The organism is Gordonia alkanivorans NBRC 16433 (assembly GCF_000225505.1).
GTDB classification, from domain to species: domain Bacteria; phylum Actinomycetota; class Actinomycetes; order Mycobacteriales; family Mycobacteriaceae; genus Gordonia; species Gordonia alkanivorans.
Genome location: NZ_BACI01000095.1, coordinates 1 through 57671, shown reverse-complemented (window position 1 = coordinate 57671; position 57671 = coordinate 1). Strand labels below are relative to the sequence as shown.

The 57671-nt window shown below is 67.4% G+C and carries 52 protein-coding genes and 4 tRNA genes (1 of these 56 running past the window's edge); 30 read left to right on the top strand and 26 right to left on the bottom strand.

Features of this window, described 5'->3' with window-relative positions:
• From GOALK_RS16925 to orn, 4 genes are all read right to left on the bottom strand, one after another.
• Positions 1 to 505 carry the start of an RNA polymerase sigma factor gene (locus GOALK_RS16925; protein WP_006360062.1) on the bottom strand. The gene continues 788 nt to the left of window position 1, outside the view, so 505 of the gene's 1293 nt are visible here — the first part of the coding sequence; its start codon is at positions 503 to 505; its stop codon lies beyond the left edge, outside the window.
• A 3-nt stretch (positions 506 to 508) separates the two neighbouring features.
• Positions 509 to 853, bottom strand: a complete 345-nt coding sequence (locus GOALK_RS16920) for a YciI family protein (RefSeq protein WP_006360061.1) — start codon at positions 851 to 853, stop codon at positions 509 to 511.
• Between the two features lie 142 nt (positions 854 to 995).
• Positions 996 to 1068, bottom strand: a tRNA-His gene (locus GOALK_RS16915).
• A gap of 102 nt (positions 1069 to 1170) precedes the next feature.
• A complete protein-coding gene (gene orn / locus GOALK_RS16910; RefSeq protein WP_006360060.1) occupies positions 1171 to 1770 on the bottom strand; it encodes an oligoribonuclease in 600 nt (199 codons plus the stop codon).
• A 70-nt stretch (positions 1771 to 1840) separates the two neighbouring features.
• Here orn and GOALK_RS16905 point away from each other — a divergent pair, with 70 nt between their 5' ends.
• Positions 1841 to 3421 carry a helicase HerA-like domain-containing protein gene (locus GOALK_RS16905; protein WP_006360059.1) on the top strand — a complete coding sequence of 527 codons (1581 nt, stop codon included), beginning with the start codon at positions 1841 to 1843 and terminating at the stop codon, positions 3419 to 3421.
• A gap of 19 nt (positions 3422 to 3440) precedes the next feature.
• Here the strand turns inward: GOALK_RS16905 and cmrA are convergent, their stop codons facing one another.
• The 3 genes from cmrA to GOALK_RS16890 all read right to left on the bottom strand — a co-directional run bounded on the left by cmrA (position 3441) and on the right by GOALK_RS16890 (position 7023).
• Entirely contained in the window at positions 3441 to 4247 is an 807-nt protein-coding gene (gene cmrA, locus GOALK_RS16900) for a mycolate reductase (protein ID WP_006360058.1), read from the bottom strand.
• 72 nt (positions 4248 to 4319) lie between these two features.
• Positions 4320 to 6383, bottom strand: a complete 2064-nt coding sequence (locus GOALK_RS16895) for an NADPH-dependent 2,4-dienoyl-CoA reductase (RefSeq protein WP_006360057.1) — start codon at positions 6381 to 6383, stop codon at positions 4320 to 4322.
• 76 nt (positions 6384 to 6459) lie between these two features.
• Positions 6460 to 7023, bottom strand: a complete 564-nt coding sequence (locus GOALK_RS16890) for a PadR family transcriptional regulator (protein WP_006360056.1) — start codon at positions 7021 to 7023, stop codon at positions 6460 to 6462.
• A gap of 126 nt (positions 7024 to 7149) precedes the next feature.
• Here GOALK_RS16890 and GOALK_RS16885 point away from each other — a divergent pair, with 126 nt between their 5' ends.
• Entirely contained in the window at positions 7150 to 8448 is a 1299-nt protein-coding gene (locus GOALK_RS16885) for a uracil-xanthine permease family protein (RefSeq protein WP_035754064.1), read from the top strand.
• A gap of 12 nt (positions 8449 to 8460) precedes the next feature.
• On the opposite strand, the gene GOALK_RS16880 is transcribed toward GOALK_RS16885, so the two are convergent.
• On the bottom strand, positions 8461 to 10116 hold the full coding sequence (locus GOALK_RS16880) for an alpha/beta hydrolase (RefSeq protein WP_006360054.1): 1656 nt from the start codon (positions 10114 to 10116) through the stop codon (positions 8461 to 8463).
• Positions 10116 to 10490: a hypothetical protein gene (locus tag GOALK_RS16875; protein WP_006360053.1), complete on the bottom strand. Its 375-nt coding sequence runs from the start codon at positions 10488 to 10490 to the stop codon at positions 10116 to 10118. The genes GOALK_RS16880 and GOALK_RS16875 overlap by 1 nt, the downstream gene beginning before the upstream one ends.
• A gap of 152 nt (positions 10491 to 10642) precedes the next feature.
• Between GOALK_RS16875 and GOALK_RS16870 the strand changes: the two genes are divergently transcribed.
• On the top strand, positions 10643 to 11152 hold the full coding sequence (locus tag GOALK_RS16870; RefSeq protein WP_006360052.1) for a GNAT family N-acetyltransferase: 510 nt from the start codon (positions 10643 to 10645) through the stop codon (positions 11150 to 11152).
• Positions 11153 to 11167: 15 nt separating this feature from the next.
• On the opposite strand, the gene GOALK_RS16865 is transcribed toward GOALK_RS16870, so the two are convergent.
• A tRNA-Arg gene (locus tag GOALK_RS16865) sits at positions 11168 to 11241 on the bottom strand.
• Between the two features lie 148 nt (positions 11242 to 11389).
• Between GOALK_RS16865 and GOALK_RS16860 the strand changes: the two genes are divergently transcribed.
• Complete coding sequence (locus GOALK_RS16860) at positions 11390 to 13414, top strand: bifunctional copper resistance protein CopD/cytochrome c oxidase assembly protein (protein ID WP_006360051.1); 2025 nt, start codon at positions 11390 to 11392, stop codon at positions 13412 to 13414.
• Between the two features lie 13 nt (positions 13415 to 13427).
• Here the strand turns inward: GOALK_RS16860 and GOALK_RS16855 are convergent, their stop codons facing one another.
• Complete coding sequence (locus GOALK_RS16855; protein ID WP_006360050.1) at positions 13428 to 14006, bottom strand: chorismate mutase; 579 nt, start codon at positions 14004 to 14006, stop codon at positions 13428 to 13430.
• A 158-nt stretch (positions 14007 to 14164) separates the two neighbouring features.
• On the opposite strand from GOALK_RS16855, the gene GOALK_RS16850 reads away from it, so the two are divergent.
• A complete protein-coding gene (locus tag GOALK_RS16850) occupies positions 14165 to 14599 on the top strand; it encodes a single-stranded DNA-binding protein (protein WP_005198896.1) in 435 nt (144 codons plus the stop codon).
• Between the two features lie 3 nt (positions 14600 to 14602).
• Here the strand turns inward: GOALK_RS16850 and GOALK_RS16845 are convergent, their stop codons facing one another.
• Genes GOALK_RS16845 through GOALK_RS16825 form a run of 5 tightly spaced genes read right to left on the bottom strand, consistent with a single transcriptional unit; the run spans position 14603 to position 19663 of the window.
• Positions 14603 to 15016 carry an ATP-binding protein gene (locus GOALK_RS16845; RefSeq protein WP_035754143.1) on the bottom strand — a complete coding sequence of 138 codons (414 nt, stop codon included), beginning with the start codon at positions 15014 to 15016 and terminating at the stop codon, positions 14603 to 14605.
• A 19-nt stretch (positions 15017 to 15035) separates the two neighbouring features.
• On the bottom strand, positions 15036 to 15374 hold the full coding sequence (locus GOALK_RS16840) for an STAS domain-containing protein (RefSeq protein WP_006360048.1): 339 nt from the start codon (positions 15372 to 15374) through the stop codon (positions 15036 to 15038).
• Entirely contained in the window at positions 15374 to 17389 is a 2016-nt protein-coding gene (locus GOALK_RS16835; protein ID WP_006360047.1) for a glycosyltransferase family 2 protein, read from the bottom strand. The genes GOALK_RS16840 and GOALK_RS16835 overlap by 1 nt, the downstream gene beginning before the upstream one ends.
• On the bottom strand, positions 17386 to 18657 hold the full coding sequence (locus tag GOALK_RS16830; protein WP_006360046.1) for a PP2C family protein-serine/threonine phosphatase: 1272 nt from the start codon (positions 18655 to 18657) through the stop codon (positions 17386 to 17388). The genes GOALK_RS16835 and GOALK_RS16830 overlap by 4 nt, the downstream gene beginning before the upstream one ends.
• A gap of 13 nt (positions 18658 to 18670) precedes the next feature.
• Entirely contained in the window at positions 18671 to 19663 is a 993-nt protein-coding gene (locus GOALK_RS16825) for a glycoside hydrolase family 26 protein (RefSeq protein WP_035754066.1), read from the bottom strand.
• 292 nt (positions 19664 to 19955) lie between these two features.
• Here GOALK_RS16825 and ettA point away from each other — a divergent pair, with 292 nt between their 5' ends.
• The 5 genes from ettA to GOALK_RS16800 all read left to right on the top strand — a co-directional run bounded on the left by ettA (position 19956) and on the right by GOALK_RS16800 (position 30051).
• Complete coding sequence (ettA, locus tag GOALK_RS16820; protein WP_006360044.1) at positions 19956 to 21629, top strand: energy-dependent translational throttle protein EttA; 1674 nt, start codon at positions 19956 to 19958, stop codon at positions 21627 to 21629.
• Between the two features lie 39 nt (positions 21630 to 21668).
• A complete protein-coding gene (locus tag GOALK_RS16815) occupies positions 21669 to 26411 on the top strand; it encodes an NAD-glutamate dehydrogenase (protein ID WP_035754067.1) in 4743 nt (1580 codons plus the stop codon).
• 81 nt (positions 26412 to 26492) lie between these two features.
• A complete protein-coding gene (locus GOALK_RS16810) occupies positions 26493 to 28775 on the top strand; it encodes a molybdopterin-dependent oxidoreductase (protein ID WP_040004311.1) in 2283 nt (760 codons plus the stop codon).
• A 119-nt stretch (positions 28776 to 28894) separates the two neighbouring features.
• Positions 28895 to 29365 carry an acyl-CoA thioesterase gene (locus GOALK_RS16805; protein ID WP_005198906.1) on the top strand — a complete coding sequence of 157 codons (471 nt, stop codon included), beginning with the start codon at positions 28895 to 28897 and terminating at the stop codon, positions 29363 to 29365.
• The gene (locus GOALK_RS16800) at positions 29365 to 30051 is read left to right on the top strand and encodes a DUF8010 domain-containing protein (protein ID WP_006360041.1); all 687 of its coding nucleotides are present in this window, start codon (positions 29365 to 29367) and stop codon (positions 30049 to 30051) included. The genes GOALK_RS16805 and GOALK_RS16800 overlap by 1 nt, the downstream gene beginning before the upstream one ends.
• 7 nt (positions 30052 to 30058) lie before the next feature.
• Here GOALK_RS16800 and GOALK_RS16795 read toward each other — a convergent pair whose 3' ends face one another.
• Entirely contained in the window at positions 30059 to 31939 is a 1881-nt protein-coding gene (locus tag GOALK_RS16795) for a glycoside hydrolase family 13 protein (RefSeq protein ID WP_006360040.1), read from the bottom strand.
• Positions 31940 to 32039: 100 nt separating this feature from the next.
• A complete protein-coding gene (locus GOALK_RS16790; RefSeq protein ID WP_006360039.1) occupies positions 32040 to 32468 on the bottom strand; it encodes a globin in 429 nt (142 codons plus the stop codon).
• A 150-nt stretch (positions 32469 to 32618) separates the two neighbouring features.
• Here GOALK_RS16790 and GOALK_RS16785 point away from each other — a divergent pair, with 150 nt between their 5' ends.
• The 3 genes from GOALK_RS16785 (at position 32619) to GOALK_RS16775 (ending at position 34112) form a co-directional block, all read left to right on the top strand.
• Positions 32619 to 33218 carry an HNH endonuclease gene (locus GOALK_RS16785; RefSeq protein WP_040004310.1) on the top strand — a complete coding sequence of 200 codons (600 nt, stop codon included), beginning with the start codon at positions 32619 to 32621 and terminating at the stop codon, positions 33216 to 33218.
• A gap of 164 nt (positions 33219 to 33382) precedes the next feature.
• Complete coding sequence (gene ctaJ / locus GOALK_RS16780; RefSeq protein WP_005198911.1) at positions 33383 to 33631, top strand: aa3-type cytochrome oxidase subunit CtaJ; 249 nt, start codon at positions 33383 to 33385, stop codon at positions 33629 to 33631.
• Positions 33618 to 34112 (top strand): DUF5130 domain-containing protein, encoded by a 495-nt coding sequence (locus tag GOALK_RS16775; protein WP_006360037.1) that lies wholly within the window; start codon positions 33618 to 33620, stop codon positions 34110 to 34112. The genes ctaJ and GOALK_RS16775 overlap by 14 nt, the downstream gene beginning before the upstream one ends.
• A 77-nt stretch (positions 34113 to 34189) precedes the next feature.
• Here GOALK_RS16775 and GOALK_RS16770 read toward each other — a convergent pair whose 3' ends face one another.
• A complete protein-coding gene (locus tag GOALK_RS16770; protein WP_006360036.1) occupies positions 34190 to 35584 on the bottom strand; it encodes a C4-dicarboxylate transporter DctA in 1395 nt (464 codons plus the stop codon).
• Between the two features lie 179 nt (positions 35585 to 35763).
• Between GOALK_RS16770 and GOALK_RS16765 the strand changes: the two genes are divergently transcribed.
• From GOALK_RS16765 to GOALK_RS16745, 5 genes are all read left to right on the top strand, one after another.
• Positions 35764 to 37314, top strand: coding sequence for a sensor histidine kinase (locus GOALK_RS16765; protein ID WP_006360035.1), 1551 nt, complete (start codon positions 35764 to 35766; stop codon positions 37312 to 37314).
• On the top strand, positions 37311 to 37997 hold the full coding sequence (locus GOALK_RS16760; protein WP_006360034.1) for a response regulator: 687 nt from the start codon (positions 37311 to 37313) through the stop codon (positions 37995 to 37997). The genes GOALK_RS16765 and GOALK_RS16760 overlap by 4 nt, the downstream gene beginning before the upstream one ends.
• 143 nt (positions 37998 to 38140) lie before the next feature.
• Entirely contained in the window at positions 38141 to 38575 is a 435-nt protein-coding gene (locus tag GOALK_RS16755; RefSeq protein WP_006360033.1) for a hypothetical protein, read from the top strand.
• Positions 38576 to 38854: 279 nt separating this feature from the next.
• Entirely contained in the window at positions 38855 to 38998 is a 144-nt protein-coding gene (locus GOALK_RS23965; protein ID WP_006360031.1) for a hypothetical protein, read from the top strand.
• Positions 38995 to 39489 (top strand): DUF5994 family protein, encoded by a 495-nt coding sequence (locus GOALK_RS16745; RefSeq protein WP_006360030.1) that lies wholly within the window; start codon positions 38995 to 38997, stop codon positions 39487 to 39489. Before GOALK_RS23965 ends, GOALK_RS16745 begins: the two co-directional genes overlap by 4 nt.
• Before the next feature lie 50 nt (positions 39490 to 39539).
• Here the strand turns inward: GOALK_RS16745 and pepN are convergent, their stop codons facing one another.
• Entirely contained in the window at positions 39540 to 42149 is a 2610-nt protein-coding gene (gene pepN, locus GOALK_RS16740) for an aminopeptidase N (protein WP_006360029.1), read from the bottom strand.
• A gap of 29 nt (positions 42150 to 42178) precedes the next feature.
• The gene (locus tag GOALK_RS16735) at positions 42179 to 43414 is read right to left on the bottom strand and encodes a TetR/AcrR family transcriptional regulator (RefSeq protein WP_006360028.1); all 1236 of its coding nucleotides are present in this window, start codon (positions 43412 to 43414) and stop codon (positions 42179 to 42181) included.
• Between the two features lie 193 nt (positions 43415 to 43607).
• On the opposite strand from GOALK_RS16735, the gene GOALK_RS16730 reads away from it, so the two are divergent.
• Entirely contained in the window at positions 43608 to 44231 is a 624-nt protein-coding gene (locus GOALK_RS16730) for a DsbA family oxidoreductase (RefSeq protein WP_006360027.1), read from the top strand.
• A 48-nt stretch (positions 44232 to 44279) separates the two neighbouring features.
• On the opposite strand, the gene GOALK_RS16725 is transcribed toward GOALK_RS16730, so the two are convergent.
• On the bottom strand, positions 44280 to 45305 hold the full coding sequence (locus GOALK_RS16725) for a M48 family metallopeptidase (RefSeq protein ID WP_006360026.1): 1026 nt from the start codon (positions 45303 to 45305) through the stop codon (positions 44280 to 44282).
• 22 nt (positions 45306 to 45327) lie between these two features.
• On the opposite strand from GOALK_RS16725, the gene GOALK_RS16720 reads away from it, so the two are divergent.
• From GOALK_RS16720 to GOALK_RS16705, 4 genes are all read left to right on the top strand, one after another.
• Entirely contained in the window at positions 45328 to 45807 is a 480-nt protein-coding gene (locus GOALK_RS16720) for a ribose-5-phosphate isomerase (RefSeq protein WP_006360025.1), read from the top strand.
• Between the two features lie 3 nt (positions 45808 to 45810).
• A complete protein-coding gene (locus GOALK_RS16715; protein ID WP_006360024.1) occupies positions 45811 to 46614 on the top strand; it encodes an Fpg/Nei family DNA glycosylase in 804 nt (267 codons plus the stop codon).
• 94 nt (positions 46615 to 46708) lie between these two features.
• Positions 46709 to 47146 carry a cupin domain-containing protein gene (locus tag GOALK_RS16710; protein ID WP_035754078.1) on the top strand — a complete coding sequence of 146 codons (438 nt, stop codon included), beginning with the start codon at positions 46709 to 46711 and terminating at the stop codon, positions 47144 to 47146.
• Positions 47147 to 47230: 84 nt separating this feature from the next.
• On the top strand, positions 47231 to 48184 hold the full coding sequence (locus tag GOALK_RS16705; RefSeq protein ID WP_006360022.1) for a PE-PPE domain-containing protein: 954 nt from the start codon (positions 47231 to 47233) through the stop codon (positions 48182 to 48184).
• Between the two features lie 73 nt (positions 48185 to 48257).
• Here GOALK_RS16705 and GOALK_RS16700 read toward each other — a convergent pair whose 3' ends face one another.
• Both GOALK_RS16700 and GOALK_RS24670 read right to left on the bottom strand, forming a co-directional pair.
• A complete protein-coding gene (locus tag GOALK_RS16700) occupies positions 48258 to 48992 on the bottom strand; it encodes a L,D-transpeptidase (RefSeq protein ID WP_281430766.1) in 735 nt (244 codons plus the stop codon).
• A 254-nt stretch (positions 48993 to 49246) separates the two neighbouring features.
• Positions 49247 to 49432, bottom strand: a complete 186-nt coding sequence (locus GOALK_RS24670; protein WP_006360020.1) for a hypothetical protein — start codon at positions 49430 to 49432, stop codon at positions 49247 to 49249.
• A 211-nt stretch (positions 49433 to 49643) separates the two neighbouring features.
• On the opposite strand from GOALK_RS24670, the gene GOALK_RS16695 reads away from it, so the two are divergent.
• Complete coding sequence (locus tag GOALK_RS16695; RefSeq protein WP_230461801.1) at positions 49644 to 49913, top strand: hypothetical protein; 270 nt, start codon at positions 49644 to 49646, stop codon at positions 49911 to 49913.
• Between the two features lie 115 nt (positions 49914 to 50028).
• On the opposite strand, the gene GOALK_RS16690 is transcribed toward GOALK_RS16695, so the two are convergent.
• Positions 50029 to 50102: transfer RNA gene (locus tag GOALK_RS16690), tRNA-Gly, on the bottom strand.
• Positions 50103 to 50266: 164 nt separating this feature from the next.
• Here GOALK_RS16690 and GOALK_RS16685 point away from each other — a divergent pair.
• The 5 genes from GOALK_RS16685 (at position 50267) to clpX (ending at position 54887) form a co-directional block, all read left to right on the top strand.
• A tRNA-Pro gene (locus GOALK_RS16685) sits at positions 50267 to 50340 on the top strand.
• Positions 50341 to 50427: 87 nt separating this feature from the next.
• A complete protein-coding gene (tig, locus tag GOALK_RS16680) occupies positions 50428 to 51792 on the top strand; it encodes a trigger factor (protein ID WP_006360018.1) in 1365 nt (454 codons plus the stop codon).
• A 258-nt stretch (positions 51793 to 52050) separates the two neighbouring features.
• Complete coding sequence (locus tag GOALK_RS16675) at positions 52051 to 52650, top strand: ATP-dependent Clp protease proteolytic subunit (RefSeq protein WP_006360017.1); 600 nt, start codon at positions 52051 to 52053, stop codon at positions 52648 to 52650.
• A 59-nt stretch (positions 52651 to 52709) separates the two neighbouring features.
• Positions 52710 to 53408, top strand: a complete 699-nt coding sequence (locus GOALK_RS16670; RefSeq protein ID WP_005198934.1) for an ATP-dependent Clp protease proteolytic subunit — start codon at positions 52710 to 52712, stop codon at positions 53406 to 53408.
• Positions 53409 to 53606: 198 nt separating this feature from the next.
• A complete protein-coding gene (clpX, locus tag GOALK_RS16665) occupies positions 53607 to 54887 on the top strand; it encodes an ATP-dependent Clp protease ATP-binding subunit ClpX (RefSeq protein ID WP_006360016.1) in 1281 nt (426 codons plus the stop codon).
• Positions 54888 to 54968: 81 nt separating this feature from the next.
• On the opposite strand, the gene GOALK_RS16660 is transcribed toward clpX, so the two are convergent.
• Positions 54969 to 57275: an FdhF/YdeP family oxidoreductase gene (locus tag GOALK_RS16660; protein WP_006360015.1), complete on the bottom strand. Its 2307-nt coding sequence runs from the start codon at positions 57273 to 57275 to the stop codon at positions 54969 to 54971.
• Between the two features lie 49 nt (positions 57276 to 57324).
• Between GOALK_RS16660 and mobA the strand changes: the two genes are divergently transcribed.
• Positions 57325 to 57671, top strand: a 347-nt coding sequence (gene mobA / locus GOALK_RS16655) for a molybdenum cofactor guanylyltransferase (protein WP_040004312.1), incomplete at its 3' end; no start/stop codon positions are given.

Below are 57671 nucleotides of genomic sequence, written 5' to 3'. Positions count from 1 at the left end.
CGGTCGGAACCGGGATCAGGAGTGCGTGCGCGACCTCGGGTGTGGTCAGCCCGGCGACGAACCGCAACATGAGCGCGATCCGGTCCTCGATCCGCAGAACCGGGTGGGTACACGCGAAGTACATGCCGAGGCGTTCGTCGGGCAATGCCGGATGCGTGATGTCGGCGGGGTCGCCGAAGTCCGCCGGAACGGGCGCGCGGTCCGAATCGGTCTGCAGCTGCCCGAGTTTCCCGGCGAGGACGTTCTCCCGCCGCAGTTCGTCGAGCACCCGACGTTTCGCGGTCGTCGTGAGCCACGCCTCTGGTGACTCGGGGACACCTGTCTGCGGCCAGGTGACCAGGGCCTGCGCCAGAGCGTCCTGCAGGGCGTCCTCGGCGCGATCGAGATCACCGAATCGTCTGGTGAGGGTGGCGATGACACGAGTGCGGATGCCGCGATCGATCGTGGCAACCGCTCGACGGGCCACGAGAGGCGCGCCCGCCGAGCGGTCCGGTGTTCCGGTCACGGCTCAGTACGGCGCGAGCGGCCGGATCTCCACGTGCCCACCCGGTGCCGAACCGGGACTACGGCGAGCCCACTCGATCGCCTCGTCGATGTCGGCGACGTCGATGACGTAGACGCCGCCGACGAACTCGCGAACCTCGGCGAACGGACCCGACGACGCCACGACGCGCTCGCCCGTGCCATTCGTGTGCACGACGGCGCGTTCGTCCTCGAGAGCGAAAGAGCTGACCACGACGCCGGCTTCGGTGATCTCCTGGTCGAACGCGAAGAACTCCTCGGGCGTCGCTCCGCCTTCTTCGCCGCATGCCGGGTCGTCGACGTGTCCCATGAGCAGCAGTGCGTATTTCATCGTTCCTCCAGTCATCTGCCGCCGGACCGGAGTGGTCCGACACCATGGTGACGTACGGGCGGACGCGATATCGACAGCCGCCGGAACTTCTCGTCGGAAACGAAAAATGGGAGGCCCGAAACTCGGACCTCCCACTCATCGGGGTGGATGACGGGACTCGAACCCGCGACAGCCAGGATCACAACCTGGTGCTCTACCAACTGAACTACATCCACCATCGGCATCCGACACCCGGGCTTTCGCGCCTGGTCTCAGAGCCAAGAACACTCTAGCGGGTAGATGCCGCAGAACTCCAATCGATTATCTGACCTGCGTTTTCAGGCGGGCCCGAGATCCTTGACGATGTTCGCGAGCGCATCGACGTCGGGGCCGGGAGCCGGCACGAAGGCGGCTGCACGGTAATAACGGAGCTCGCGGATCGATTCACGGATGTCGGCGAGGGCACGATGGGCGAGGCCCTTGTCGGGCTGGCCGAAGTACACCTTCGGGAACCAGCGGCGGCACAGTTCCTTGATCGAACTGACGTCGACCATCCGATAGTGCAGGTAGGCGTCGAGTTCGGGCATGTCCCGGGCGATGAAGCCGCGGTCGGTGGCGATCGAGTTGCCGGCCAGCGGGACGGCACCGGGCGACGTCACGTGCTTGCGGATGTAGTCGAGCACCATCTTCTCGGCCTCGGCGAGGGTGACGGTGGACGCGCGCACCTCTTCGGTGAGACCGGAATCGGCATGCATCTTGGTCACGACGTCGGGCATCGACGCGAGAGCCGCGTCGTCGGCGTGGATGACGACGTCGACGCCGTCACCCAGGATGTTGAGGTCACCGTCGGTGACCAGGGCCGCGATCTCGATCAACTTGTCCGACTCGAGTCGGAGGCCGGTCATCTCGCAATCGATCCACACCAGTTTGTCCTGCACCCGACAACCTTAGCCAACCGTCACGACGAGCCCGCGTCAGACGGAGAACAGGGGCACCTCGCGGGCTATTGTGTCCCTCGTGACCGAAGCCCTCAGCCCTGCTCAGACCATCGCCGCCGGCTACGCCTTCACCTCCACCTCGCTCGAACTGGGGACGGTGTCGGTGGACGGTCAGGTCGACGCGACCGCCTCGGTGCGCATCCCGCTCGCGATGATGAATCGGCACGGCCTCGTCGCCGGTGCCACGGGCACCGGCAAGACCAAGACCCTGCAATTGCTGGCCGAACAGCTCTCCGCCAATGGTGTGCCGGTGGTGATGGCCGACATCAAGGGAGACCTGTCGGGGCTGAGCCGCGAGGGCGTCAGCAACGACAAGATCGTCGAACGCGCACAGCAGACCGGCGATTCCTGGCAGCCCGCCTCTCATCCTGTCGAGTTCGTCTCGCTCGGTGACACCGGCATCGGCGTGCCCATCCGCGCGACCATCACGTCCTTCGGCCCGATCCTTCTCTCCAAGGTGTTGGGCCTCAACGACACCCAGGAATCGACCCTCGGATTGATCTTCCACTGGGCGGACAAGAAGGGTCTGCCGCTGCTCGACCTGAAGGACCTACGGTCGGTGATCGCCTTCCTCACCGGCGACGAGGGCAAGGAAGAGCTCAAGAACATCGGCGGGGTCTCGCGCCAGACCGCGGGCGTGATCCTGCGTTCCCTGACCAATCTCGAGGCCGACGGCGGCGACACGTTCTTCGGTGAGCCCGAGGTCGAGCCCGCCGACCTCATCCGCCTCGCCGCCGACGGTCGCGGCATCATCACGCTCTTCGAGCTCGGCGCCCAGGCCGCCCGGCCTGCTCTGTTCTCCACTTTCCTGATGTGGATTCTGGCCGACCTCTTCGAGTTCCTGCCCGAGGTCGGCGATGTCGACAAGCCGAAGCTGGTCTTCATCTTCGACGAGTCGCATCTGCTGTTCGACGACGCGTCGAAGGCGTTCATCGACCAGGTCGTGCAGACGGTCAAGCTGATCCGCTCGAAGGGTGTGGGCGTCTTCTTCTGCTCGCAGCTGCCCACCGACATCCCCAACGAGGTGCTGTCGCAGCTCGGCGCCCGCATCCAGCATGCGTTGCGTGCCTTCACACCTGACGATCAGAAGGCGCTGAAGAAGACGGTCAAGACGTACCCGGTGTCGGAGATCTACAAGCTCGAGCAGGTCCTCACCTCGCTGGGCACCGGTGAGGCCGTGGTGACGGTGCTGTCGGAGAAGGGTGCGCCGACCCCGGTCGCCTGGACGGTCGTGCGTCCGCCGCGTTCGTCGATGGATGCCATCGGGGCGGAGGCGATCACCGCCGCCGCCAAGGCGAGTCCGCTGTATGCGAAGTACGGGCAGTCGATCGACCGCGAGTCGGCCTACGAGATGCTCGCCGCCAACACGCTGTCGCCCGGCGAATCCGCCGACACGCCCGCACCGGCTCCGGTTCCCGTCCCGGCTCCGAAACATACTCCGGCACCGAAGCCCGTCCCCGAGGAGCCGGGCATCATCACCGAGGTGCTGACCAGCAAGCCGGTGCAGAGCTTCCTGCGGTCGGCGGCCAGCGCCGCGGGACGCGAGTTCAGTCGCGCGATCTTCGGTACGGGGCGGCGTCGGAAGCGTTGAGAAGTGTTCGGCGCCGGGCCTACTCGGCGCTGAACTTTCGGTAGAACCCGCCGACGATCGGCGCGACGACGGCGCGCGGGGTGTACCCGCCGGCCACCGACATGGCTTTGGACAGGGTTCCGGGGACGACACGCATCTTGTTGTGCGCCAGGGCATCCAGACTCATCTCGGCGACCTTCGCGGATGAATGCCAGAGAAAGTCGGGGACGACCTTGTCCACGATCGACGCCTCGTCGGGCGACGGTGTGTGGGTGCGGACCGGGCCGGGAGCCAGAAGTGTGACGTGGACGCCCTGTGCCGAGACCTCGCCCCGCAGCGATTCGCTGAACGTGTTGACGAAGGCCTTCGACGCGGCATAGGTGGCGTTGTTCGGGATCGGCATGTTGCCGGCTGCCGACCCCACCATGAGGATGCCGCCGGAACCGCGCTTCACCATCTGGGGGAGGACAGCGAGGGTCAGGTCGTGAACGGCGTTGACGTTCAGCAGGACCTGGGACTTCTCGTAGTCGGCGTCGAGTTCGGCGACGGGGCCGAAGGTGGCGATGCCGGCGTTGTTACAGAGGATCGAGATCTCGCGTCCGGCGAACTCGGCGGCAAGGACCTCGACCTTGGTCGGGTCGGACAGGTCGACCGCGCGGACCTCGACCGCGACCCGATGGGCGGCCCGCAGTTCGCCGGCGAGCTCTTCGAGGAGCTCACCGCGACGGGCGACGAGGACTACCGAGTGGCCACGGGCGGCCAGCGCCCGGGCGAGCTCGCGACCGATACCGGAGGAGGCCCCGGTGACGACGGCGCGGGCGTTTTCTGAAGGCGGCGGTACCGGCATGGGAGCAATCGTAGCGGCCGCTGCGCCCCGGCCCGAGAAGAGCCGGAGCGCAGCGACAGATGGGTCGAGAGGTCAGTCGATACCGGCGGCGACCTCGGTGCCCTGCCGGATAGCGCGCTTGGCGTCGAGTTCGCCCGCGTAGTCGGCGCCGCCGATCACGTGGGTGGTGACACCGGCGAGGGTCAGCGGATCGATGAGATCGCGCACCGATTCCTGGCCCGCGCAGATGACCACGTTGTCGACCTCGAGGACCCGGGTCTCCGTCACGTTGCCCTCGTCGTCGCGGAAGCTGAGGTGCAGACCCTGATCGTCGATCTTGTCGTAGGTCGCGCCACTGATCTGCTCGACGCCCTTCATCTTCATCGTGGCGCGGTGCACCCAGCCGGTCGTCTTGCCGAGCGACTTGCCCTGCTTACCGGACTTGCGCTGCACCATGTAGACCTGACGCACCGGCGGCAGGGGGCGGGGCTTGGTGACGAAACCGGGCTTCTCCGGATCGTCGGTGACGCCCCATTCCTGTTCCCATTCCTTGAGATTCAGCGTCGGCGACTCGTCGGTGGTGAGGAACTCGCTGATGTCGAAGCCGATACCTCCGGCACCGATGACGGCGACCCGCTTGCCGATCTCGCGATGACCGAGGACGGCGTCGGCGTACGACATCGCCATCGGGTGGTCGACGCCGGGGAAGCTCGGGATGCGCGGCACGACACCGGTGGCGACGATGACGTCGTCGAACTTCTCTGCGATGAGCGTGTCGGCGTCGACCCGGGTGTTGAGTCGGACGTCGACGCCGAGGACCTCGAGCTTGCGGGTGAAGTAGCGGATCGTCTCGTTGAACTCCTCCTTGCCCGGGATGCGGGCGGCGATGGAGAACTGGCCGCCGATGGACTTGCCACCTTCGAACAGCGTCACCTTGTGGCCGCGTTCGGCACTCGAGACGGCAGCCGACAGGCCGGCCGGACCGGCACCGACGACGGCGACCCGCTTGGCCTTGCGCGTCGGGCTGAGGATCAGCGTGGTCTCGCGTCCCGCACGCGGGTTCACCAGGCACGACACCTTCTTACCGACGAAGGCGTGGTCGAGGCAGGCCTGGTTGCAGCCGATGCAGGTGTTGATCTCGTCGGCGCGACCCGCGCGGGCCTTGTTGGCCAGGTGGGGATCGGCGAGGAACGGACGGGCCATCTGGATGGCGTCGACGCGGCCGTTGGTGAGGATCTCCTCGGCGAACTCCGCGGTGTTGATGCGGTTGGCGGCGATCAGCGGGATCGACACCTCGTCGCGGAGACGCTCGGTGAACTTCACGAAGGCGCCGCGGGGGACCGAGGTCACGATCGTGGGGACCTGGGCCTCGTGCCAGCCGATGTCGGTGTTGATCGCATCGACGCCGTGCTCCTCGGCCTTGCGTGCCATCAGGGCGATCTCGTCCCAGGTCTGGCCCTTGCGGATCAGGTCGGCGACGGACTGACGCAGGATGATCGGAAAGTCGCGGGGAACCTGACGGCGGATCTCCTTGATGACCTCGACGAGGAAACGCTGCCGGTTCTCGGTGTTGCCGCCCCACTTGTCGGTGCGGTCATTGGTGTGCGGGCACAGGAACTGGTTGATCAGATACCCCTCGCCGCCCATGATCTCGATGGCGTCGTACCCGGCCTTGCGTGCCAGCTTCGCCGACTGGCCGAAGGTCTTGATGACGTGCCAGATGATCGGCTCGGTCATCCGCAGGTGCTTGAACGGATGGATCGGCGACGGATCCTTGCCCGGAGCGACCTTGAACGGGGTGTACCCGTAACGGGCGGCGTGGATGAGCTGCATGGCGATCTTGCCGCCCTCGTCGTGCACGGCCTTGGTGACGCGCTGATGTCGCTTCCAGTCGAGGGCGTTGGTCATCTTGCCGCCGGCGAAGGCGAGCAGGCCGGTGCGGCTGGTGCCGAAACCGCCCGTGATGATCAGTCCCGCACCGCCTTTCGCGCGCTCGGCGAAGTACGCGGCGAGCTTGTCGGTGTCCCAGAGGCGATCCTCGAGACCTGTGTGCATCGACCCCATCACCAGACGGTTCTCGATGGTCATGCCGCCGATCTGCAGCGGCGTGAACAGGTGCGGGTAATGCGGGTTGGGTTGTGCCGTGTGGGCTGACATGGCGCGACCTTTCATCTCGGTGTCGTGGTGACGCTGTGTGCGTGCAATGCTCTGTCTGGGTGGTGGTTCCGTGCCGTCACGGGTGTCGCTGGTTCATCCCGGCGAGTTCGCGTTCGAGTGCGGGAATGACCTCGTCGCACCACTCGATGTAGCCCTCCTCCTGCCGGATGCCGCCGCGCAGCACGAGGTACTGGTGGAGCTTGCGGCCGGTCAGGGTGTCGGGCTCGGGGTAGTAGTCCGCCTGGAATCCCTTGAACAACGTCAGTTGTGCGACGTGCTCGTCGCGGTGGGCCTTGAGCTCGCCGATGATGGCGGCGAGGTCGCCGAACTCGGCGGCGCGGAGTTTGACGCCGATGTCGCTGCGGAGTGCCTGCCGTGGTGTGGGGCTCATCGCCCACTGCGCCAGCGCATCTCGGCCCGAGTCGGAGATGGTGTAGACCTTCTTGTCCGGGCGGCCGTCCTGGCTGATCGACTCGACACTCACCAGGCCGTCGTCGAGGAGCTTCTTGAGCGTCCGATAGATCTGCTGGTGGGTGGCCGACCAGAAGTAACCGATCGACCGGTCGAATTGCTGACCGATCTCGTAACCCGTGCCGGGTCGCTCCGCCAGCGACACCAGAATCGCATGTTCGAGCGCCATGTGAGCACGCTAACACCGCAACAGGGCACTATGCAACAAGGTGCTTATGAGTCTTGTTGCATATGCGCCGAGTGAGCACCGGGGTAAGGGGAGCGGGCAAGCCGTGAGTGCCGCAAACTGTTGCGCATGACTGAACCGGGGACGAGATCCCAGAACCTGCTGTCGTGGAAGCTCACGACGAACACCGTGGTGGCACCGGAGGAACGGCTGACCTGGCCGCGGACTGTGAGCATCGGTTTGCAGCATGTGGTCGCGATGTTCGGCGCGACCTTCCTGGTGCCGGTCCTCACCGGGTTCCCGCCGTCGACGACCCTGCTGTTCTCGGGTATCGGCACCATCCTGTTCCTGCTGATCACCCGTAACCGTCTCCCCAGCTATCTGGGCTCGAGTTTCGCGATCATCGCGCCGGTGACGGCGGCGGTCGCCTCCGACGGGGCATCGTCGGCGCTCGGTGGCCTGGTCGCGGTCGGTGCGCTGCTCGTCATCATCGGTCTGATCAGTCATTTCGCCGGCGTGAAGTGGATCGAGACGCTGATGCCGCCGGTGGTGACCGGTGCGATCGTGGCACTGATCGGCCTGAACCTGGCCCCGGCCGCGAAGAACAACTTCGTCGCGGACCCCGTCCTCGCGACCATCGTTCTGGTCCTGCTCGTCGCCTCGGCGGTGCTGTTCCGCGGGCTGCTCGGTCGTCTGGCGATCTTCCTCAGCGTCGCGTTCGGCTATGTGCTGGCGCTCGTCCTCGACTGGATCGACTCCGACAACGACTACATCGACACCTCCGGTATCGCCGACGCCGCGTGGGTCGGCCTGCCCGACTTCCAGACCCCGACCTTCGATCTCGGTGTCCTGCCGCTGTTCCTTCCCGTCGTCCTGGTCCTCGTCGTCGAGAACATCGGTCACGTGAAGTCGGTCGCGATGATGACCGGCAGGGACTACGACGACACGATGGGCCGCGCGCTCGCTGCGGACGGTCTGGCGACGATGCTCGCCGGCAGCGGTGGCGGTTCGGCGACGACCACGTACGCCGAGAACATCGGCGTGATGTCGGCGACCAAGGTCTACTCGACCGCGGCCTACTGGGTGGCCGGTGCGGCCGCGATCCTGCTCGGCCTGTCGCCGAAGATCGGTGCGGTGATCGCCGCCATACCGCCGGGCGTCCTCGGCGGGGTCACGACAGCCCTCTACGGCCTCGTCGGCATCATCGGCGTGCAGATCTGGGTCAGCAACAAGGTCGACTTCTCCAAGCCGATCAACCAGTTCACCGCCGCGATCCCGCTCATCATCGGCATCGCCGACTACACCTGGCAGATCGGCGATCTCGTGTTCGCCGGTATCTCGCTGGGCTCGGTTGCCGCCCTGGTCATCTACCACTCGATGCGGATCATCGGTGGCTGGCGCGGGACGGTGGTTCCCGACAAGTCCTGAACAGGTCGGTCGTCACCACGGGAGTTTCAGCGGGATGTCGGGGATGGGGCCTGGTAGGTCCACATCTCCGTCGGCGCGGTCGTTGAGCAGATACAGCCCCCACAGGGGTGCCGGTGCGCCGAGCGGTGGTGGCGGGAGTTCGGGGACATCGGGTTTGCGCGCGACGTACAGGTCGGGTTGCTGACCGGTGATGACCTTCACCATGTTCCGGAAGGCCGTCGAGTGCGGGTCGTCCCAGTAGCCGCCGTGGGTCTTGATCCCGCTGTCGTAGGTGCGTCCGTCGATCTGGACCGTACCGGTGTCGAGACGCGTCACCCCGGGTGCGGAGTCGGGGTCGGAGCCATGCGGGTTCCCGGGTAGGGACTGCGCGTAGTGGATCGGGTCGCCGGGAAATGTCAGCGAGTACCGTTCGACGCCGCCGGGGTGCGTTAGATCGTGCACCCCGGTGCCGGCCGACGACGCGTAGATGACGCGGTCCGGAGTCAGGCCCAGCTGCTCGGCGGTGCCGACCACCACCCCGCCATAGGAGTGGCCGATGTAGGTGGTGCTCGCGCCGGGTGCGTGGCGGGCGATCTCGGCGTCGAGTTCGGTTCCGAACAGCTCGAGCCGCGCGGCCATGGCGCCGGCGAAGGCCGGACTCGTGGCCGCGCGGAGATCCGGAGGCAGATCGCCGTCGAGGTAGAGGAACACCGGGCCGTTGGTCTGGTCGGCGAGTTCGGCTGCGGCGCGGCGGTTGTCGCCGCCGGCGGTGTCGATGGTGGTGCCGGTTCCCGGTACATAGGTGGCGGCATTCCTGGTGCCTGGACGCAGCGTGCCGATCATCTCGACGACGCGTCCCTGCCGTGTGTTCACGAAGGTCACGAACTGCCGCTCGCGCCCGTCGCCGGGCGTCAGCATCTCCCGCAGCGTCCGGGCACGACGACCCTCGCTCCGGCCGGCCTGGATCTCGTCGACCAGGGCGTTGCGGATGTTGATCTCGTTGGCTTGGATGCGAAGGTCGAAGGGAACGCCTGGAAGGTTGCCCAGCACATGCGGATTCGCCTGGATGAGGCGTCGTATGTCGTCGGGTGCCATCTGTTCGAGGATGTCGCGGACCTGGCCGGGAGTGAGTGACTCGAGCACTCGGACGGCAGCGTCGGCGTCCAAGGGGCGATTCCCGGGAAGCGTCACATCGGGTTGTCCGTCGACCATTGACGCGAGGTCGGTCGCGAGCCCGTCGAGTCGCGAGCCGTAGCGTTCGTCGAGACCGTCGACGGCGGCCAGACCGGACTCGATCGAGCCGCTGAACTCGGCGGCCGCCGTGACCCGGCCGGGATCGGGGTGGGTGACCGTGCCGTCGTCGGCGACGCGAAAACCTGCGCCGGTTGCGGCGTCGACGAGACGCAACACGTGCTCGCGCGCATATGCGAGGTCGGTCCCGGCGTCGGATGCTTCGTCGGCGACCATCTGCAGCGCGTTGCGGACCTCGCCGGCGTGGTCGTGCTCCTGCCGGATACGGTCGTGTGCGGCGGCACGGGTGCGTCCACGCCACGAGTCGGATGACTCGAATGCCGTCCGGGCGCGGTCGATTCCGGTGTCGAGAGATTCGGCCGCGGTCGATGCGGCCGATCCCGCGTCGGCGAAGGACTGCGGATTCCAGGCGCGCAGCGCCGAGATCGTAGGGCGCATCAGCGGTCCCGCAGTGCTTCGAACGTCGCGGCAGCTCGGGCGTCCGCCGAGGTCGTCGTCGCTTCGAAGGTGGCCAGGATCTCGCTCATCGCGATGAGGCGGTCGCCGATCGACTCGACGGCGCGACCGGCAGGTCCGGCGGTGTCGCGGAGTGCACGGGCCACCCGACTCGATGAGCCCCGGGCGTCGCCGAGGGTCGCGGTATCGATCGCGTGGATGGCGATGCCATTGGCGCGCCACGACCTGACGACCGCCTCGATCTCGTCCGGCGAAACCCCGAAAACATCCTTCTCCGAGTCGTTTCCGCGATCAGATCGGGGAAACCACTGGGGGACGAGCGGAACGGGTGAGGGGATGGGGAACGGGAATGGCATGATCCTCCGTGACTCTTCGAGGACTGCGACCACCCGGAGAGGTGGCGCGATTCTTGGACGCGCCGCGCGCCTCGCCGGTTCCGAAAACCGCTTCTCCGCGACCACGCGCGGGGGCTACGTTGGGGGCACTCGACAGGACAGGGGAGCCGCCGATGCCGCAACAGGCTTGGCATACGAGGGCGGAACGGCCCGACGACGTCGCGTGTGTCCACGAGATCAATGCGGACGCCTTTCCCACGTCGGAGGAAGCCGAGCTGGTCGACGCGCTCCGCGCCGACCCGGCCTGGCTCGACGGGCTCTCCATCGTTTCCGTCGATGCCGACGATCGCCCGGTTGGTTTCGCGCTGCTGACACGCTGTCACGTCGACGATGCCCCCGCGTTGTGCCTCGCACCGTGTGCCGTGGCCACCGCATACCAGCGGACCGGAGCGGGTTCGGCCGCGATCATCGCCGCCCTCGACGCGGCGCGCGACATGGGGGAGAGCACCGTCGTCGTGCTGGGCCACCCCGACTACTACCCGCGCTTCGGTTTCCGACGAGCCGTCGACCATGGCATCCGGCTCAGCATCGAGGTGCCCGAAGAGGCGTTGATGGTGCTCAGCCTCGACGGCACCGACGTCCCGTCCGGGACGGTGCGCTACGCGGCGCCGTTCGGCATCTGATGCCGTAAGTGACGGTGCCCCCGGCAGGACTCGAACCTGCGACCTAGGGATTAGAAGGCCCTTGCTCTATCCACCTGAGCTACGGAGGCGTGCTCGGCGCGCTCGTGGCACAAGGACACGGGGCGCCGGGCACATGGAGTTTACGACATGCCCTCGAGCTCGCCGCGGATGTGCCCCAGACCACGGCGGTACCAGGTCGGAGGGTGTGGCGTCGGCCCCCGGACCTACAGTTGAGGAATGACCCGCACGTCGACGTCCGCCTCGCCGGATCAGAATCGCGACGCGATGAACGAACCGCGCGGCGTCGTCACCGCGGTCCTCTGGGCGTCGGGATGGCTCGCCGCGATCGTCGCCATCGCCGTCACCGCCATCTCCGCGTCCACTGCGCTCAAGCTGACCGGCGTCCCCGACCCCGGGCCGCTCACCACCTACGGTCTGCCGACCCTGACCGCGATCGGTGAGTTCGCGGCCGCGATCGCGCTGGGCTGCGCGGTGTTCGCCGCCTTCTTCGTGCCGCCGCAGTCCGACAACGTGCTCGACGTCGGCGGCTATCGCGCCATCCGGATCGCGGCGTCGTCGGCGCTGGTGTGGTCGGTGTGCGCGCTTCTGCTGATGCCGCTGTCGGCGTCGGAGGTCAGCGGATCGCCGCTGTCGGAGGCGATCAAACCGGCCAACCTGATCAACGCATACGGTCAGGTCGCCGAGGTGCGCACCTGGTTCTGGACGGCGGTGTTCGCGCTGGTCGCGGCGATCATCGCGCGGACGATCCTCAAGTGGGGGCCGACCGTCGCGGTCATCGCGTTTACGATCTTCAGCCTGATGCCGTCGGCACTGGCCGGGCACTCGTCGTCGGGCGGTAACCACGACATCGCCACCAACAGCCTCATCCTGCACCTGATCGGCGCGACCCTGTGGCTCGGCGGGCTCGCCGCGGTGGTCGTCTACGCGCTCGCGTCCGGGCGGTGGCGGGGACTGGCGGTCCGACGCTTCTCGCGCGTCGCGTTCTGGTGCATCATCGTCGTCGGCCTCAGCGGCGTGATCAACGCCGCCGTGCGCGTGCCCCTCGATCAGCTCTTCTCCGACACCTACGGGCGCCTCGTTGTGGCGAAGGTGGCGGCACTCGTCGTCCTCGGTGCGCTCGGTGCGTGGCACCGGCGAGTGACCATCGCCCAGCTCGAGTCGGAGGAGCGGCCGTCGCTGTTCGTGCGCTTCGGGCTTGTCGAGCTGGCCGTGTTCGCGGCCACCTTCGGTCTGGCGGTCGGCCTGAGCCGGACCCCGCCGCCGGCCCTCGACACCGCGAACGTCTCACCGGTCGAGAACGCCATCGGCTACGACATCGACGGTCCGCCGACCTTCGTCCGGTTCTTCACCGACTGGCGATTCGACCTGATCTTCGGTCTTGCCGCCATCGTCCTGGCCGCCGTGTACATCCGCGGCGTCGTGCGACTGAAGCGACGCGGCGACGACTGGCCGATCGGCCGCACCTTCGCGTGGCTTCTCGGATGTCTGCTGCTGCTCCTGGCGACCTCGTCGGGTCTCGGCCGGTATGCACCGGCGATGTTCAGCGTCCACATGATCGCCCACATGCTGATGTCGATGATGATCCCGGTCCTTCTGGTCCTGGGTGGTCCGGTGACGCTGGCGCTGCGCGCCCTCCCGCCGTCGGGCCGCGGCAACCCTCCCGGACCCCGCGAGTGGATTCAGGCGGGTGTGCACTCGGGGCCGTCGCGCTTCCTGACGCACCCGCTGATCGCGGCCATCATGTTCGTCGGCAGCTTCTACATCCTCTATCTCGGCGGGCTGTACGAGTCGGTGGTCGAGTACCACGCGGCTCACCTGCTGATGAACCTGCACTTCCTGCTCAGCGGATACCTGTTCTACTGGCTCGTCATCGGCATCGACCCCGCACCACGACAGGTCAAACCGGTCGCCAAACTCGGCATCGTCCTCGGGTCGCTGCCGTTCCACGCCTTCTTCGGCGTGGCACTGATGATGACCACGGCCGTCATCGCCGAGAACTACTACCGCGGACTCAATCTGCCGTGGACCTACAACCTGTTCGACGACCAGCGCGCCGGCGGCGGAATCGCCTGGGCGGCAGGCGAGATCCCGCTCGTCGTCATCATGCTGGCCCTGCTGGTCCAATGGCAGCGCAGCGACACCCGGCAGGCGAAGCGCTACGACCGCAACGCGGTCCGCGACCACGACGCCGAACTCGAGAACTACAACGACATGCTCAAGGAGCTCAACAAACGCGGCTGAGTTGCAACGGAACTCAGCTCGATCCGGTCGACACCGTGCAGACGGACGCCCCGGCCTGGACCAGCGCGGCGACGTGAAGCGGGTCGAATCCCGCGTCGGCGGCGGTCTGCGCGGTCGACACGGTCAGCTCCGGCGGGCAGCGCAGGGTCGTCACGATGTCGCGTGAGGCCGCGAGTTCGTCGACGATCGCCACATTGAGTTCGTTGATCGCCGCCCGGACCGGACCGAGATCCGGTGTCGCGGGTGGGGCCGTCTGCCCGGGTAGGCGCCACTGGGCGAACAGCCTGCGTTGTACCGTCTTGCTCGCCTCGATCTGATCGCGGAACACACCGCGAACGTAGCCGGGGTCGAGGTCCCGGTCGAGAGCGAGCTGCGACACGGTGTCGAGGACGACCTGTTCACGCGCGGGATCGTCGATGGCGGCGCCGGATGCCCACTTGGACGCGGCCACCGCGTCGGCCAGTGCGAGGCGACCGGCGATCGCGTCGGTCAGACCCGACATCGCCGGGGCCGGTGCCGCCGCGGACAGGGGTGGCGCGACCAGCATCGTGGCCGCCGCGATCAGACCGGTCAGGAACACTCGCATCCGCATTCCGCGATCCTATGGGCGGAACGCCAGGGGTACCCGCGATCTGTGGGTAATCCGTGGAGAGTTCTCCACAGCCCGATCATGTCCCCGTCTCCGGCGTATGTCGGGGGAGATGCTGATGCGGCCACACTTCCCGTGGCCGACACCAGTAGGAGACGACCATGTTTGAGACGTACACGACCGTCATCGGAACCGTTGTGTCCGAGCCCCGCCGACGCCAGACCACCACCGGCGAGGACGTGATCTCGTTCCGCGTGGCCTGCACCTCGCGCCGCATCGACAAGCGCAGCGGCGAGTGGGTGGACGGACCGACGCTGTATCTGACGGTGAGCTGCTGGCGCCGACTCCTCGCCGGCGTCGGCCTCGCCATCGCGAAGGGCCGGCCCGTCATGGCGCACGGTCAGATCAAGACCAACGAGTATCCGACGGCCGACGGCTCGCGCCGCTCCGATCTCGAGATGACCGCCGTCGCAGTGGGACTCGACCTGAGTCGCTGCATCGTCACCTACCGTGGCACGCCGTCGTCGGAGCGAGACATCGCGGCCGCCTTGCCGGTCGCCGCCGCGGAGAAGGCGGAAACCCAGACGGCTGCGTGAGTTTCACGCCGTCCGGTTGCGGACCAGTCGCCAGTGGTTGCGCCCGTCGGCGCGCCGGTAGGAGAGCTCGTCGAGGATCTGGATGGCGATGGCCAGTCCGCGACCGCGCTCGGCGAAGTCGTCGGGCAGGCTCACCGCGTCGAGGTCGACGCGGGCCGGATGACCGTCGTCGCTGTAACGGCCCTCGATCCGGTCCGCCGCGACCTCGAGTTCGAGCCGCATGGCCACCCGGCTGCCGTCACGGGCGTGTTCGACGATGTTCGAGCCGATCTCGGCCAGCGCGAGCTCGAACTGCATTGCGTCCATGTCGTCGACCGGGCAGTCGCGCAACAGATCTGCGAGCAGCTCGTGAATGTGCTCGAGGGTGGCGTCCGACGTGACCTCCTCGAGAACACGCGTCCCGGTGTTCTCGGTCATGAGGGTGGCCTCTCGGATCTCACTCGGCACCGTACGCGGCGTCCGCGGACTCGTGCACCCGCAACACGCGATTGAGGTTGGTCAGTTCCAGGACGGTGACGACCTGCTCGGTGGGGGCCGCGATCCGGAGATCGCCACCCGCCTGGCGTGCGACCTTCAGTCCGGAGACGAGCGCACCCAGCCCGGACGAGTCGATGAAATCGGTGCCGGATAGGTCGACGACGATCCGGGTCGTCCCGGCCCCGACGAGTTCGTGCAACTGATCGCGCAGCCTGGGTGCGGCGATCATGTTGAGCCGTCCGTCCGGCGTGATCGCCACGGCATCACCGGCGACGGGGCGAGTCGAGTATGTCGTCATCATGGCCTTTCTGGACGGGCGGGGTTGTCGCCGGTGGGCGAGTCTTCTGCCGTGTCGTCGTGACCGCGGTAGCGGACCGCCATGATGACGACGCTCAGGATCACCAGATCGAACAGTACCCAGAACAGGTTGACGCCCACGCCCAGAACAGAGATCGCGCCCCGCCACAACTGCACGATGCCGATGACCGATGCCACGACGAGGAGGACCATCGCGGCGAGCTGCGGGCGGACGAGATGCCACGGCAGCGCGTCCTGGGACTGTTTCGTCTTCGGCGTGACCGCGAATCCGAGTGGCCGGTTCAGGTAGACGTTGCGGAACGCGGTGGTGCAGGCCCGGATCCAGACCGGGAACAATGCGAGACTGTACTGTTGGCCCCGCCAGGTCGGGGTTCCTCTCGCCACGACGAGGAACAACACCTGGTTGATCACCAGGAACGGGATGAGGCGGAGGAAGAAGTCCCAGCTGTAGGCCTGCACCGGGAGAACCCCCAGCACGAGATACACCACCGGGGCGGCGATGTAGGCGATCGCCGCGAAACCGGCCAGGTAGCTCCACATCGTCGCCCAGTACATGAGTCGCTGGGCTACGGTCAGCCCCTTCTGGACCAGCGGGTTCTCCCGCAGCATCACCTGGATGGTGCCCTGAGCCCACCGAAGGCGTTGGGTGAGCATCGTTTTCAGGTCCTCGGGAGCGAGCCCGTAGGCGAGGTTCTCGTGGTGGTATGCCGAATTCCACCCCAGGGCGTGCAGCCGCATGCAGGTGGCCATGTCCTCGGTGACCGAGATCGTCGCGAGCGGCAACATCGGTTGCGCCTCATCGGATCTGCCGACATCGACCGCCGCGACCAGGGCACGGATCGACTCGATGGCGCCGAGTGGGGACCATTCGCGATCGGCCAGAACCGCCAGAGCATCGAAGTCGAGTGCCCCGGCACCGGTTTCCTGCTCGCTGAACTCGGTGAGGGCCTCGATGGCCTCGAGGTCGGCACGCATCGCCTCGACATCGGCGTCGACGAGTCCGCGGGCGGCCTCGTCGACCCACGCCTGGAATCGGTAGGTGATATCGGCCAGCGGTGCCCGATCCTTCAGCTGCTTCCGTGCCTCGGTGACCGCGGCGTCCACCCGGTCGAGCGCGGCGAGTGCCGGAGGGTTGTCGCGGACACGTCGTCGGGTCTTTCGGAGCACGGTCCGCGCGGTCCGCAGGGCGCGGTCGACGCCGTCCTCAACGGCGGTGACGTACTGGGTGATCCCGAGCTGCATCAGTGCTTCACGACGCAGGACCGCGTTCGAGCCGCAGAAGAATGCGGCGTTCCAGCCGTCCTTCCCCTGCTGGATCGGCCCGTAGAAGAGCGGTGCCTGCGATCCCAGCGGGTCCGAGGGTGGCACGTTGACGAAGTACTGCGGGGTCTGGACCACGGCCATCTTCTCGTCGTGGAAGTAACCGAGCGTGCGGTCGAGGATCTGCGGTTCGGGGACCTGATCGGCGTCGAGGATGAGGATGAACTCGCCCTCGGTCTGCATGAGCGCGTTGTTCAGGTTGCCGGCCTTGGCATGTCGTGGCTTGTCCAGCCAGTTCGACGACCGGGTCAGGTAACCCAGGCCGGCCTTGCGCGCGCACTCGGCGAGTTCGGCGCGGTCACCGTCGTCGAGGATCCAGGTGGTGTGCGGGTAGGTGATGGCCTTCGCGGCGAGCGCGGTCTTCATCACGAGGTCGATCGGTTCGTTGTAGGTGGTGATGAAGACATCGACCGTGGCGCCTGCGGGCGGCGGCGGGGGTTCGGGGCGGTGCTGCAGTTTCCACATGGTGAGCCCGAACAGCAGCGAGTCGATGAGGCTGTAGGTCTCGGCGACGACCAGCGGGACGGCGATCCACCACGCCTCCCAGTTCACCGATGCCAGCCAGCGCCACACGATGTAGTTGAGGCCGAGCACTGCTGCCACGACGATGAGCAGCCGTAACCACGGCGACGGGGCGGTGCGGGCGAGGGTGGCCTTCTCGATGCTCTCGCTCATCCGGCATCGTCCCGCCGGATCGCGACGAGTGTGACGTCGTCTACGGGTGGGAGACTGGCCACCAGTTCCTCGACCTTCGTCCGCACTGCGGCGGGAGTGCTTGTGCCGCAGAGCATTCGGAGGAGGTCGAGTGCGTCCCCACCGGCGACGAGGTCGAGGAGGCCGTCCGAGGCGATCACGAGCATGTCGCCGGGGCCGAGATCGATTGCGGCCGAACGCCAGGTGTCCTCCGGCAGGATTCCGATGGGGAGTCCGCCGCCGTGTAGGACGGTGCAGTGGCCGTCAGCGCGGCGCACGGTGGCCAGCCCGTGGCCACCGTCGACGTAGTCGACGTGACCGTCCCGGGTGCGCAGCCGGGCGTGGAACAGGGTCGCGAAGGTTTCCGTGCCGGCGAAGTCCTCGGCGAGCTGACCGGCCACCGTACCCACGACCTCGCCGAGATCATGGTCTGCGCTCTCACCACCGGTGGCGTCGAAAGCCCGTGAGGCAGCACGCATCGCCGACCGCACGGTGGCGGTGAGGATCGCCGCCCCCAGACCTTTGCCCATGACGTCGGCGACGGTGAACACCAGTCCGTCGTGGCAGGGGTAGTGGTCGTAGAAGTCGCCGCCCACGGCGAACGCGGGGAGGCACATCGTCTCGATGGAGTAGCCGGGCACGATACCGAGCGGTGGGGGGAGCAACTGGCGTTGCACCTTCGCGGCGCGTTCGAGATCGTCGGAGTTCTCGATCTCGCGTTGCGCCCAGGCCGCCAGCTCGCGGAACGCGGCCAACTGGTCGGCGGTCAGCTGCCGCGGCCGGGTGTCGTAGACGCAGAAGGTGCCCACCGGGTGACCGCCCGGACCGTACAACGGATACCCGGCGTAGAAACGGATTCCGCCCTCCCCGCTGATCTGAGGTATCTCGGCGAAGAACGGGATCGTCGACACGTCCTCGATGACGAGCGCCGGGTCGGCAGGGCGCGTGTAGGCCCGCGCGACCGTCACCTGGCACACGGTCTGCTCGCGTGGCTGGTTCTGCAGTTCGATGCCGTCGACCGCCTTGAACCATTGCCGATCCCGGTCGAGGAGGGACACCGTCGACATCGGTACGCCGAACACCGCTTTGGCCATGCGGGTGATCTGCGCGAACCGGTCCTCGGGGGCGGAGTCGAGCAGGTTGAGCTGCTCCACCGCTCGGAGACGTGCTTCCTCGACGTCGGGGGCGATCAGCGCTTGCGTCTCATCCACCGTGACCCGACCCGGACGTTCCGACTCGGCTTCCGTCACCGCTCGACTCCTATCACCGCAACCCCACTTCTTCGAGTGCACGTGCCATCGCCCGGCCTGCCTCCGGCGAGCTGTTCAGACCCCAGTCCGATTCCTTGTCGTGGTCGAACCAGACGAAACCCGTGACCCCGTCGGCCTTGTCGAGGTAGTCGACGAGATCTGCGATCCAGTCGGCCTTGGACCCGCCCGCCTCGGCCGAACCGACCTCGGTGACGAGAATCGGCTTGTCCGGCGCGAGTTCGCGCAGCTGGTCGAGGGAGGACCCGAAGAGCTCGTTCGGCGACGTCCATCGGTGGCCGGGTACCGAGCCCCAGTTGTAACCGTCGATGCCGAGGACATCGACGTAGTCGGCGCCGGGGTACCAGCGGGACAGCGGAACGTCCGAGATCGGGACGTTCGGCGCCCACACCCACTTCACGTTCACCGCGTTCTTCGACGCAAAAAGGTCGTGGACGTGCCGCCACGCCGCGACGTACAGCTCGGGCGGCGTCCCACCCGCGGGACTCCACGGGTACCAGTCGCCGTTGGGTTCGTGGGCGAACCTCAGATAGACGGTCGAACCCCAGGCGACGAGCTCGTCGGCCCAGCGGTACAGGTAGTCGTCGTGCGTTCCGGCAACGATCGAGGACATCGAGAAGGCGGCGCGATCGTAGGTGCCGTCGCCGAGATGCCGCCAGGGTTCCCAGGTGACGATCGGCTCGGCCCCCGCGCCGATCACCGCGTTCAGCGCCGCGATCGGTGGGATGGCGGTGAAGTCCTCGAAGAACAGATTGATGGTCGGAGAGACCCCGGTCAGCGCGGTGACGCCGGCGACCTCCGCGGGCTCGAGCGGGCCGCTCGGTGTCGTGACCCCGAATCTCAAACATGGGCCGGCCGGACCGTACAGCGGTGAGATGGTTGGAGGACAATGCCGGGGCTCGGCCGCACAGGCGCCGACAGCACCCATCGACGTGACGATCACGCCCACGACCACCGTCACCACTGTCCACCTACCCACCGAGCGCATGACACTCCCATCGCGCCAACCCAGCGCCGCACTTGTGCTCGCCCGGCGCCGCAACTCACACCCCGTCGTCGGCCCTCGCCGACGCGAACCATTCTCGCGACAAACCGCGCGTCGCGCGCGGCATCCGCCCAATTGCGTGGCCGGTACCGGGCGGACCGGGTCACCGGGCGACGGGCCCGCCGGGGCCGACCACTAGGCTGGGACCCATGTATGCGCACCGACCGTGCGTGCGCCAGAGCATCTGAATTGCTGACATCCACCCGGCATCGAGCAGGTCCGAAGGAGTTTTCACGTGGCTGAGTTCATCTACACCATGAAAAAGGTGCGCAAGGCGCACGGCGACAAGGTCATCCTCGACGACGTCACCATGTCCTTCTATCCGGGCGCCAAGATCGGCGTCGTCGGCCCCAACGGTGCCGGTAAGTCGTCGATCCTGAAGATCATGGCCGGCCTCGACCAGCCGTCGAACGGCGAAGCCTTCCTCGACCCCGAGGCGACCGTCGGCATCCTGCTCCAGGAGCCGCCCCTCAACGAGGAGAAGACGGTCAAGGAGAACGTCGAAGAGGGCATGGGCGAGATCAAGGTGAAGCTCGACCGCTTCAACGAGATCGCCGAACTGCTCGCCACCGACTACTCCGACGAGCTGATGGAGGAGATGGGCAAGCTCCAGGAAGACCTGGACAACGCCGACGCCTGGGACCTCGACTCGCAGCTCGAGCAGGCCATGGACGCGCTGCGCTGCCCGCCCGCCGACTCACCGGTCACGCACCTCTCCGGTGGTGAGCGCCGCCGCGTCGCACTGTGCAAGCTGCTGCTGCAGAAGCCCGACCTGCTGCTCCTCGACGAGCCCACCAACCACCTCGACGCCGAGTCGGTGCTGTGGCTCGAGCAGTTCCTCGCGAGCTACCCGGGCGCCGTCCTGGCCGTGACCCACGACCGGTACTTCCTCGATCACGTCGCGCAGTGGATCTGTGAGGTCGACCGCGGCAAGCTGCACCCCTACGAGGGCAACTACTCCACCTACCTGGAGAAGAAGGCCGAGCGTCTCGAGGTCCAGGGCAAGAAGGACCAGAAGCTGCAGCGCCGCCTGAAGGAAGAGCTCGCGTGGGTTCGTTCCGGTTCCAAGGCCCGTCAGACCAAGAACAAGGCTCGCCTGTCCCGTTACGAGGAGATGGTGGCCGAGGCCGAGAAGACGCGGAAGCTCGATTTCGAGGAGATCCAGATCCCGACGCCACCGCGCCTCGGCGATGTGGTGGTCGAGGTCTCCCACCTCGACAAGGGCTTCGAGGGCCGCGTCCTCATCAAGGACCTGTCCTTCACGCTGCCGCGTAACGGCATCGTCGGTGTCATCGGCCCCAACGGTGTCGGTAAGACGACGCTGTTCAAGACCATCGTCGGCCTCGAGGCACCCGATTCGGGCACCGTGAAGGTCGGCGAGACGGTCAAGCTGAGCTACGTCGACCAGACGCGCGCCAACATCGACCCCAAGAAGAACGTCTGGGAGGTCGTCTCCGACGGACTCGACTTCATCGAGGTCGGCCAGAACGAGATGCCGTCGCGCGCCTACGTCAGTGCCTTCGGCTTCAAGGGGCCGGATCAGCAGAAGAAGGCGGAGGTCCTCTCCGGTGGTGAGCGCAACCGCCTGAACCTCGCGCTCACATTGAAGGAGGGCGGCAACCTCATCCTGCTCGACGAGCCGACCAACGACCTCGACGTCGAGACCCTGGGATCGCTGGAGAACGCGCTCGAGAACTTCCCCGGCTGTGCCGTGGTCATCAGCCACGACCGCTGGTTCCTCGACCGCACCTGTACCCACATCCTGGCGTGGGAGGGCAACGTCGAAGAGGGCAAGTGGTTCTGGTTCGAGGGCAACTTCGAGGCGTATGAGGCGAACAAGGTCGAGCGTCTCGGCGCCGACGCGGCACGTCCGCACCGGGTGACCCACCGCAAACTCACCCGCGATTAATACCGACCCCGTCCGGCGCGGGTGACTAGCATCGGCGATGTGACGTCACTCGTGCCGGACGCGGTGAACCACTACTTCAGGTCCCGGGCCGAAGGCTCGGGGACGGACAGCGCCGCCGAGCAGGTGGTGCGTCATCTTGACGTCGCGACCCGGCGGGATCCCGGACAGGCACTGGTCGAGGTCGTCGACGACGACGGCGGCGCGGTCGAGATCGTCGTCGTCAACGACGACATGCCGATGCTCGTGGAGGCGGTTCTGGCGACCGTTGAGGCACACGACCTATCCATCGAGCGCATGGACCATCCGGTCATGCCGGTGCAACGCGACACCGACGGCGGGCTCGAGGCGATCGACGACGTCCCCGGTGCCGCCTGGGAGTCCTGGATCTTCGTCGGCGGGCTCGCCGGACATCCCGGCGTCGATCCAGAGGCGCTCCGATCGGACCTCCTCGAGGTCGTGTTCCGGGTGGGCGACGTCGACCACGACGCCGCCCGGATGCGGTCGCTGATGACGTCGTGTGCGGCCGACCTGGCGGTAATGCCGGTGCGTGAGTCGACAGGCATGCGCAACACCGACCGGCACGAGTACGCCGAACTCCTCGAATGGTTCGCCGGGAACCACTTCCATCCCCTCGGATACACCCGGGTGGGTACCGACGGCGCCGGTGACGGTGACGAGCGGCTGGGGGTCTGGCGCACCGGCTCCATCACCCGGGACTTCCCGTCGGTGACCACGCAGCCACTGCTCCCGCGAGCGAGTCGGGTCTTCGTCGCCACCGGCATCCAGCGGTCGAATTTCCCGGTGCTGCTGCAGGTTCCCGCCTTCGACGCGCACGGCAACCACGACGGTGAGCACCGGTTCCTCGGCACCATGACCTCTTCCGGTCTGCACCAGACAGTGCTCGACGTCCCGGTGTTGCGCACCAAGGTGCACGACGTGCTCGCGCGCGTCGGCGTCGACGAGGACTCCTTCGCCGGACAGTCCATGATCGAGCTGCTGCAGAACTATCCGGTGGTGGAGATGTTCGCCTCCACCACCGACGAGCTCGCCCGTCGTGTCACCGAGATGCTCGACGCGGTCGCGACCCGGTCGTTGCGCCTGTTCGTGCGTACCAGTCTCGACGGCAAGACCGCGGTCGCCCTCATCTACCTGCCCCGGGACCGCTACAACACCCAGAATCGACTCGCCCTCGAACGTGCCTTGATGGATGAATTGAAGGGCAGCGCACTGGAATACACGGCCCGTGTGAGTGAGATGCCGCTCGCGCTCCTGCAGGTGCTGGTGTGTATCGAGCCGGGCGCCGCATCCGAACTCGGCTCGGTGGACACCGGATCACCCGCGCACGCACGGATGCAGGCGGCGCTCGCGGCGGCGATCCGAGGATGGGACGAGCGTGTCCGGGAACTCGCCGTGAACCTCGGCGACCGTTCCGGATCGGTCTCGGGTGGACCGGAACTCCTTCTGCGGCAACTGCCCTCACTCTCCGACGACTACAAGGAACTCCGCGAACCCCAGGACGCCCTCGCGGACCTGATCCACGTCGTCTCCCTCGAGCCGGGCGCGTTGGCGGTGACCCTCGACGCCATCGAGCAGCGCGGGCCGGGCGACCACCACAGCTGGCGGTTCACCCTCTACCTGTGCGGGGAGTCGGCGACCCTCACCGATGTCCTGCCGGTGCTGCACAGTCTCGGCCTCGATGTTCTCGAAGAACATCCGTACGAGATCCGGCGGTCCGACGACACCGTCTGCTGGGCCTACGAGTTCATCGTGCAGCTCGCCGCCGGGATGTCGGTGGACCTCGACCATGCCGACGACCTCGAGGAGCGCTTCACCGAGGCGTTCCGTCAGATCTGGCTCGCCGCAGCGGAAGTCGACGACTACAACGAGCTGATCATCCGGTGCGGACTGGACTGGCGGTCGGCGGCGATGCTGCGCGCCTACGGGCAGTACCTGAGGCAGTGCGGATTCTCTTACAGCACCGCCCATGTCGCGAATGTGCTGGGCCGTCATCTGCAGATCACGCGCGGGCTGGTCGAACTGTTCGTGACCTCCTTCGACCCGGCCGCCTCCGACCCCGAACGGCGCGAGCGGGTGAGCGCACAACTCCGGGCCGACATCGGCACGGTGCTGAGTCTCGACGCCGATCGCATCGTGTCGGCCTTCGCCGCGGTCATGACCGCGACGTCACGGACCAACTACTTCGTCACGACCGGTGAACGGGATCTCGAGCACCGCCCGGTCATCTCGTTCAAGCTCCGGCCTCGCGATATCCCGCAGACCCCCGAACCCCGTCCGTTGCACGAGATCTTCGTGTACTCGCCCCGTGTGGAGGGCGTCCATCTGCGGTTCGGCGCAGTGGCACGCGGCGGGCTGCGCTGGTCGGACCGCAAGGAGGATTTCCGCACCGAGGTCCTCGGTCTGGTGAAGGCACAGGCCGTCAAGAACGCCGTCATCGTCCCCCTCGGCGCGAAGGGCGGCTTCGTCGTCAAGCGTCCGCCGGCGCCGACCGGGGACACCGCTGCCGACCGGGATGCGCAGCGCGAGGAGGGGATCGCCTGCTACCGGCAGTTCATCTCCGGTCTGCTGGACATCACCGACAACATCGACCGCTCGACCGGGGAGGTCATCCCGGCGCGGGGTGTGGTCCGGCTCGACGAGGACGACACCTACCTGGTCGTGGCGGCCGACAAGGGCACCGCGGCGTTCTCCGACATCGCCAACGAGGTGTCACAGTCCTACGGTTTCTGGCTCGGTGACGCGTTCGCCTCGGGCGGCTCGGCCGGATACGACCACAAGGCCATGGGCATCACCGCACGCGGTGCCTGGGAGTCGGTCAAACGGCATTTCCGGGAGATGGGCGTCGACACCCAGTCGCAGGACTTCACCGTCGTCGGGATCGGCGACATGAGCGGGGACGTGTTCGGCAACGGGATGCTGCTCAGCGAGCACATCCGGCTCGTCGCCGCCTTCGACCACCGGCACATCTTCGTCGACCCGGACCCCGTCGCCGACCGGTCCTACCTCGAACGCCGCCGCCTGTTCGAGGTGCCGCGATCGTCGTGGGCCGACTACGACACCGATCTGATCGGTGAGGGCGGAGGGGTGTGGTCGCGGGACCGCAAGTCGATCCCCGTCAGCGCGGAGATGGCGGCAGCGCTCGGTATCGCGGAGGGCGTCGACGAACTCTCGCCGCCCGAACTGATCCGAGCGATCTTGCTCGCGCCCGTCGACCTGCTCTGGAACGGCGGCATCGGAACATACATCAAGGCGTCGACGGAGAACCACGGGGACGTCGGCGACAAGTCGAATGACGCGATCCGCGTCGACGGTGATCAGGTGCGTGCCAAGGTGATCGGGGAGGGCGGCAACCTCGGCGTCACCGAACGGGGGCGGATCGAGTTCGATCTCGCGGGTGGCCGGATCAACACCGACGCACTCGACAACTCGGCCGGAGTCGACTGTTCCGACCACGAGGTCAACATCAAGATCCTGCTCGACTCCGCGGTGTCGGGCGGTGCGCTGGAGACCGACGACCGGGACCCGTTGCTCGAGTCGATGACCGATGACGTCGCCGATCTCGTTCTCGCCGACAACATCTCACAGAACTCCGAGTTGGGCTTCTGCCGCACCTTCGAACTCACGCGCGTGGAGGTCCACGCCCGGATGCTCGACCAGCTGTCACGCGAACGCGGCGTCGACCTCAGACTGGAAGCCCTCCCGCAGGCACGCGAACTCCGCAAGCGGTTCGACGGTGAGTTGCAGCGCGGGCTGACCTCACCGGAGTTCGCGACCCTGATGGCGCACGTCAAACTCGAGGCGAAGTCGGACCTGCTGGCCAGTGACCTCCCCGACAACGACGTGTTCGCCGCACGCGTGGCCCGCTACTTCCCGGAGGCCCTGCGCGAGACGTACCGCGAGCAGATCAACTCCCACCGGCTACGCCGCCAGATCGTCACGACGACCCTCGTCAACGACGTCATCGATCACGCCGGGATGACGCATCTGTTCCGGTTGAGCGAGGGCACCGGGTGCACCACCGAAGAAGGTGTCCGCGCCTACGTCGTGTCCAACGAGATCTTCGGCATGAGCGACGTCTTCGAGAGCATCCGGCACGCACCGGCACCGGCCGAGGTCGTCGACGGAATGATGCTCTACGCCCGACGCCTGCTGTTCCGGGCGTCGCGGTGGCTGCTCGCGTTCCGTCCCCAGCCACTCGCCATGGCCGCCGAGATCACCCGCTACTCCGATCGGGTCACCCGGCTGTCCGCGGCCGTCGACGGCTGGCTGGGGGAGAGCTCCGCGAAAGACATCTCCGACCGGGTACACGCGTACGTCGACGAGGGGGTCCCCGACGACCTCGCCCGGACGGTGGCCGTCAGCCTCCACCGGTTCTGCCTGCTCGACATCATCGATGCCGCCGAGATCTCCGACCGCGACCCCGAGGAGGTCGGCGACCTCTACTTCGCGGTGATGGAGCACTTCGGACTCGAGGAACTGCTGACGGCGGTGTCGAACCTGGACTACGGCGACCGCTGGCACGCGCTCGCCCGGCTGGCGCTGCGCGACGACATGCACGGCGCGCTACGGGCGCTCACCCTCAAGATCCTCGAGGTCAGCGAACCCGACGAGTCGAGCGACGAGAAGATCGCCGAATGGGAGTCCTCCCAGTCGAACCGGCTCAGCCGCGTGCGCAGCGTCCTCGGAGAGATCGAGGAGACCGGGACCCTCGACCTCGCGACGCTGTCGGTCGCCGCGCGACAGCTCCGCAGTGTCATCCGCTGAATCCCTTTCGGCCCCTGATCCGTTTCGGCCCCTGATCCGTTTCGGCCACGCCGACCCGATGCCCGGGCCTAGCCTGGGCACATGACGCGCACGGCACCGCGAATCTGCCCACTCTGCGAGGCAACCTGCGGGTTGTCCCTCGTCGTCGACACCCACGGCGGCCCGATCGAGGAACACGCCGAGGCGGACGGGCATTTGCGTGAACACGTGACCGGTGCCCGCGGCGACGCCGACGACGTGTTCAGCCACGGCTACATCTGTCCGAAGGGGGCGAGCTTCCCTCAGCTCGACAACGATCCCGACCGTCTCGAACGTCCACTGGTCACACGGGACGGACGGTTCGTCGAGGTCGGCTGGGACGAGGCGCTCGACGAAGCCGTCACCCGTCTGCGCGCGGTCATCGACACCCACGGCGGATCGTCGGTCGGTTTCTATCTCGGCAACCCGTCGGCGCACACCATCGCGGGCACCATGTACGCGCCGCTGCTCGCGCGTGCGATCGGAACCCGCAACGTGTTCAGCGCCGGCACCCTCGACCAGATGCCCAAGCAGGCGGCGTCGGGATACCTCTTCGGTCACGCCGGGACCTTTGCCGTCCCCGACCTCGACCGCACCGATCACCTGGTGATCATCGGCGCGAATCCCGTTGTCTCCAACGGGAGCATGGCCACCGCCGCTAACTTCCCCGGCAAGCTGAACGCCCTCCGGCATCGCGGCGGGCGGCTCACGGTCATCGACCCGGCGCGTACCCGCACCGCCCGGCTCGCCGACACCCACCTCGCGCCACGGCCGGGAACCGATGCCGCGTTGCTGGCCGCCATCGTCACCTGCCTGTTCGACGAGGGACTGGTCGCCGACGACCTCGGCGGTATCGCGACCCACGTGCAGGGCGTCGACGAATTGCGCAGGGAGATAGGTGATCTCACGCCCGAGCGGGTGGCGCCGTACTGCGATGTCCCGGCCGAGGACATCCGCGCGCTCGCCCGTGCGATCGCGGCGGCACCGACGGCGGCGGTCTACGGCCGACTGGGCACCAGCGTCGTCGAGTTCGGCACCCTCGGCAGCTGGCTCATCGACGTGGTCAACGTCCTCACCGGCAACCTGGATCGGCCCGGCGGGGTCATGTTCCCGACGGCGCCGACCGCCCCCGCACCCCGTCCGGCCCGGCCGGGGCGCGGATTCCGGACCGGCCGCTGGCGCAGCCGGGTGTCGGGACATCCCGAGGTCGCGGGGGAGTTGCCCGCCGTCGCGATGGCAGAGGAGTTCGAGACACCCGGCGAGGCGCAACTGCGGGCACTGGTCACGGTCGCCGGCAACCCCGTGCTGTCGGCGCCCAACGGCCGCCGGCTGGCCACCGCGCTCGATGCCGCCGACGTCGTCGTGTGCGTCGACCCCTATCTCAACGAGACCACCCGGCATGCCGATGTCGTCCTGCCGCCGCCGCGCCCCTCACAGAGCCCGCACTTCGACGCGATCCTCAACAACCTCGCCGTACGCGCGAACGCCCGCTACTCGCCGCGGGTGCTGCCGCTACCCGACGGCCGGCCCGACGAGATCGACATCGTGTGCCGGCTGATCCTCGGGCTCTCCGGGGCGGGCGTCGACGCCGATCCTGGCCTCGTCGACGAGCAGGTCATCGCCGCGACCCTGGCCAAGGAGGTCACCGACCCGCATTCGCCGGTCGCCGGACGCGACGTCGAGACCCTCGTGGCGATGCTGCCCGAAGCTCGGGGCCACCAGCGCCGCTTGGACATGATGCTGCGGCTCGGCGCCTACGGCGACGGTTTCGGTGCACGGGAGGGCCTCACGTTCGCCGATGTCCTGGCCGCCCCGCACGGCATCGACCTCGGTCCGATGCGCCCGCGTCTGCCCGGGGTGCTCCGCACCGCGTCGGGAAAGGTCGAGCTGGCACCGGACCCGCTGATCGGGGACCTCGCCCGGTTGCGTGCCGCAGTCGACGCCGAACACGAGCCGGGCGATCCGTCGCTCCTCCTCGTCGGTCGCCGTCACCTGCGGTCCAACAACAGCTGGATGCACAACCTGCCCGCACTCACCGGCGGGACCAATCGCTGCACCCTGCAGATGCACCCGGACGATGCGGCGCGCCTGGGCATCGACGGCGTCGCGACGGTCCGCGGCGCGGGCGGGTCGCTGACCGTCCCGGTCGAGCTCACCACCGACATCAAGCCCGGAGTCGCCTCGATGCCGCACGGCTGGGGTCACGACGACGCCGAGGCCCGCCTCTCCGTGGCGGCCGCGGAACCGGGGGTCAACGTGAACATCCTCAACGACGGGACACGGCTCGACCCGCTCTCGGGGACCGTCGTCCTCAACGGCGTGCGGGTCGAGGTCGGTCCCGCCTGAATCGCTCGCGGTCGTCACCGCCCGTCAGGGGTGCCGGGGCCCGCCGTGCGTAGGGTTGAGTCCGCGACGCCCGACGGCGTCGTAGCAGCAGATCCGGATCGACAGGGGATGGAACGCACGTGCTCAACGAGGACTCGGGGACCGCGACGACCGACGGCTACGTGGTGAAGGTCCCGGTGCGATGGTCGGACATGGACGTCTATCAGCACATCAACCACGCCCGGATGGTCACGCTGCTCGAGGAGGCGCGTATCCCGTGGCTGTTCCTCGACGGCCGGCCCACCGCGCCGCTGCGGGACGGCTGCCTCGTGGCCGACCTGCACGTGAAGTACCAGGCACAGCTGCGGCACTCCGAGGGGCCGATCGAGGTGACCATGTTCGTCGAGCGCCTGCGCGCCGTCGACTTCACCGTCGGCTACGAGGTCCGCGCGGCCGGGGCCGATCCCGCATCGAAACCGGCGGTCGTCGCCAGCACCCAGCTCGTCGCCTTCGACGTCGCCGGCCAGCGCATCGCACGGCTCACCCCGGAACAGAAGGACTACCTGAACTCGTTCCGCCGCGGCGACGACACGTCCACGAAGCAGCACTGATGGAACGGTTCATCCAGATCGCGGAGTCGGATCGCTCCAACGCGTCGGCGTTCCTCGCCCATGCCCAACGGCTCGACGACGCCGCCGTCGTGCGCGTCGTCGCCCGCTCGGATGGACTCGTCGCACTCTGGACACACACCGGATTCGAGGTGCTCGCGACCCGTGCGGTCTCCGGGCAGCTGGCACCAGCCGACATCGTCTGCGACGCGGCATCGCTGCACGCCGCGCTCGCCGCGGCTCCCGCAGGCGCGCCGTTAGATCCCGGATTCTCCCTCGACTCCGCCTGGCGCGGTGCACTTCCCGTATCCGTCGGCTACCGACACGTCGACGACGTGCCCGCTCGCAGCATCGTCGGCCTGGCGCGCGACGGCGCCCGCGTGGCGCGCGAGGAGGGAAGTGCTCACGGACCCGCCACGGGTGTGCTCGACCAGGGCGTGCTCGAGGTCTCGACCGAGGACGGTGCGCTGCGCGCGGTCGTCACCATGCGCTCGCTCTTCGCCTTGACCGGGATGGGTTTCCTCCGCGACCGCGACGGGCACGCGGTCACCGAGAGTTCACCGGTCGAGGACATCGACGCCGCGGAACCGGTCCGGATCCGCTTGTCGGCGGCCTGGATTCGGGTCGACGCCCGATACGGTTCGGTGTACCAGCGGCGTCACCGTGACCTGTCGGTCACGGTTCTATAGAGGATTCTCAGACCAGCCAGGCGGCGGCGTCGGGCGGCAGCATGCCGTCAACCAGCGGCGAACTGATCAGCAGGAGCTCACCCGGTGGCAGCGGAACCGGGACCTCGCCGGCGTTCAGTGCGCAGATCAGGAATCCCTCCGACCGCCGGAAGGCCAAGCAGCCCTCCGGTGCCTCGTACCAGTCGATCGAGTCGCCGGCGAATTCCGGTCGATTGTAACGTAATTCGATGGCCGCTCGGTACAGCGACAGCATCGAGCCCACGTCCTCGAGCTGTGCCTCGGCGGTCAGCGATCGCCACGACTCCGGCATCGGCAACCAGGTGTCGGCCGACGTGCTGAAACCGAACGGCGGCTCGGTGCCCTGCCAGGGCAGCGGAACCCGGCATCCGTCGCGGCCGCGTTCGGTGTGACCCGACCGCTCCCACACCGGATCCTGGAGGACCTCCTCGGGCAGGTCGTCGACGTTGGGCAGGCCGAGTTCGGAACCGTTGTAGAGAAAGATCGAACCAGGCAGGGCCATTTCGACGACGAGCATCGCCCGCGCACGGCGCGTCCCGCGTGCGAGGTCGAGATCACCGGTCGCGGGGTCGACGGGGGCGTACCGCGTCACCTCTCGTTCGACGTCATGGTTAGACAGCGTCCACGTGGGCGTCCCGGACACCGACAGGACCGCGTCGAGAGAGTTCTCGATGGCCTCCCGGATCGCCTCGGGTTTGAAGGGAGCCTTGGCGAGTCGGAAGTTGAAACCCAGATGCAGTTCGTCGGGGCGCAGGTACTCGGCGAACCTCTCGTTGTCGTTCACCCAGATCTCGCCGACGTTCGCGGCGCCCGGGTACTCGTCGAGGACCTTGCGGATCTTGCGGTGGATGTCGTGCACCGCATAGTTGTTGAACCGCGGATCGTCGTCGTCGTTGGAGAGCAGCGCGGTGTTGGTCAGGTCCATGTCGGGCAGGTCGGCGGGCTTGGCCATCCCGTGCGCGACGTCGATCCGGAAACCGTCGACGCCGCGATCCAGCCAGAACCGCAGTGTCTTCTCGAGATCGTCGAAGACCTCGGGGTTCTCCCAGTTCAGGTCGGGCTGCTCGGCGGCGAAGATGTGGAGGTACCACTGGCCGGGGCTGCCGTCGGCCTCGGTGACACGGGTCCACGACGGTCCGCCGAAGATGCTGTGCCAGTTGTTCGGTGGCTCGTCGCCGTTCTCGCCGCGCCCGTCCCGGAAGATGTACCGTTCGCGCTCCGGACTACCCGGGCCCGCGGCGAGAGCGGCCCGGAACCACTCGTGCTGATCGCTGGTGTGATTGGGGACGAGGTCCATCGTCACCCGGATGTCGCGTGCGTGGGCCTCGGCGATGAGGGCGTCGAAGGTGGCGAGATCGCCGAAGAGCGGGTCGATGTCGCGCGGATCGGCGACGTCGTAACCGTGGTCGGCCATCGGGGAGGTCATGATCGGGCTGAGCCAGATCGCGTCGATGCCCAGCAGTTCGAGATATCCGAGCTTGCCGATGACACCGGCGAGATCGCCGACGCCGTCGCCGTTCGCGTCGCAGAACGACCGCGGGTAGATCTGGTAGAAGACCGCGGACTTCCACCAGGTGGTGTCGGTCGGGTCCAGCTGCGGCACCACGACGGACGCCGGTTCGTCTCGTGCGGCGGCGGTTTCGGCGCCCGGATCGAGTTCGGCATCTGCCTCGGCCTCGATGGCCTCGTCGTCGAGGGCATCCGGATCGGTTGTCGCGGATTCGATCTCGGGGGTGTCTCCCGACAAGTCACTCACGTTGCCCTCGGTAACCGTGGTCTCCGGTACGTCGGTGTGTGCGCCGTCGGTCTGACCCCCGTCAGATGGCTCGGCGGGGACAACACCTGGTGTCTCATCGCTCACCGTGGTCATTCTGCCCTACCTGAGTTTTCGGCGAGAAATCCTGGTCAATCGGCGAGTCGTGGGCGTGTCGAAACTGCGGGTGGCGAAAGGCGGAAGGTTTGCGCGGCTCTCAGATCGGCGAGTTCATCATCGACTGCGCGGCCATCTCCATGTAGTCGACGAGTGCCTGGCGGTGTGGCGGGTCCAGGGTCTCGTCGTCGATCGAGGCGATCGCGGTGTGCATGCAGCGCAGCCAGGCGTCGCGCTCGATCGGGCCGACGCGGTAGGGGTTGTGGCGCATGCGCAGTCTCGGATGGCCGCGCTCGTCGGAGTAGGTCCGCGGACCGCCCCAGTACTGCTCGAGGAACATCCGCAGCCGTCGCTCGGCGGGGCCGAGATCCTCCTCGGGGTACAGCGGGCGGAGCACCTCGTCCTTCGCCACCTCGGTGTAGAAGACCTCGGTGAGCCGTCGGAACGTCTCCGCGCCGCCGATCTCCTCGTAGAAGCTCCGCGGGGCCGGGTCGGGGGAGTTGCCGGATTCGCCAGTCACAGCCGCCATTGTCCCTACGACCGAGGGGCGCCTCAACGTCGCGTGCCGCCGGCGGGGCCCGGCCGAGGTGCCGTGCAGCGGGTTTTCCCTGCACGAGGTCGGCGTCCGTGGTGAACTTGTGCAGGTCAACCAGTTCGAGCAGGGCCGGCGGGAGGTCGAATGACGCAGCGGTCACACCACCAGACGGGCGAGGTGACGAGACTGCACGGCGGTGCGGCCTCGCCGGCGGCCGGGTCGCGGTCGTGGACACGCCGCCGGGTGCTGCTGCTCAATGCCACCTACGAGCCGCTGAGCGCGGTCACCATCCGCCGCGCCGTCGTCCTGATCCTGCGTGGACGCGCCGACATGGTCCACGCCGACGAGTCCGGGGGAGCGTTCCACTCGGCCGCGACGGCGGTGCCGGTGCCGACGGTGATCCGGCTGCGGAACTACGTGCGGGTTCCGTACCGCGCGTCCGTGCCGATGACCCGGGCGGCGCTGATGCACCGCGACCGGTTCCGCTGCGGGTACTGCCGCAAGCCCGCCACCACCATCGACCACGTCGTGCCGCGCAGCCGGGGCGGGGCCCACAACTGGGAGAACTGCGTCGCCTGCTGCGCGTCGTGCAATCACCGCAAGGCCGACCGGCTGATCACCGAGTTGGGTTGGACGCTGCGGAACCGGCCGGTCGCCCCGAAAGGCCGGCACTGGGGGCTCATCGCCGCCGTCAAGGACATCGATCCGGCCTGGATGCAGTACATCGACGCGGGCGCCGCGTGAGGCGCCGGAAGGCGCCGCGAAATGTCCTTCGGAAGGCCGCTCGGCGACCGTCTACGACGCGCTGTAGGGGTCGCTGCACCGGTCGGTGTGATGTGGGCTAGATTGATCAACGATGACCTGTGCCGACAACCGGCCTGGTCCGGCGCGACCATCGAAAGGGTGACATGGACAGCCTGATCGTCCCCATCGGAGTGCCAGTCACGATCGTGACGGTGCTCTTTGTCGTGCTCTGCGTTGTCGCGATGGTGTTCTCCGGCGGGGTCAAGTACCCGGAGGTCAAGGAGTACACCCTCGATCAGCAATGGGAGCATGCTCCGCTTCTCTTCAGTGCCACCGACATCGAACCGATGGCACTTCCGCGGCACGCGGAACCCGGCGACGTTGATGGGAGCTCGGCAAGTGGCAAGTGGTGAGGTTTCGCACGCGAACGTGAGTGCAGAGGTCGCGGCCCGCTCGGCCGCCGAACTTCCGCTGGGCACAGTGATCACCAACAGCGGACGCATCTCGGCGGCCCGCTACCCGGGTGACGCCCCGACGACGCCGCCCTTCAGCAAGAAGGATCTGATCGCTCTCGACGACACCCTGAAGGCCGCGAGCGAGAAGGCTCTCGTGCGTTTCTCGGTCTACATCGGCGATCTCGACGGTGACCTCGACGCGAGCGCCCGTGCCGTCCTGGCGAAGGCTCCCGAGCCTGCCCACGGCACGCTGATCGCGGTGTCGCCGAACACGCGCGACGTCGTCATCGTCTCCGGCAGCGAGGTGTCGAGTCGTGTCAACGACCGTGTCGCCGCCCTCGGTGTGACCGCCGCGGTCACCGGCTTCCGTCAGGGCAACCTGATCGACGGCCTCATCGCGTCGCTGCGCGTGATGGCGACCGCTGCCGCCGCAGGCTAGTCCCGCAGACCACGAAGAAGGCCGCCCCACCTGTCGGTGGGGCGGCCTCTTTCGTGTTCGCGGCCGGCCGTTTCTGCTCAGGACCGCGGGGCAGAGCCCTCGAGCACCTTCTCGTGTGCCCCGGTCCCGGCCGACTCGAGCTCGTCGTCGACCATGTTGGACTCGTCGAACGGAATGCGACCCGCCAGCACCTCGTCGACCTGGTGCTTGTCCACCGTCTTGGTCCAGGAACCGACCAGCAGCGTCGCCACCGCATTGCCGGAGAAGTTGGTGACCGCACGCGCCTCGGACATGAACCGGTCGATACCGACGATCACGCCCACACCCTCGAGCATGTCCGGCCGGTGCGCCTGGAGACCGGCGGCGAGGGTCGCCAGTCCGGCGCCGCTGACGCCGGCGGCGCCCTTCGACGCGATGATCATGAACGCGAGCAGACCGATCTGCTCGCCGACCGAGAGCGGGTCGCCCATCGCATCGGCGATGAAGATCGACGCCATCGTCAGGTAGATGGCGGTGCCGTCGAGGTTGAACGAGTACCCGGTCGGCACCACGACACCGACGGTCGTCTTCTCGACGCCGAGGTGCTCCATCTTGGCGATGAGCCGCGGCAGGGCCGACTCCGACGACGACGTCGCGAAGATCAGCAGGTACTCGCGGGCCAGATACCGCACGAGCCGGAATATCGAGACCCCGGCGATCGTCCGGAGCAGGACCCCGAGCACACCGAACACGAAGACCAGGCAGGTGAGGTAGAAGGCCAGCATCAGGGTCAGAAGCTGTTGCACGGCAGCCCAACCGGTCTGGCCGACGACGTTCGCGATGGCGCCGAACGCGCCGATCGGCGCGACCCACAGGACCATGGTCAGGACCTTGAAGACCAGCTTCTGGAAGTAGGAGACCGCGGTCAGGATGGGCTCGCCGGTGCGCCCCATCGCCTGGATCGCGAAGCCGACCAGGAGTGCGACGAACAACGCCTGCAGCACACTGCCGTCGGTGAGGGCCGAGAGCATCGACTCCGGGATGATCCCCTGGATGAAGTCCATGGTTCCGCCCGACTCGTGGGCCTCCTTCGCGAGTTCCTCACCCTTGCCCGACATCGACGAGATGTTCAGCCCCTCGCCGGGCTGGATGAGGTTGCCGACGACCAGACCGATTGCCAGCGCGACCGTCGACATGATGAGGAAGTAGACGAACGCGAGACCGCCGACCTTGCCGACCGTCGCGGCCTTGCGGACCGATCCGATGCCCAGCACGATCGTGCAGAAGATGACCGGGGCGATCATCATCTTGATGAGGCTGACGAACATGGTGCCCAGGACACCGAGTTCCTTGCCGACCTCGGGTGCCACGAGACCGACGACCACGCCGGCGACCACCGCGATGATGACCGCGATGTACAGCCAGTGCGTGCGGTCGCGCTTGGCCCGTGGCGCCTCGACCGCCTCGTCACCGGCCTTGGGATCTGCGTTCATCGGCGGTTCTCTCCTCGTGTACCGGGAACATGGGTGGTTAGGATTGTGAAACGACGTGGTGATGACCGTCACGATTCTGTTCATTACGTTCACCGATGCCGGGGGAATAGCCCGATATGGGGCTTTGCCGAACCCGAACGTCGGAAGACGAAGCTCGACAGGCAGATGAGGGGCCGAGCATGCGGTGGTATCCGCGGACGCTGGCCGGCCAGGTGGCGGCGCTCGCGCTGGCCGTCGTGGCGGTGGTGGTCGTGGCGGGCAGTGTGCTCGCGGCGATCGACGCCCGGGTCGACGGGGACCGGGCCGCCCGCGACGAGGTCACCGCGGTGGCGGTCAGCCTCGCGCAGGCGCCCTCGACGGTGTCCGCACTCACCTCGCCGGACCCGAGCGCGATTCTTCAGCCGGTCACCGACCGGATCCGGCGGGAGACGGGCATCGCCTTCATCACCGTGCTGGGTCCCGACCGGACGCGCTATACCCACACCGACCCGTACCTGATCGGGGCGCCCTACATCGGCAGCATCGATGCGGCCCTCCGTGGCGAGACGATCACCGAGACCTACACGGGCACCCTAGGTCCGTCCATCCGGACGATCACGCCGGTCCGGCGACCCGACGGCCGGATCATCGGCATGGTGGCAGCCGGTATCACCCAGCGGTCCTTGACGTCGGCCTGGCGCGGGGAGCTCCCTCGGATCGCCGTCACCGCCGTCGCAGCCCTGTTGACCGCGGCCGCCGGGGTCTGGTGGATCCGGCGACGGCTGTTGCGGCAGACCGGCGGACTGGCCCCGGGCGACCTGCGACTGATGTACGACCACCACGACGCGGTGCTGCGCGCGATCCGCGAGGGACTGATCGTCGTCGAGGCCGGCCGGCCGGCGCTGGTCAATGCCGAGGCGCAACGTCTGCTCGGCATCGGAACAGACACGCCCGCAGGCGATCTGCCGGACTTCCTGACCCGCGGCGACGGGGTGTCCGACGAGTTGCACGCCGAGGGCGGACGGGTGTTGCTGGTCAGTCGGTCGCCGGTGTCCGGACGACGCGGCTCGTCGGTCGTCACGATCCGCGACCGGACCGAACTGGCCGAGGCGATGGGAGAGTTGGATTCGATGACCCGATTCGCCGAGGCGCTCCGCTCCCAGGCGCACGAGTCGGCGAACCGGCTCCACACCCTGGTCGCACTGGTCGAGATGGGGCGGTCGGAAGAGGCGGTCCGACTGGCGACCACCGAACTCGAACTGTCCCAACACCTCATCGACCGGATGACCCAGGCGGTCGCCGAACCGGCGCTGGTCGCGTTGCTCCTGGGTAAGAGTGCGCAGGCGGCCGAACGGGGAATCGCATTCTCGCTCACCGAGGATTCGCAGTTGAGTGACGACGCCACCCAGATCCTGTCACCGCGCGAGATGATCACCGTCGTGGGAAACCTCGTCGACAACGCCCTCGATGCCTGCGATCCGGGCGACCCGTGGGTGGAGGTCGGGGTCGTCGGCGACCACGAGGCGCTCGAGATCGTCGTCGCCGACAGCGGACCCGGGATGGACGACGAACTGTTCGGCCGCGCGACTGCGCGCGGTTACTCCACCAAATCCGGTGGCGACGACGCCGGACGCGGACTGGGCCTGGCCCTCGTCGCCCAGGTCGTGGCGCGGCATCACGGGACGTTGACTGCCGAGAACACCTACGGGTCGGTTGTCTCGGTGCGGATACGGGCTGGGGTGAAGCGGTGATCCGCGTGCTGATCGTGGAGGACGAACCGGTCATCGCCGAGGCACACCGCGACTATCTCGGCCGGATCGGCGGATTCGAGATCGTGGGCGCGGTCACCACCGCGCAGGAGGCGTTACGCGCCGCGCGGGCACACGGCGTCGACCTGGTGCTGCTCGACCTCGGTCTGCCCGACGCCCGCGGCACCGACCTCGCCTCCGCGCTCTCCGGGGTGCGCCCGGCCCCGGACGTCATCGCCATCACCGCGCAACGCGACCTGCCGACCGTGCGCGACGCGATGTCACGCGGGGTGCTGCTCTACTTGCTCAAACCGTTCACGTTCACGGCCTTCCGCGAGAAGATCGAACAGTACCTGCGGTACCGGGAGGCGTTGACCGGCGAGGCGGAGGCGGTCAGTCAGCGCGACGTCGACCGAGCACTGGGCGAGTTGCGTTCCGGCGACTTCCGGCGGTCGGCGAAGAAGGGTTCCGCTCCGCAGACCGAGGATGCGGTGTGCCGGGCCGTGCGGGACAGCGCCGACGGGCTCACTGCGTCGGAAGTCGCTCGCGCACTGGGATCTTCGCGGGTCACCGCATGGCGCTACCTGGAACGACTCGCCGACGACGGCGTCCTCGACCGCGACACCCAGTACGGTTCGGCGGGACGGCCACAGGTGCGGTATCGGTGGAGGCGGGCCCGTCGGTGACCGCCATCGGTACGCGGAGATGGCGCTGGTACTGGACAGACGGCGTAGACTGAAACTCATCGGGCTGCACGCCGAGGGAATCACCGTTGGCGGCCCCGGTCACTTCGGCCGCATCCAGACGGCGACCGAGTCAGGCGAATGCCATGATCACCACCACTCGAATTCTCGACTCGCTTCCGCGCAGCCGCCTCTTCGGGCACATACGCGACTATCACCGCGCCCGACCGGGTCACTCATCGAGGCCTCAGACCATCGTGAGCGGAATCCAAGAGCAGGATTCGCGCGATGTGCCGGGCGACCTCCTCGCCGAATGGGATGTCCAGTTCCATCCCGCGACCAGCGCCGAAACGAACGAAGCGAACGAAGTCGTCGGTGACGTCCTCGCTTGCCGGACCCTCCGGCGGGCCCGCCATTCACGGACCGAGGTTCTCGATGCCGACTCGCACCCGGTGATTCTGCTCGCCACAGATGTTCTCAAGGTCCGTGCCGGGGACGTCTGGGAAAAGGTGACGAGCACTGTCGAGGGTGGCGGAACCCTGTCAGATGTCCTGTTCGAAAACCAGAGACGGGAACCCTGATGTCCACACGCCTCGATCTGCCTCCCATTGCCCGCCGGCTCAACGAGCGACTTCTCGCGCGCTCCCGGGCCGGCCGAACCGATGACGACACCGCGGCCATGGTCGGTGACCTGCGTTCTCTGATCGTCGACGCGGTGACCGAGCTGGAGAATGACATGATCATCAGCAATAACCGATCTCGCAGTGCCGCAACGCAATCGACTGATTCTGCGGTCCCCTCCGACTCGTCGGGAGCCGGAACAACCCGGCGGTCCCGGAACCGAGAAGAGAGCTGATGTCGTGACAGTCATCATCGGAGTCATCATCCTGGTCGCCGCGGTGATCGCGACGGCGGCCGGATTTCTCGCCAACAACGGCAGCGCGAACGGCCTCGCACCTGACAGCTTCGCCGTCTTCGGCTACCACGTGAGTAGCAGGGCATGAACGCGCCGACCACGCACCCGCCTCGTCAGTTGCGGTTGCGGCTCAAGCCGGCCGATTCGGTCCGGGGGTCGGTCGATGGCGCGTGGTGGCCGCGATCCCGGGACCTGGCAACGGAACTCCCGGATATCGCGCAAGCACTCGACACCCGGTTGCCGCGGCTCGAACGGGTGGGCTACCGGATCGCCGACTGGGATGCCGCGCCGGACCGGAAGATTGCGGTCGACGGCCGGTCGGTGCACTTGGAGGGCTTCACCACGTGGCCGCCCGGGGTCGTTCGATTCTCTTGTCCGAGTGGGACACTCACGCTTGCCGTACTCGGTCCTGACACTGACTCGGATGCAGCGCACGAGACGATGATGCGTGCCGCCGAGCGGACCAACACCCAGTCGGCGGAGACTCTCATCGCGTCGGCGGCCGCTGTCGACGGACACCGGACCGGTCACGCCCCACCGGCGTGGGACACCCACGAGAAGCCTGCACCGATCGGCTGATCGGGCGCAGACTCGAGGTGAGCCGATGGGGCGGAGCCGGTCGCTAGATCTCAGCCCTGCGCGTCGAACTCGCGTGCCCGCAGCGAACGTGCCACGCCGTCACGGCCTTCGGAGATCAGCCGCTTGAGGGCAGGCGGATGATCACCCGCGACGAACTCCTCGGCGAGGTCGAGGGCCTGCTGCGTCATCGCCCAGCTCGGGTAGAGGCCGATGACGACGGTCTGGGCGACCTCGCTCGAACGGCGTGCCCACACCTCGGGGATCGCCTCGAAGTACTTCTCGACGTAGGGCTCGAGCAGCTCGCCCTGGCCGGGACGCGCAAAGCCCTCGATCATGGTGCGGGTGTAGATGTTCGACAGCGAATCGTCGTCGATCGCCTGCGACCACGTGTCGGCCTTGGCCTCGGGGAGCGGTCGCGACGAACGTGCCGCGGCGGCCTGCCGGGTGCCGGTGGCGGTGTTGTCGCGCTGGGCCTCGGCGTCGATGGTCGGGGTCGAAACCGCGTCGGCATCTATCGCACCGGCGGTCGCCAACGCGCGCACCAGCTTCCAGCGCAGGTCGGTGTCGACGGCCAGGCCGCCCAGACCCTGCTCGGCCGGGTCCGCGCCATCGAGAAGTGCCCGTGCCACGTCGATCTGGTCGTCGTTGAGCTTGCCGGCCAGCCAGGTGTTGACGAAGGCGAGCTGGTGGTCGGAGCCCGCATCGGCGCCCCGGGCGAGTTCCAGCAGGCGGGCGCTGAACGCGGGCCGGCCGGTCGAGGACACCCAGGTGGGGTCGGCGTAGGACTCGATCGCGGTGGTCGCCTGCATCAGAACACGCTGCACCACACCGATCTCGGTCTCCGACGCGATCCCGCGCTGCACGAGTTCGACGAAGTCGCGGGCACGCATCTCGGCCTGACGGGTCATCTCCCAGGCCGCCGACCACACGAGGGTGCGCGGCATGGAGTCGGTGATGTCGCCGATGCGGGCGGTCGCGGTCGCCAGCGACTCGGGGTCGAGGCGGATCGACGCGTAGGTGAGGTCACCGTCGTTGAGCAGCACCAGGTCTCCGCGGTGCACGCCGACGAGTCCGGGCACGTCGGTGCGCTCACCCTCGACGTCGAGTTCCACGCTGTGGGTCTGTTTGATGGCGCCGGAACCGTTGTCGGCGTAGATGCCGACGCGGAGCCGGTGCACGCGGGTCTCGCCGGCGCCCGGCGCGGCGCCGTCCTGGACGATGGTGAACCGGGTGAACGCCCCGGACTCGTCGACCTCGAAGTCGGGTCGCATGACGTTGATGCCGGTGGTGCGCAGCCACTGGTCGCCCCAGTCCGACAGATCACGACCGGACGACTTCTCCAATGCACCCAGCAGATCGGAGAACGTCGCGTTGCCGAACTTGTGGGCGGCGAAGTAGTCGCGCAGACCCGCGAGGAAATCGTCCACACCGACATAGGCGACGAGTTGTTTGAGCACCGAGGCGCCCTTGGCGTAGGTGATGCCGTCGAAGTTGACCTCGACGGCGGCGATGTCGGGGATGTCCGCGGCGACCGGGTGGGTCGAGGGCAGCTGATCCTGCCGGTACGCCCAGGACTTCTCGACGTTGGCGAACGTCGTCCAGGCGTTGGTGTACTCGGTGGCCTCGGACTGGCAGAGAACCGAGGCGAAGGTGGCGAAGGACTCGTTGAGCCACAGGTCATCCCACCACTGCATGGTGACGAGGTCGCCGAACCACATGTGCGCCATCTCGTGCAGCACGGTCTCGGCGCGACGCTCGTAGAGGTACTTGGTGACGCGCGACCGGAAGACATAGTCCTCCAGGAAGGTCACCGCGCCGGCGTTCTCCATCGCGCCCGCGTTGAACTCGGGCACGAACAGCTGGTCGTACTTACCGAAGGCGTAGGGGATGCCGAAGTTCTTGTGGTAGAAGGCGAATCCCTGCTTGGTCTCGGTGAAGAGCCGATCGGCGTCCATGTGCTCGGCCAGCGAGGCGCGGCAGTAGATGCCCAGGGGGATGTCGCCGTGGTCGTCGGAGTAGACGTCGGTCCACTCGGCGTACGGCCCGGCGATCAGCGCGACGAGATAGGTGCTCATCGGCGCGGTCTCGCGGAAGCGATGGACACCCGGCTCGGCGGCGGCGGTCTCGACGTGTGCCGCGTTGGAGATGACCTTCCAGTCCTCCGGCGCCGTGACCGTGAGCGTGTAGGTGGCCTTCAGGTCGGGCTGGTCGAAGCAGGCGAACATGCGCTTGGCGTCGGCGGTTTCGAACTGCGAGTACAGGTACACCGATTCGTCGGACTGGTCGACGAAACGGTGCAGTCCCTCACCGGTGTTCGAATAGGCGCAGTCGGCCACCACGGTGAGGGTGTTCTCCGCTGCCAGCCCGGGCAGGGTGATGCCGACGGATTCGTCGAAGCCGGAGACGTCGAGGTCGACGCCGTTGAGCGTCGCCGAGTGCAGCGTCGGCGCGACGAGGTCGATGAAGGTCTCGGCGCCCTCGGTCGCGGTGAACGTGACCGTCGTGGTGGATCGGAACGTCTCGGTGCCGGAGGCGCCCTTCCCTGCGGTGCCGGGCGCACCGTTCCCGTCGGTGAGGTCGAGTTCGATCTGGTAGTTCGACACGTCGACGATCGCGGCGCGTTCGCGGGCCTGGTCTCTGGTGAGGTTCGGGGCAGTCACGCAGGCCAGCTTATCGAGAAGGGCGGTGCTCAGCCGTCCGACAGCAGATCGGCGGGCTGCAGGATCGCTGTCGCGAGGGCGGCGAGCGCTGCGGAGATCCCCGGTCGTGCGCGCAGTTCCGGCACTTGCACGACGTCGCCGGACACCCCGATGAACGCGCGGGTGAGACCTGCGGCGTCGCTCTCGGACAGCTCGGGCGACCGGGCGCGGATGGCGACGGCCCATTCGGCGATGTACGCGCGCTGGGCGGCACGCAGCGCATTCTGGTCGGCCTCGGGCAGGTAGACGAGGTCGCGGGTGAAGATGGGGATGATCCGTCCGTGCACACCGAGCGATTGCCGCACGTGCAGTGAGATGAGCACGTCGAGGGCGTCGCGGGGCTCGACGCCGTCGAGGGCGTGGGTCGTGAGGAAGAGAACGCCTTCGAGGGCGCGGACCAGGATCGCTCGCAAGACCTCGGTCTTGCCCGGGATCTGTTGGTAGAAGGTGGCGACCGAGATGTCGGCCGCCCGCGCGATGTCGTCGATCCGGACGTCGTGGAATCCCCGCTCGGCGAACAGGGCGGTGGCCGCGTCGAGGATGCGCTCGTGCCGATCGGCGGGGCGTCGGGTGGCCGGCGTCGGGGGTGAGGCATCGGGTCCGGGCGCGGGCAGCTGGCAGCCGACGATCGACCGGGCGACGGCCCGCTGGATCTGCATCACGTGCGCCGGCGGCATCGTCCCGCGGATCACCGAGGTGTTGGAGTACAGGCTCAGGACGGCGAATCCGAGCAGACGGGCGTCGACGGCCGGCAGGTCGGGTCTCACAGTGGCGACCTTGTCGGCGATGTAGTCGCCGAACTTCGTGAAATAGACCCGCATGTCGGCGAGCTGGGCGGGGTGCAGGTGCCGTTGCTCGCGGCGCCAGAGGATCGACACGTCGTGGTTGGTGGTCTGGTCGCCGAGACGATCGAGGAACCGCCACAGCTGGGCCTGCGGCGTCTCGCCGTATGCGTCGGCCTCGCGGACCAGATCGTCCACCAGATCGACCTGGGTCAGCAGCGCCTGTACGAGGATGTCGTGCTTTCCGGGGAAGTGGCGGTACACCGCGGGCCCGGTGAGACCTACCGCGGCACCGATCTGTTCGATGCTGACGTTGCGGTACCCGGCATCCTGGAAGAGGGTCGTCGCCGCCCGGACGATCTGCTCGGCCCGGAGGCCCCTGGGGTTCGCCCGCCCGCCCGCCGGACCGGGACCGGAGTCCGGATCGTGAGGCGTCGACGACATGGACGTTTCCTTCCCGAGAACGGTGGCGGATCCGCGCGGTGACCCTCTCAACGAACGGTAACCGGATCCGGCGCAGAATTTCGCCGCTCACATCACAAACCGGGAACAGCCAGGCCCGTGCCGATGTTGAGCACGGTTGACGGTGCCGCCGGTACGGTCGAGATCGATCACCACTTCTGAGAGGACGTCGACGATGTCAGAGCAGGGCCAGTCCACCACCGATCGGGTCGACTTCTGGTTCGATCCGCTCTGCCCGTGGTGCTGGATCACCTCCCGGTGGATCCTCGAGGCCGAGAAGGTCCGGCCGATCGACGTGAACTTCCACATCATGAGCCTGGCCGTCCTCAACGAGGGCAAGGACATCCCCGACGAGTACCGCGAGGCACTGAAGAACGCGTGGCGGCCGGTCCGGGTGATCGCCGCCGCGGCCGCGGGGAAGGGCGACGAGATCCTCGCATCGCTCTACGCCGCGATGGGCACCCGCATCCACAACGAGGGGATCGAGGACTTCGACGAGGTCATCGCGGGCGCGCTCGCCGAACTCGGGCTCGACGCCTCGCTGGCGGAGGCCGCCGACTCCGAGGAGTTCGACGAGGCCATCCGTAAGAGCCACCACGAGGGCATGGACAAGGTCGGCGACGACGTCGGCACCCCGACGATCCACGTGAACGGTGTCGCCTTCTTCGGCCCGGTGCTGTCACGCATCCCGCGCGGCGAGGACGCCGGCAAGGTGTGGGACGGGGCGCTCGCACTCGCGTCCTACCCGCACTTCTACGAGCTCAAGCGCAGTCGCACCGAAGAACCCCAGTTCGACTGAACCACAGTCTGATTCGCCTCCCGCGAAGCCGCTGCGTCGAACCTCCGCTCAGAACCTGGGCGGGGGTTCGATGCCGTTCGGGAGCGAACCGGGCGGGACCGTCGCCGGGTGCGCCGGTGGTGGCACGGCCACGACGTTGCCGCTGCCGATGTCGCGCACGATCTGGCGCGGCCGCAGCAGCATCGCGCCGGCCCGGGTCCGGTTGCGGAGCGCGGCCGCGCGCCAGGTGAGGACCGGGTGGGTCGAGATCGCGTTCACCAGGTGCACGAAGAACCCGCGTTCGTGGGTGGCGCGGTCGGCGAACTCGTCGAAGTCGACCGCGGACAGCATGTACTTGCCGGCGGCCAGGACGCCGATCGCGCCCGGAGCGCCCGCCGGCTTCGCGTAGTAGCCGTAGTTGTCGGCGGTGTACTCCTGCGCTCGTGAGAGTGCGCTGCCGAGCAGGGGGATGCTGGTACCGAGGACCGTCGCCAGCTGACGCCAGTACGACGTGTGACCGGCCGCGATGTGCCCGACCTCGTGGCCGATGATGAACTCCAGGGCCTCGGGACTGCGAGCGGCGCCGCCGACCTCGAACAGGTCGGAGTAGACGACGACGAACCGCCGGAATCCGTGGCCGGAGGCGAAGGCATTGATCTGCCCGTTCCCGAGTACGACGTAGGCGTCGGGTACGTACTCCAGTCCGTAGCGGGCGGCGGCCTCGACCAGCATCCGGTAACCGTCCGGGAACTGGGTGGGCGTCATCTGCACGCCGTTCACGCGCGGCGTCGCATAGGTGAGACCGCGGATCACGAACAACACCAACGGAAATGCCAAGGCGGCCAACAGGATCTGGTCCAACATGCCGAGGGCGACGAGGACCACGATCGCCGCGTATCCCACCGTCGTGGTGAGGATGACGAGGACGAGGACGGGGATCTCCCACGGATGCAGCTGCGGGCGTGCGGCGAAACGAGCAGCGCGAAGCCAGCGTCGTGACGGGTCGGGAGGTGTCTCCGGGAGCGGGTCGGCGACCCCGGGCACGTTCGGGATCGGGTTCGGCAACGCTCGGGGGATGGGCGCAGGCGTGTCCACGCCCTCAATCTATAGTGGCGCCATGCGTGTCTATCTCGGTGCCGACCATGCCGGATTCGAACTCAAGAACCAGATCGCCGACCATCTGAAGGCGAACGGACACGAGGTGGTGGACTGTGGCGCCCACGTCTACGACGCCCTCGACGACTATCCGGCATTCTGCATCGACGCCGCGGCCCGGACCGTCGCGGATCCCGGCAGCCTGGGCATCGTCCTCGGCGGCAGCGGCAACGGCGAGCAGATCGCCGCGAACAAGGTGCCCGGTGCCCGCTGCGCCCTGGCCTGGAGCGTCGAGACCGCGCAGCTCGCGCGCCAGCACAACAACGCACAACTGATCGGCATCGGCGGCCGCATGCACTCCACCGAGGAAGCCCTGGCCATCGTCGACGCCTTCCTGGCCACCGAGTGGTCGGATGAGCCGCGCCACCAGCGCCGCATCGACATCCTCGCCGAGTACGAGCGCACCGGCGTGGCCCCCGAGGTCCCGCAGCCGCCGGCCTGATCGGTGCCCGAAGGTCACACACTGCACCGGCTCGCCCGCCGGCAACAGCGACTCTTCGGCGGCCGCCGGGTCCGGGTGACCAGCCCCCAGGGACGGTTCGCCGACGGTGCGGCCGCCGTGGACGGGATGACCTTCCACGCCGCGGAGGCGTGGGGTAAACATCTGCTCCACCGCTATCGCGACGGTCGTACCGAGCAGATGGTGCACATCCACCTCGGCCTCTACGGCGCCTTCACCGAACTGACGGCGCCGCTGCCCGAGCCCGTCGGACAGGTCAGGCTGCGTATCGAAACCGAGGACACCGGCACTGACCTGCGCGGACCGACGGCGTGTGAGATCTACCACCCCGTCGACCTCGACGCGCTGATCGCCCGTCTGGGTCCCGACCCCCTCCGCCGCGACGCCGACCCGGAGCGCGCCTGGGCGGCGATGTCCCGGTCCTCGCGTCCGATCGGCGCGCTGCTGATGGACCAGAAGGTCATCGCGGGCATCGGGAACGTGTATCGCGCCGAGGTCCTCTTCCGTGCCGGAATCGACCCCATGCGGCCCGGAAAACGCCTTCTCCGAACCGAATTCGACGAGATGTGGCTCGACCTGGTGGCACTGATGAAGGTCGGTGTGCGCCGCGGACGGATCCATGTGATCCGTCCCGAGGACGACCACGGGGCGCCGGCGTATGCCGCGAACCGTCCGCGGACCTATGTCTACCGCCGGGCGGGAGAGCCGTGTCGGATCTGTGGCACCCCGGTCCTGCTCGCCGAACTCGAGGCCCGGAAGCTCTACTGGTGTCCGGTTTGCCAGGAGTGACGATCCCCTCAATTGATGTATGGATAGGCGAACCTCAGTAACATCGCGGTAGTTCGGGATGCATGGCATCCGCGTCGCAATCTGTGGGGGTAGCGTGTCGATCGCCGAGGAAGCCCGTCTCCATGCCGGTCTGATCTCGCGCGGGGAGGTGTCGCCGCTGAAGGACGTGCCGTTCCACGGTGCATCCGACGCGCCGATCACCCGACGCGTCCTCACCGGCGGTGATCTGTTCCCCGAGGCCGAGAAGCGCGTCGTCGCTCACGAGATGCGAGCCGTCTCGGCCGCGACCCGGGACTACTGTGAACCCCACGTGCACGACTGCCCCGAAATCAACATCCTGCTCTCGCTCGACCACCTGGTCTATGAGATCACCCTGGGCGACGAGTCGTACGTGGTGGAGGCGCCGGCGAGCATCTACATCCCGGCCGGCCTGACCCACAGCGCGAACGTGATCGAGGGGAGCGGTTTCTTCATCGCGATCATCGAAACCGCGGACTACGTCGCCAAGCCGCCGCCCGGCGCCACCTTCTGACGTCCGTTCGTCGCGAGCTCCCGCCGCCGATCTCAGCGAACCCACAGCGTCGTCTGACGTCCGCTCACATGTGCGGTCGTCACGATGGATGAGGTGTACAGCGACGAGCAGGCCCTGCACGACGTCCTCGGCGACGCCGACCAGCCGGAGATCACTGTCCTCGTGGTCGGCGGAACCGGTGAGTCGTACCCGGGTGATGTCCGCACCGAGGTGACCGGACTCCTCGCGGGGGTGGCCGACGAACTCGACGATCGATTCTCCAGTCGCTGGGTCGCCTATCCGGCCAGTTACGGCCCGGCGCCCCATCCCGGTGGCATGAGCTTCGCCGACAGTGTCGCGATCGGCGCCCGGCGGTTGTCCGAGCTGCTCGAGCGGACCACGGGGCCGGTGGCGTTGCTGGGATATTCGCAAGGAGCCGTGGTGATCCGGGCGGCGCTAGCCGAGCTGGGGACACGCCGTCATCACGTCGTCGGGCGAGTACTGGGCGTCGGACTCGTCGCTGACCCGCACCAGCCGGCGGGCGTCATACCCGGTTGTGACGGATGGGGTGTCGCGGGTCCCGGTGAACAGCTACCGACAGGCCTGCCCGTGGTGTGGGTGGGCGCTCCCGACGACATGATCTGCAACGCGCGTGCCGATTCCCTCGTCCGCGACATCGCCGACCTGACACGGGCGATGACGTTCGCTGCGCTGGGTCGTTGGGGAGGCAGTGCATTCGGGGTGCTGCGCCGCAACGCCTTCCAGAACGCCCGCCGCACCGCGGTGCGCCCGTCGCAGTGGCGGCGAGACGTCCACCGACTCGCATCGGCGTGGTGGGAGATCCGCTGCTACCTGCCGTCGATGATCCGGTTCCTCGGTGTCGTGTGGACGAATTCGCCGGGCGGACGCCACACCTCGTACCGGCACGAGCCGTACCGGCGCGGTTCCGTGACCGATCCCGCATCGACCGGATGCCAGGTGATCGCGGGCTGGTTGCAGGTGCAGGCGACGTTCACAACACTCGCTGCTGATCCCGCGGATGACGTCCGCGCTGCGTGACGATCAACCGCTTCGACGACGAAGGCCGGTCACCGTGTCGGTGACCGGCCTTCGAGGTCGGATGTCGCGGAGGTCAGTCGCCCTGGAACTGACCGCCAATGGTGTTGCGGACCACGATCGGGGTTCCGCGCGGGACGTTGTCGTAGACCCACTTGCCGAACTCGGTGGTGACGTTGATGCAGCCGTGGCTCACATTGCTGTTGCCCTGCTGCGCGACGGACCACGGCGCCGCATGGATGAAGATGCCGTCCCAGGACATGCGGGTCGCGTACTCGACGTAGGTGCGGTAGCCCTCGGCGGAGTCGACCGGCACACCGTACGTGGACGAGTCCATGTACATGTCGCGGTACTTCTCCTTGGTGTAGTAGACACCGTTCGGGGTCGGGTGCTTGTCCGAACCCATCGAGATCGGCATGGTCTTGACGACCTCGCCGTTCTTCCACCAGGTGATGGTGTGGGTGTTGTCGTCGGCCAGGGCGATGTACCCGGTCGGGGTCTTCACGTTCGGGATGGCCGGACCCGCGGGCTTCTCCGGGGTGGTGCTGCTCGACGGCGGCTCCGGGGCCTTCGGGGTGCTCGGTGCCGGCGGCGTCGGCAGTCCGGGGATCACAGGGATCTCGACCGGCGGCAGGCCCGGGATCACGGTGACGGGTGCAGCGTTCGCAACGCCGGGGAGGGCGAGAGCCATGGCCAGGACGCCGACGACGATCCCGCTGAGGCGTCGAGTGGAGCGTCGACGAGACCGCGAGGTCGGCACTTTGTTGGTCTGCACTAGTCGTACCTTCGGTTCGATGAATATCTCGCGCATTACATCTGAAAGCGCTAATCCATCGTTACACAACCGTTGTCTAGCGGCCAAGGAGTGCGGACGTCTCATCGGCGCCACGATCGCGAACGGGGGGTGCGAGCTGGCAAAAAGCCGTGGTGAACGCATCGACCATAGCTCGTGTGACGGTAGTCACACTCGGATGACATACTGCGCCGATCATCTCATTGGCGTACATCATCGCCCCAGTTGTGGCGATGTCAACAGGATCGGTTGTCCCACTGGGGCGTCGGGGATCAGGCAGGTTGCGGGTGCTCCGTGCGCACGTGTCGCACGGGCTGCGCACATGCCTCGTCGCGACAGACGAGCATGACGTCGACGCGTTCGAGTCCCGTCTCGGATTCGGTGACGTCCCTGCGTATATAGAGCGGCGCGCCGCAGGTCTGACACTTTCGCTGGGTTTTCGTGTGTGAAGAGGGCATGCACCCACCCTACGCGAGTGTGTCGTGGGTCACAGCTAGGTTTCGGCTTCGCGAACTGCTCAAACATGGCTGCCGGGCGGAGGAACGTATATGTCGGCACCCGGGAAGGAGAGGGCGCGTGCACGAGAGTGCACGCAGGTCGGGAGACATTTCCGCGCGGAGGGGGGTGCTGACGTCTGCGAATGGAAGACCGAGAGCAATGAACCGACCCTTGACCACCTTGACGTTCGCTGTCGCCACCGCCACCGCCGGGCTTTTCGGTGGCGCGGCACTTGCGAGCGCCGACGCACCATGCACGATGCCCATCGCCAACGGGCAGACAGCTCCGTGTCCGCCACCCGTCATCTCGACGGGTCCGGGGGAGAACGGTCCGCTGAAGGAAACCCCGACGACACCGCCACTGCCGGAACTCCCGCCGTTCTACGACTATCCGTACGACTTCTACGAGTTCGGCGACGGCTTCCCGTTCTTCGAATTCTGAGGTCTGCCGTGATCCGCGGTAGCTGACCGGCCGGAGAAACGAAACGACCCTGGTCCGTTCGTCTTTCGACGGACCAGGGTCGGGTCGTGTCCTCGACCGGGATCGAGGACTGTGGTGGAGCGGGTGACGGGAATCGAACCCGCGTAGCTAGTTTGGAAGACTAGGGCTCTACCATTGAGCTACACCCGCGTGCGATGAGTGACTGTACATGGCGGCGCGCCGGATTTCTAAATCGGGATGGGTGGCGCTGCGTCCGGCACCCGTTGGTCGCGTCGCAACAGGCGCCACGTACTATCTTCTGTTGGCCCTGATGCGCGGTCGGCCGTGAGGCCTCCACCGCGTGCGCAGGACCGCGGGATGTGGCGCAGCTTGGTAGCGCATCCGCTTTGGGAGCGGAGGGTCGCAGGTTCAAATCCTGTCATCCCGACTTGTCGATTGTGGCCGTGTGGGTCACGGGGGCACACCACCCGAAACCGAACTTTCATCACCACCGCAGATATAAGGAGCAGTAGGCGTGAAGAGCACTGTCGAGCAACTCACCCCGACCCGAGTGAAGCTCAATGTCGAGGTCCCGTTCGAGGAGCTGTCCGCAGACTTCGACCGGGCATACCGGTCGTTGGCCCAGCAGATCCGGATCCCCGGCTTCCGTCCGGGCAAGGCGCCCGCCAAGCTGATCGAGGCCCGCGTCGGTCGCGACTCGGTCCTGGCGCAGGTCGTCAACGACGCCATCCCCGCCAAGTACTCGGAGGCCGTCGCCGAAACCGAGACCAAGGCCATCGGCCAGCCGGAGATCGATCTGTCGGAGCTGAAGTACGGCGAGTCCGTCACCTTCACCGCCGAGGTCGACGTCCGCCCGGAGATCACCCTGCCCGACTACTCGACCCTCTCGGTCGAGGTCGACGCCATCGAGATCGACGAGGCCGCCGTCGACGAGCAGCTCGAGGGCCTGCGGGCCCGCTTCGGCACCCTCAAGGGTGTCGAGCGCGGCATCGAGAACGGCGACTTCGTGTCGATCGACCTCGAGGCCACCGTCGACGGCGAGCCCGTCGAGGAGGCCACCACCGAGGGCCTGTCCCACGAGGTCGGCTCCGGCCAGCTCATCGACGGACTCGACGATGCCCTCATCGGCCTGAAGGCCGGCGAGAGCAAGGAGTTCACCACCAAGCTCGTCGCCGGCGACCACGCCGGTGACGAGGCACTGGTCAAGGTCACCGTGCAGTCGGTCAAGGAGCGCGAGCTCCCCGAGGTCGACGACGAGTTCGCCCAGATGGCCAGCGAGTTCGACACCGTCGAGGAGCTGCGTGCGAGCCTGGCCGAGCGCGTCGAGCAGTCGGCGAAGCTCGAGCAGGCCAACAAGATCCGCGACGCCGTGCTCGAGAAGCTGATCGAGACCGTCGATGTCCCGTTGCCGGAGAAGGTCGTCGCCGAGGAGATCGAGGGTCAGCAGCACCAGATCATCCACGCTCTCGGTCATGACGACGAGCAGGTCGCGAAGTTCCTCGAGGCGCAGGGCAAGACCCGCGAGGAGTGGGACGCCGAGGCGCGCGAGGAGGCCGAGAAGTCGGTCAAGCAGCAGCTGCTCCTCGACGCGATCGCCGATCAGCAGGAGACCGAGGTCAGCCAGGACGAGCTGACCCAGCAGATCATCTTCACCGCGCAGCGCTACGGCATGCAGCCGCAGGAGTTCATCCAGCAGCTGACCCAGGCCAACCAGGTCGGCGCGGTCTACGCCGACGTCCGTCGCGGCAAGTCGCTGGCCGGCATCGTCGGCGAGTTCACCGTCACCGACACCAAGGGCGCGACCGTCGACACCGCCGAGTTCTTCGGCGGCAACGACGAGGACGCCGAGTCGGACGAGGCGGCCGACGCCGACAACTGAGTCGACCCGGAACCTCACCACGCATCACCGATCGCCGGTCCCCGTTCGCGGGGGCCGGCGATCGGCGTCGGGTGCACCGTTCTGCATTCGCCGTTCACTGTGACGACCCGTTCTGCTCTCAGCGAATAGACGTGTCCTCGGGAGTGCCGGTGGGTGTGGATTGGTTAGTGTCGGTGAGGACGCCATCAGAGAAGAGAACATGTGCGACGCCCGAGACGGCGCGCACAGGTCATGACAACAAGGCAAAGGTAGGAACCCGTGAGTGAGCCGACCATCCACACACCCTCGATGAGTTCGGGTGTGGCTGGGTTGAACCTGACCGATTCGGTGTTCGAGCGTCTGCTGCGCGAACGCATCATCTTCCTGGGCACCCAGGTCGACGATGACATCGCCAACCGGCTGTGCGCACAGATCCTGCTGCTCGCCGCCGAGGACCCCACCAAGGACATCCACCTCTACATCAACTCGCCTGGTGGCTCGGTCACCGCGGGCATGGCCATCTTCGACACCATGCAACTCGCCGAGTGCGACGTCGCCACCTACGCGATGGGCATGGCGGCATCCATGGGCCAGTTCCTCCTCGCGGCCGGCACCAAGGGCAAGCGCCATGCCCTGCCGCACGCGCGGATCATGATGCACCAGCCGTCGGCGGGTATCGGCGGCACCGCGGCCGACATCGCCATCCAGGCCGAGCAGTTCGCGCTCACCAAGAAAGAGATGAACAAGCTCAACGCCGAGTTCAGCGGTCAGCCGCTCGAGAAGATCGAGGCCGACGCGGATCGCGACAAGTGGTTCACCGCAGAAGAGGCCAAGGAGTACGGCTTCGTCGACAAGGTGATCTCGCGTCCGGGTCAGTGACCCGGTCGATCGCGCGACCCAGCCACCCTCGAGCCACACCTACTCATTTGGAGCAACAGATGACCAACTCCCTTTCCCTGGACGGCATGCCCGCCGAGGTCGCCGCCGGTATCCCCGCGTCGGCGTTGGCGCTCAAGAACATCGAGGCGCGCTACATCCTGCCGTCGTTCATCGAGCACACCCCCAACGGTCAGCGCCAGTACGATCCGTACGCCAAGCTGTTCGAGGAGCGCATCGTCTTCGTCGGTACGCCGATCGACCAGGTCGTGTCCAACGATGTGATGGCGCAGCTGCTCGTCCTCGAATCGCAGGACCCGGATCGCGACATCACCATGTACATCAACTCGCCCGGCGGCAGCGTGCCCGACATGCTCGCCATCTACGACACGATGCAGTACGTCCACTGCGACATCGTGACCGTGTGCCTCGGCGAGGCGGCCTCGGCCGCGGCGATCCTGCTCGCCGGTGGAACCCCGGGTAAGCGTGCGGCCCTGCCGAACGCGACCGTGCTGATCCACCAGCCGCGCACCGGCGGTGCCTACCAGGGTCAGGTCTCCGACCTCGAGATCCAGGCCGCCGAGATCGAGCGCATCCGCGACCGGCTCGACGAGATCCTGTCCAATCACACCGGCCAGGACAAGGCGAAGATCCGCAAGGACACCGATCGCGACAACATCCTGACCGCTCACGCGGCCAAGGAATACGGAATCATCGACGAGGTCTTCGAATACCGCAAGAAGTCGATGAAGAAGTCCTAGCGACAACCCACAACCAGCACAGAAGTCGCGGGGATTTTCTGTCGCGACATTTGGCCTTATCGGTCGAAGTTCGAGCGGTGCGCGGGTACCGTCGGGTTACTGGGCATTCGGAGGTCGTCAGATCATCCGTGCCCGACTGCGCGCGACGCGACGGACCACGACGACAGTCCGGCAACGAGGAAGTAGGTACTACGCGAGATGGCACGAATCGGAGACGGTGGCGACCTGCTCAAGTGCTCTTTCTGCGGGAAGAGTCAGAAGCAGGTGAAGAAGCTCATCGCCGGCCCAGGCGTGTACATCTGCGATGAGTGCATCGACCTGTGCAACGAGATCATCGAGGAGGAGCTCGCCGAGAACGGCGACGTGAAACTCGACGAACTCCCGAAGCCCGCGGAGATCCGCGACTTCCTCGAGAAGTACGTCATCGGTCAGGACACGGCCAAGCGCACGCTCGCGGTGGCCGTCTACAACCACTACAAGCGCATCCAGGCGGGGGAGAAGAAGGACTCCCGCACGGGTGAGACCGTCGAACTGATGAAGTCGAACATCCTCATGCTCGGCCCGACCGGTTGTGGCAAGACGTACCTCGCGCAGACGCTGGCCAAGATGCTGAACGTGCCGTTCGCCATCGCCGACGCCACCGCCCTCACCGAGGCCGGCTACGTGGGTGAGGATGTCGAGAACATCCTGCTGAAGCTGATCCAGGCCGCCGACTACGACGTCAAGCGCGCCGAGACCGGCATCATCTACATCGACGAGGTCGACAAGATCGCCCGCAAGAGCGAGAACCCGTCGATCACTCGGGACGTGTCCGGTGAGGGCGTGCAGCAGGCGCTGCTGAAGATCCTCGAGGGCACTCAGGCATCGGTGCCGCCGCAGGGCGGTCGCAAGCACCCGCATCAGGAATTCATCCAGATCGACACCACCAACGTGCTGTTCATCGTGGCGGGTGCGTTCGCGGGTCTCGAGAAGATCGTGTCCGAGCGAATCGGCAAGCGCGGCTTGGGGTTCGGCAACGATGTGGCGAGCAAGGACGAGGTCGACACCACCGATCAGTTTGCCGACGTCATGCCGGAGGACCTGATCAAGTTCGGGCTGATCCCCGAGTTCATCGGCCGTCTGCCGGTCGTCGCCTCGGTCACCAACCTCGACAAGGACTCGCTGGTGAGCATCCTGTCGGAGCCGAAGAACGCACTGGTGAAGCAGTACACCCGCCTGTTCGACATGGACAACGTCGAACTCGAGTTCACCCAGGACGCCCTCGAGGCGGTCGCCGACCAGGCGATCCATCGCGGCACCGGTGCTCGTGGTCTGCGCGCCATCATGGAAGAGGTACTTCTGCCGGTCATGTACGACATCCCGAGCCGCGACGACGTCGAGAAGGTCGTCGTCACCGGTGAGACGGTGCGCGACAACGTGTTGCCGACCATCGTGCCGCGCAAGGCCTCGAACGACGAGCGCCGCGACAAGACCGCCTGACGCGATCTCTTCGTAGACGACGAGAATCCCCGCCCGGATCGCCGGGCGGGGATTCTGTTCTCTCGCCTGAGGTCCGGCGGGTCAGGCCGGTTCGAGCCGGATGACCACGGCCTTGGACACCGGGGTGTTGGATTCCTTCGCCACCGAGCCCAGCGGCACCAGCGGGTTGGTCTCCGGGTAATAGGCGGCCGCGTTGCCCTGCGGGGTGTCGTACGCGACGATCTCGAAGCCGCGCACGCGACGCTCTTCGAGGCCGTTCTCGCCCTCGAACTCCGACACGATGTCCACGCGCTGGCCGTCGTGCAGTCCGAGTGCGGAGAGGTCCGCGGGACTGACCATGACCACATGCCGGTTGCCCTTGATCCCGCGGTAGCGGTCGTCGTGGCCGTAGACGGTGGTGTTGTACTGATCGTGGCTGCGCAGCGTCTGCAGGATGAGACGCCCCTCCGGGATGTGCACCCATTCGAGCGGATACGTCGCGAAGTTGGCCTTGCCGTTCGGGGTGTCGAAGGTCCGGTCGTCGCGGGGTGGATGCGGCAGGACGAAACCGTCGCTGCGCCGGACACGGATGTTGAAGTCCTCGAACCCCGGGATCACCCGTTCGATGCGATCGCGGATCGCGTCGTAGTTCCCCTTGAGTTCCTGCCACGGAACCGGATGATCGGCGCCGAGGGCGGCGGTGGCCAGGTCGCAGACGATGGCGACCTCGCTGCGCAGGTCGGCCGACACCGGCGGCAGCGAGCCCCGGGACAGGTGCACCACCGACATCGAGTCCTCGACCGAGACACGTTGGGCCACACCGTTGATGACGTCCCGGTCGGTCCGTCCGAGCGTCGGCAGGATGAGCGCCGCGCGACCGGTGACGGTATGCGATTCGTTGAGCTTGGTCGACACCTGCACGGTCAGGGCGCAGCGACGCAGCGCGTCTGCGGTGGCCTCGGTGTCGGGGGTGGCGGAGACGAAGTTGCCGCCCATCCCCATGAAGACCCGCACCTTGCCCGCGGCCATCGCGTTGATCGCCGCGACGGTGTCGTACCCGTGCTCGCGCGGGCTGACGATCCCGAACTCGGCATCCTGTGCGGCGAGGAAGGATTCGGGCATCTTCTCGAAGATGCCCATCGTGCGGTCGCCCTGGACGTTGGAATGGCCTCGCACCGGGCACAGTCCGGCCCCGACCTTGCCGATCATCCCGCGCAGCAACAGCACATTGGTGCCCTCGGCGATCGTCGCGACCGCGTGACGGTGCTGGGTGAGTCCCATCGCCCAGCACAGCACGATGCGCTGCGAGGTCCGTACGGCGTCGGCGAGGTCGACGATCTGGGCTCTCGTCAGTCCCGTGATGGCGGCGACCTCGTCGATGTCGACGTCGTCGAGCAGGGCGAGGTAGTCCTCGGTGCCGGCGCACGACCCGGTGAGGAACTCGTGGTCGAAGACGGTGCCGGGGTTCGCCTGCTCGGCGTCGCGTAGCAGTCGGGCGACGCCCCGGAACAGGGCCATGTCCGAGCCGAGCCGGACCTGGAGGTAGTCGTCGGCGAGTTTGGTGCCCTCACCGATGACGCCGCCGATCTTCTGCGGGTCCTTGAACCGCATCAGGCCCGCCTCGGGCAGCGGGTTGATCGCGACGATCCGCGCCCCGTTGTTCTTGGCCTTCTCGAGGGTGGCCAGCATCCGTGGATGGTTGGTGCCGGGATTCTGGCCGGCGATGAGGATGAGGTCGGCGGCCTCGAGGTCGGGAACGGTCACCGACCCCTTGCCGATGCCGATGGACGTACCGAGCGCGGCGCCCGACGATTCGTGGCACATGTTCGAGCAGTCGGGGAGGTTGTTGGTCCCGAGGCTGCGTGCGAGCAGCTGGTAGACGAAGGCGGCCTCGTTGCTGGTCCGCCCGGAGGTGTAGAAGACGGCCTCGTCGGGGGAGGCCATCGCGGCGAACTCGTCGGCGATGATGCGGTTGGCGTCGTCCCAGCTCACCGGGCGGTAGTGGGTGTCGCCGGGGGCGAGATACATCGGATGCGCCAGCCGGCCCTGCTGCGAGAGCCAGTAGCCGCTGCGGGTGGCGAGGTCCTCGACGCTGTGGGCGGCGAAGAACTCGGGGGTCACCGAGCGCTTGGTGGCCTCCTCGGCGACGGCCTTCGCGCCGTTCTCGCAGAACTCGGCGTGTTTGCGGTGGCCGGGGGTCTCCGGCCAGGCGCAGCCGGGACAGTCGAATCCGTCGCGCTGGTTGAGTTTGACGAGCGTCTGCACGGTCCGCACCGGGCCCATCTGCTCGAGTCCGCGCTTGAGCGCCACGGCCACCGCGGGTACGCCGGCGGCCCAGGTCTTCACATGCTTGCGGTGGACATCGGTGGGCTCGTCGACGCGGGGGCCACCATCGGGGGTATGGCTCATGATGTCCATCTTGCCTCGTCGAGGTGATGGATCACGCACACTGGGTGTTGTGACTCAAGACACGGGATCAGACGGTTCGAAACTGGCGGCGATCGTTCTGGCCGGCGGGCGTTCGCGGCGGATGGGCAGCGACAAGGCGGCACTGGACTGGGAGGGTGAGCCGATGCTCGCCCGCGTGGTGCGGGTCGTCGCGCAACGGTGCGATCCGGTGCTCGTCGTGGCCGGTGCGACGTCGGCGGCCTTCCGCGGCATCGACGACATCCGGGACCGCGCGGCACCCGGCATCGACCGGTCCAGGGTGCACTGGGTGACCGATGAGCAGGAAGGGGCCGGCCCGCTGGGCGGGCTGGTGGCAGGCCTGGCCAAGGCCGCGGCCGACGGCGCCGACCTCGCTTT

Coding starts and splice junctions, on each gene's coding strand:
- GOALK_RS16795 (WP_006360040.1), bottom strand. CDS start 31,939: ATGACCACGGTGAGCGATGAGACACCAGGTGTTGTCCCCGCCGAGCCA.
- GOALK_RS16660 (WP_006360015.1), bottom strand. CDS start 57,275: ATGAGCCATACCCCCGATGGTGGCCCCCGCGTCGACGAGCCCACCGAT.
- GOALK_RS16875 (WP_006360053.1), bottom strand. CDS start 10,490: ATGCCATTCCCGTTCCCCATCCCCTCACCCGTTCCGCTCGTCCCCCAG.
- GOALK_RS16785 (WP_040004310.1), top strand. CDS start 32,619: ATGACGCAGCGGTCACACCACCAGACGGGCGAGGTGACGAGACTGCAC.
- GOALK_RS16880 (WP_006360054.1), bottom strand. CDS start 10,116: ATGCGCCCTACGATCTCGGCGCTGCGCGCCTGGAATCCGCAGTCCTTC.
- GOALK_RS16670 (WP_005198934.1), top strand. CDS start 52,710: ATGACCAACTCCCTTTCCCTGGACGGCATGCCCGCCGAGGTCGCCGCC.
- GOALK_RS16735 (WP_006360028.1), bottom strand. CDS start 43,414: ATGTCGTCGACGCCTCACGATCCGGACTCCGGTCCCGGTCCGGCGGGC.
- GOALK_RS16705 (WP_006360022.1), top strand. CDS start 47,231: ATGGATGAGGTGTACAGCGACGAGCAGGCCCTGCACGACGTCCTCGGC.
- cmrA (WP_006360058.1), bottom strand. CDS start 4,247: ATGCCGGTACCGCCGCCTTCAGAAAACGCCCGCGCCGTCGTCACCGGG.
- GOALK_RS16850 (WP_005198896.1), top strand. CDS start 14,165: ATGTTTGAGACGTACACGACCGTCATCGGAACCGTTGTGTCCGAGCCC.
- GOALK_RS16765 (WP_006360035.1), top strand. CDS start 35,764: ATGCGGTGGTATCCGCGGACGCTGGCCGGCCAGGTGGCGGCGCTCGCG.
- GOALK_RS16835 (WP_006360047.1), bottom strand. CDS start 17,389: ATGAGCGAGAGCATCGAGAAGGCCACCCTCGCCCGCACCGCCCCGTCG.
- GOALK_RS16825 (WP_035754066.1), bottom strand. CDS start 19,663: ATGCGCTCGGTGGGTAGGTGGACAGTGGTGACGGTGGTCGTGGGCGTG.
- GOALK_RS16845 (WP_035754143.1), bottom strand. CDS start 15,016: ATGACCGAGAACACCGGGACGCGTGTTCTCGAGGAGGTCACGTCGGAC.
- GOALK_RS16755 (WP_006360033.1), top strand. CDS start 38,141: ATGATCACCACCACTCGAATTCTCGACTCGCTTCCGCGCAGCCGCCTC.
- GOALK_RS16770 (WP_006360036.1), bottom strand. CDS start 35,584: ATGAACGCAGATCCCAAGGCCGGTGACGAGGCGGTCGAGGCGCCACGG.
- GOALK_RS16790 (WP_006360039.1), bottom strand. CDS start 32,468: ATGGCGGCTGTGACTGGCGAATCCGGCAACTCCCCCGACCCGGCCCCG.
- GOALK_RS16720 (WP_006360025.1), top strand. CDS start 45,328: ATGCGTGTCTATCTCGGTGCCGACCATGCCGGATTCGAACTCAAGAAC.
- GOALK_RS16890 (WP_006360056.1), bottom strand. CDS start 7,023: ATGGCGCTCGAACATGCGATTCTGGTGTCGCTGGCGGAGCGACCCGGC.
- GOALK_RS24670 (WP_006360020.1), bottom strand. CDS start 49,432: ATGCCCTCTTCACACACGAAAACCCAGCGAAAGTGTCAGACCTGCGGC.
- GOALK_RS16895 (WP_006360057.1), bottom strand. CDS start 6,383: ATGTCAGCCCACACGGCACAACCCAACCCGCATTACCCGCACCTGTTC.
- GOALK_RS16745 (WP_006360030.1), top strand. CDS start 38,995: ATGAACGCGCCGACCACGCACCCGCCTCGTCAGTTGCGGTTGCGGCTC.
- GOALK_RS16885 (WP_035754064.1), top strand. CDS start 7,150: ATGACTGAACCGGGGACGAGATCCCAGAACCTGCTGTCGTGGAAGCTC.
- GOALK_RS16870 (WP_006360052.1), top strand. CDS start 10,643: ATGCCGCAACAGGCTTGGCATACGAGGGCGGAACGGCCCGACGACGTC.
- clpX (WP_006360016.1), top strand. CDS start 53,607: ATGGCACGAATCGGAGACGGTGGCGACCTGCTCAAGTGCTCTTTCTGC.
- GOALK_RS16810 (WP_040004311.1), top strand. CDS start 26,493: ATGACGCGCACGGCACCGCGAATCTGCCCACTCTGCGAGGCAACCTGC.
- GOALK_RS16840 (WP_006360048.1), bottom strand. CDS start 15,374: ATGACGACATACTCGACTCGCCCCGTCGCCGGTGATGCCGTGGCGATC.
- GOALK_RS16855 (WP_006360050.1), bottom strand. CDS start 14,006: ATGCGGATGCGAGTGTTCCTGACCGGTCTGATCGCGGCGGCCACGATG.
- GOALK_RS16920 (WP_006360061.1), bottom strand. CDS start 853: ATGAAATACGCACTGCTGCTCATGGGACACGTCGACGACCCGGCATGC.
- GOALK_RS16700 (WP_281430766.1), bottom strand. CDS start 48,992: ATGCGCGAGATATTCATCGAACCGAAGGTACGACTAGTGCAGACCAAC.
- ctaJ (WP_005198911.1), top strand. CDS start 33,383: ATGGACAGCCTGATCGTCCCCATCGGAGTGCCAGTCACGATCGTGACG.
- GOALK_RS16730 (WP_006360027.1), top strand. CDS start 43,608: ATGTCAGAGCAGGGCCAGTCCACCACCGATCGGGTCGACTTCTGGTTC.
- GOALK_RS16800 (WP_006360041.1), top strand. CDS start 29,365: ATGGAACGGTTCATCCAGATCGCGGAGTCGGATCGCTCCAACGCGTCG.
- GOALK_RS16860 (WP_006360051.1), top strand. CDS start 11,390: ATGACCCGCACGTCGACGTCCGCCTCGCCGGATCAGAATCGCGACGCG.